At 72.7% G+C, this 57,671-nt stretch carries 44 protein-coding genes, 4 tRNA genes and 1 other RNA gene (1 of these 49 running past the window's edge); 20 read left to right on the top strand and 29 right to left on the bottom strand.

Annotation, left to right across the window (positions count from 1 at the left end; genetic code table 11):
- The 3 genes from DAE25_RS00255 to DAE25_RS00245 form a co-directional block, all read left to right on the top strand.
- Nucleotides 1–1,675, top strand: partial view of an FtsK/SpoIIIE domain-containing protein gene (locus DAE25_RS00255; RefSeq protein WP_159083486.1) — the 3' portion only. The gene continues 2,327 nt to the left of window position 1, outside the view; the window shows 1,675 of its 4,002 coding nt (coding positions 2,328–4,002); its start codon lies beyond the left edge, outside the window; it ends in the stop codon at nt 1,673–1,675.
- Between the two features lie 86 nt (nt 1,676–1,761).
- Entirely contained in the window at nt 1,762–4,119 is a 2,358-nt protein-coding gene (locus DAE25_RS00250; protein ID WP_107764282.1) for an FHA domain-containing protein, read from the top strand.
- Nucleotides 4,116–5,252, top strand: coding sequence for a BTAD domain-containing putative transcriptional regulator (locus DAE25_RS00245; protein ID WP_107764281.1), 1,137 nt, complete (start codon nt 4,116–4,118; stop codon nt 5,250–5,252). The genes DAE25_RS00250 and DAE25_RS00245 overlap by 4 nt, the downstream gene beginning before the upstream one ends.
- Here DAE25_RS00245 and DAE25_RS00240 read toward each other — a convergent pair.
- On the bottom strand, nt 5,245–6,984 hold the full coding sequence (locus tag DAE25_RS00240; protein ID WP_107764280.1) for a hypothetical protein: 1,740 nt from the start codon (nt 6,982–6,984) through the stop codon (nt 5,245–5,247). The two genes, DAE25_RS00245 and DAE25_RS00240, sit on opposite strands and share 8 nt — an antisense overlap.
- Nucleotides 6,985–7,165: 181 nt before the next feature.
- Here DAE25_RS00240 and DAE25_RS00235 point away from each other — a divergent pair, with 181 nt between their 5' ends.
- Nucleotides 7,166–7,867, top strand: a complete 702-nt coding sequence (locus tag DAE25_RS00235) for a hypothetical protein (protein WP_107764279.1) — start codon at nt 7,166–7,168, stop codon at nt 7,865–7,867.
- A 6-nt stretch (nt 7,868–7,873) separates the two neighbouring features.
- Here DAE25_RS00235 and DAE25_RS00230 read toward each other — a convergent pair whose 3' ends face one another.
- The 7 genes from DAE25_RS00230 to ffs form a co-directional block, all read right to left on the bottom strand.
- Nucleotides 7,874–8,920 (bottom strand): aspartate-semialdehyde dehydrogenase, encoded by a 1,047-nt coding sequence (locus DAE25_RS00230; protein ID WP_107764278.1) that lies wholly within the window; start codon nt 8,918–8,920, stop codon nt 7,874–7,876.
- Entirely contained in the window at nt 8,917–10,188 is a 1,272-nt protein-coding gene (locus tag DAE25_RS00225) for an aspartate kinase (protein ID WP_107764277.1), read from the bottom strand. The genes DAE25_RS00230 and DAE25_RS00225 overlap by 4 nt, the downstream gene beginning before the upstream one ends.
- A 133-nt stretch (nt 10,189–10,321) precedes the next feature.
- Entirely contained in the window at nt 10,322–10,960 is a 639-nt protein-coding gene (locus DAE25_RS00220) for a DUF5063 domain-containing protein (protein ID WP_107764276.1), read from the bottom strand.
- A complete protein-coding gene (gene recR, locus DAE25_RS00215; protein WP_056888168.1) occupies nt 10,953–11,552 on the bottom strand; it encodes a recombination mediator RecR in 600 nt (199 codons plus the stop codon). The genes DAE25_RS00220 and recR overlap by 8 nt, the downstream gene beginning before the upstream one ends.
- Nucleotides 11,553–11,561: 9 nt before the next feature.
- The gene (locus tag DAE25_RS00210) at nt 11,562–11,948 is read right to left on the bottom strand and encodes a YbaB/EbfC family nucleoid-associated protein (protein WP_107764275.1); all 387 of its coding nucleotides are present in this window, start codon (nt 11,946–11,948) and stop codon (nt 11,562–11,564) included.
- Nucleotides 11,949–12,015: 67 nt separating this feature from the next.
- Complete coding sequence (locus tag DAE25_RS00205) at nt 12,016–14,379, bottom strand: DNA polymerase III subunit gamma and tau (protein ID WP_107764274.1); 2,364 nt, start codon at nt 14,377–14,379, stop codon at nt 12,016–12,018.
- 69 nt (nt 14,380–14,448) lie between these two features.
- Nucleotides 14,449–14,539: signal recognition particle sRNA small type (ffs, locus tag DAE25_RS00200), an RNA gene on the bottom strand.
- A 94-nt stretch (nt 14,540–14,633) separates the two neighbouring features.
- Between ffs and DAE25_RS00195 the strand changes: the two genes are divergently transcribed.
- Nucleotides 14,634–14,722: transfer RNA gene (locus DAE25_RS00195), tRNA-Ser, on the top strand.
- 67 nt (nt 14,723–14,789) lie between these two features.
- Here the strand turns inward: DAE25_RS00195 and DAE25_RS00190 are convergent.
- From DAE25_RS00190 to DAE25_RS00135, 9 genes are all read right to left on the bottom strand, one after another.
- A complete protein-coding gene (locus DAE25_RS00190) occupies nt 14,790–15,947 on the bottom strand; it encodes a DUF4185 domain-containing protein (protein ID WP_159083485.1) in 1,158 nt (385 codons plus the stop codon).
- Nucleotides 15,948–16,044: 97 nt separating this feature from the next.
- On the bottom strand, nt 16,045–18,120 hold the full coding sequence (locus tag DAE25_RS22970) for a YhgE/Pip family protein (RefSeq protein WP_159083484.1): 2,076 nt from the start codon (nt 18,118–18,120) through the stop codon (nt 16,045–16,047).
- A complete protein-coding gene (locus DAE25_RS00165) occupies nt 18,117–20,984 on the bottom strand; it encodes an MMPL family transporter (protein ID WP_107764270.1) in 2,868 nt (955 codons plus the stop codon). Before DAE25_RS00165 ends, DAE25_RS22970 begins: the two co-directional genes overlap by 4 nt.
- A 173-nt stretch (nt 20,985–21,157) precedes the next feature.
- Nucleotides 21,158–22,375, bottom strand: a complete 1,218-nt coding sequence (locus DAE25_RS00160; RefSeq protein WP_107764269.1) for a S8/S53 family peptidase — start codon at nt 22,373–22,375, stop codon at nt 21,158–21,160.
- A gap of 5 nt (nt 22,376–22,380) precedes the next feature.
- The gene (locus DAE25_RS00155; RefSeq protein WP_107764268.1) at nt 22,381–23,778 is read right to left on the bottom strand and encodes a type VII secretion protein EccB; all 1,398 of its coding nucleotides are present in this window, start codon (nt 23,776–23,778) and stop codon (nt 22,381–22,383) included.
- A 4-nt stretch (nt 23,779–23,782) separates the two neighbouring features.
- On the bottom strand, nt 23,783–25,165 hold the full coding sequence (gene eccD, locus DAE25_RS00150) for a type VII secretion integral membrane protein EccD (protein ID WP_107764267.1): 1,383 nt from the start codon (nt 25,163–25,165) through the stop codon (nt 23,783–23,785).
- A gap of 186 nt (nt 25,166–25,351) precedes the next feature.
- Nucleotides 25,352–25,645 (bottom strand): WXG100 family type VII secretion target, encoded by a 294-nt coding sequence (locus tag DAE25_RS00145; RefSeq protein ID WP_056888162.1) that lies wholly within the window; start codon nt 25,643–25,645, stop codon nt 25,352–25,354.
- Between the two features lie 30 nt (nt 25,646–25,675).
- The gene (locus tag DAE25_RS00140; protein WP_107764266.1) at nt 25,676–25,984 is read right to left on the bottom strand and encodes a WXG100 family type VII secretion target; all 309 of its coding nucleotides are present in this window, start codon (nt 25,982–25,984) and stop codon (nt 25,676–25,678) included.
- A gap of 156 nt (nt 25,985–26,140) precedes the next feature.
- On the bottom strand, nt 26,141–27,508 hold the full coding sequence (locus DAE25_RS00135; protein WP_159083483.1) for a ubiquitin family protein: 1,368 nt from the start codon (nt 27,506–27,508) through the stop codon (nt 26,141–26,143).
- Between the two features lie 115 nt (nt 27,509–27,623).
- Here DAE25_RS00135 and eccCa point away from each other — a divergent pair, with 115 nt between their 5' ends.
- On the top strand, nt 27,624–31,622 hold the full coding sequence (gene eccCa, locus DAE25_RS00130) for a type VII secretion protein EccCa (protein ID WP_234410751.1): 3,999 nt from the start codon (nt 27,624–27,626) through the stop codon (nt 31,620–31,622).
- A gap of 143 nt (nt 31,623–31,765) precedes the next feature.
- Here eccCa and DAE25_RS00125 read toward each other — a convergent pair whose 3' ends face one another.
- Entirely contained in the window at nt 31,766–33,397 is a 1,632-nt protein-coding gene (locus tag DAE25_RS00125) for a helicase HerA-like domain-containing protein (RefSeq protein ID WP_107764263.1), read from the bottom strand.
- Between the two features lie 56 nt (nt 33,398–33,453).
- Between DAE25_RS00125 and DAE25_RS00120 the strand changes: the two genes are divergently transcribed.
- Together DAE25_RS00120 and DAE25_RS00115 are read left to right on the top strand one after the other, a co-directional pair.
- On the top strand, nt 33,454–33,750 hold the full coding sequence (locus DAE25_RS00120) for a type II toxin-antitoxin system VapB family antitoxin (RefSeq protein WP_056888158.1): 297 nt from the start codon (nt 33,454–33,456) through the stop codon (nt 33,748–33,750).
- On the top strand, nt 33,750–34,265 hold the full coding sequence (locus DAE25_RS00115; RefSeq protein ID WP_107764262.1) for a LytR C-terminal domain-containing protein: 516 nt from the start codon (nt 33,750–33,752) through the stop codon (nt 34,263–34,265). The genes DAE25_RS00120 and DAE25_RS00115 overlap by 1 nt, the downstream gene beginning before the upstream one ends.
- Nucleotides 34,266–34,271: 6 nt before the next feature.
- On the opposite strand, the gene DAE25_RS00110 is transcribed toward DAE25_RS00115, so the two are convergent.
- Nucleotides 34,272–35,789 carry a potassium/proton antiporter gene (locus tag DAE25_RS00110; RefSeq protein WP_107764261.1) on the bottom strand — a complete coding sequence of 506 codons (1,518 nt, stop codon included), beginning with the start codon at nt 35,787–35,789 and terminating at the stop codon, nt 34,272–34,274.
- Between the two features lie 93 nt (nt 35,790–35,882).
- On the opposite strand from DAE25_RS00110, the gene DAE25_RS00105 reads away from it, so the two are divergent.
- From DAE25_RS00105 to DAE25_RS00090, 4 genes are all read left to right on the top strand, one after another.
- Nucleotides 35,883–37,088, top strand: a complete 1,206-nt coding sequence (locus DAE25_RS00105) for a pyridoxal phosphate-dependent aminotransferase (protein ID WP_107764260.1) — start codon at nt 35,883–35,885, stop codon at nt 37,086–37,088.
- A gap of 124 nt (nt 37,089–37,212) precedes the next feature.
- Nucleotides 37,213–37,635: a hypothetical protein gene (locus DAE25_RS00100; RefSeq protein ID WP_199907376.1), complete on the top strand. Its 423-nt coding sequence runs from the start codon at nt 37,213–37,215 to the stop codon at nt 37,633–37,635.
- 1 nt (nt 37,636) lies between these two features.
- Nucleotides 37,637–38,563, top strand: a complete 927-nt coding sequence (locus DAE25_RS00095; RefSeq protein ID WP_107764259.1) for a hypothetical protein — start codon at nt 37,637–37,639, stop codon at nt 38,561–38,563.
- Nucleotides 38,560–39,891: a hypothetical protein gene (locus DAE25_RS00090; RefSeq protein WP_107764258.1), complete on the top strand. Its 1,332-nt coding sequence runs from the start codon at nt 38,560–38,562 to the stop codon at nt 39,889–39,891. The genes DAE25_RS00095 and DAE25_RS00090 overlap by 4 nt, the downstream gene beginning before the upstream one ends.
- Nucleotides 39,892–39,898: 7 nt before the next feature.
- Here the strand turns inward: DAE25_RS00090 and DAE25_RS00085 are convergent, their stop codons facing one another.
- From DAE25_RS00085 to DAE25_RS00070, 4 genes are all read right to left on the bottom strand, one after another.
- The gene (locus DAE25_RS00085; protein ID WP_107764257.1) at nt 39,899–41,281 is read right to left on the bottom strand and encodes a vWA domain-containing protein; all 1,383 of its coding nucleotides are present in this window, start codon (nt 41,279–41,281) and stop codon (nt 39,899–39,901) included.
- 18 nt (nt 41,282–41,299) lie between these two features.
- Nucleotides 41,300–42,169 (bottom strand): AAA family ATPase, encoded by an 870-nt coding sequence (locus tag DAE25_RS00080; RefSeq protein WP_107764256.1) that lies wholly within the window; start codon nt 42,167–42,169, stop codon nt 41,300–41,302.
- A gap of 92 nt (nt 42,170–42,261) precedes the next feature.
- Nucleotides 42,262–42,349, bottom strand: a tRNA-Ser gene (locus DAE25_RS00075).
- Nucleotides 42,350–42,405: 56 nt separating this feature from the next.
- Nucleotides 42,406–42,777 (bottom strand): hypothetical protein, encoded by a 372-nt coding sequence (locus DAE25_RS00070; RefSeq protein ID WP_056888150.1) that lies wholly within the window; start codon nt 42,775–42,777, stop codon nt 42,406–42,408.
- A gap of 103 nt (nt 42,778–42,880) precedes the next feature.
- Here DAE25_RS00070 and DAE25_RS00065 point away from each other — a divergent pair, with 103 nt between their 5' ends.
- The 3 genes from DAE25_RS00065 (at nt 42,881) to DAE25_RS24070 (ending at nt 43,813) form a co-directional block, all read left to right on the top strand.
- The gene (locus DAE25_RS00065; protein ID WP_234410750.1) at nt 42,881–43,330 is read left to right on the top strand and encodes a hypothetical protein; all 450 of its coding nucleotides are present in this window, start codon (nt 42,881–42,883) and stop codon (nt 43,328–43,330) included.
- A 68-nt stretch (nt 43,331–43,398) separates the two neighbouring features.
- Nucleotides 43,399–43,492: transfer RNA gene (locus DAE25_RS00060), tRNA-Ser, on the top strand.
- A 186-nt stretch (nt 43,493–43,678) separates the two neighbouring features.
- Entirely contained in the window at nt 43,679–43,813 is a 135-nt protein-coding gene (locus DAE25_RS24070; RefSeq protein ID WP_267895238.1) for a hypothetical protein, read from the top strand.
- A 34-nt stretch (nt 43,814–43,847) separates the two neighbouring features.
- Here the strand turns inward: DAE25_RS24070 and DAE25_RS00055 are convergent, their stop codons facing one another.
- The 6 genes from DAE25_RS00055 to DAE25_RS00030 form a co-directional block, all read right to left on the bottom strand.
- Nucleotides 43,848–44,861, bottom strand: coding sequence for a TrmB family transcriptional regulator (locus tag DAE25_RS00055; RefSeq protein WP_107764254.1), 1,014 nt, complete (start codon nt 44,859–44,861; stop codon nt 43,848–43,850).
- 121 nt (nt 44,862–44,982) lie between these two features.
- A complete protein-coding gene (locus DAE25_RS00050) occupies nt 44,983–46,818 on the bottom strand; it encodes a phosphoenolpyruvate carboxykinase (GTP) (RefSeq protein WP_107764253.1) in 1,836 nt (611 codons plus the stop codon).
- Nucleotides 46,819–47,038: 220 nt separating this feature from the next.
- Nucleotides 47,039–47,269, bottom strand: a complete 231-nt coding sequence (locus DAE25_RS00045) for a hypothetical protein (protein WP_199907375.1) — start codon at nt 47,267–47,269, stop codon at nt 47,039–47,041.
- Nucleotides 47,270–47,291: 22 nt separating this feature from the next.
- Entirely contained in the window at nt 47,292–48,719 is a 1,428-nt protein-coding gene (locus DAE25_RS00040) for a glycosyltransferase (RefSeq protein ID WP_107764252.1), read from the bottom strand.
- A gap of 45 nt (nt 48,720–48,764) precedes the next feature.
- Nucleotides 48,765–51,005, bottom strand: coding sequence for a putative bifunctional diguanylate cyclase/phosphodiesterase (locus DAE25_RS00035; protein WP_107764251.1), 2,241 nt, complete (start codon nt 51,003–51,005; stop codon nt 48,765–48,767).
- 100 nt (nt 51,006–51,105) lie between these two features.
- Entirely contained in the window at nt 51,106–52,947 is a 1,842-nt protein-coding gene (locus DAE25_RS00030) for a phosphoenolpyruvate carboxykinase (GTP) (RefSeq protein WP_107764872.1), read from the bottom strand.
- A gap of 211 nt (nt 52,948–53,158) precedes the next feature.
- Here DAE25_RS00030 and DAE25_RS00025 point away from each other — a divergent pair.
- The 5 genes from DAE25_RS00025 (at nt 53,159) to DAE25_RS00005 (ending at nt 57,468) form a co-directional block, all read left to right on the top strand.
- A tRNA-Arg gene (locus DAE25_RS00025) sits at nt 53,159–53,231 on the top strand.
- A gap of 157 nt (nt 53,232–53,388) precedes the next feature.
- Entirely contained in the window at nt 53,389–55,125 is a 1,737-nt protein-coding gene (locus DAE25_RS00020) for a GAF domain-containing SpoIIE family protein phosphatase (RefSeq protein WP_107764250.1), read from the top strand.
- A 56-nt stretch (nt 55,126–55,181) separates the two neighbouring features.
- Nucleotides 55,182–55,910, top strand: coding sequence for an AAA family ATPase (locus tag DAE25_RS00015; RefSeq protein WP_107764249.1), 729 nt, complete (start codon nt 55,182–55,184; stop codon nt 55,908–55,910).
- Complete coding sequence (locus DAE25_RS00010) at nt 55,907–57,058, top strand: hypothetical protein (RefSeq protein WP_107764248.1); 1,152 nt, start codon at nt 55,907–55,909, stop codon at nt 57,056–57,058. Before DAE25_RS00015 ends, DAE25_RS00010 begins: the two co-directional genes overlap by 4 nt.
- Before the next feature lie 131 nt (nt 57,059–57,189).
- Nucleotides 57,190–57,468, top strand: coding sequence for a DUF7218 family protein (locus tag DAE25_RS00005; RefSeq protein WP_107764247.1), 279 nt, complete (start codon nt 57,190–57,192; stop codon nt 57,466–57,468).
- Nucleotides 57,469–57,671 lie beyond the last annotated feature (203 nt).

Here is a 57,671-nt window from a genome sequence, read left to right as displayed (position 1 = left end):
GGTGCGCGACCACGACGAGACCCACCCGCAGCCGGCTGCACGCACCGCCGGGGCCACGGTGCTCGAGGGTGTGGTCGCCGCCAGTCAGCAGGTGATGCGCCTGGGTCGCTGGGCCCCGCCCCACGTCCCCTGGCTCCCTGCGATGCCGGGCATGGTCACCAGTGCCGAGCTGGCCGCGCGGGTGCCGACGCTTCCCGAGGACTCCGTCGTCCTCGGCCTCGCGGACCTTCCCGATCAGCAGGCCCAACGGGTAGTAGCCCTCGACCTCGAGCACCACCAGAGCATGCTGGTCTTCGGCACGAGCAGGAGCGGCAAGACAACGGTCCTGCGGACGGTAGCCGCCGCCTTCATCGAGCGACTGGGCCCGGACCGCCTGCACGTCTATGGGCTCGACTTCGCCGGGCACGGCCTCCACCTCCTCGAGGCGGCTCCGCAGTGCGCCGGCGTGGTCGGCCCCGACGAGCCCGGGCGCGTGGCCCGCCTGGTCCGCCGGCTGACCACCACGATCGAGCAGCGCAAGCGGCTGATGGCCGCCCACGGCCTCACTGGGTTCGCCGACCTCGTCCGGACCTCGGAGGTCCCGGTCCCCCGGATCGTCGTGCTGCTCGACGGGTACGCCGGGGCGACCGCCGTGCTCGAGCGCGTCGACGGAGGGCGGCTCCTGGACCGACTGGAGCGCCTCATCCCCGACGGGCCCGCGGTCGGCGTCCACGTCATCCTGACCGCCGACCGGCGCGCCGCCGTGCCGACCTCCCTCACCAGCGTCGTGACCACCCGGCTGGTCCTGCGGATGGCCGAGCGCGACGACTACGCCCTCCTCGGCGTCGAGGCCGCATTGGCCCGTGACGCCACCCTCGCGCCGGGACGGGCATTCATCCAGGGCTCCACCGAGGTCCAGCTGGCCGTGGTGGCGGCCACCGACCCCGCGGCGGAGCACCGGGCCCTGGTCGACCTGATGGAGCGCGCGCGACTGCGCTGGCCCACGAGGGCCCCCGTGCTCGGTCGCATGCCCGAGCGGGTGGTCCTGACCGAGCTGCCGGTGCCGACCGACCCCTTCCGGTTGCCGCTCGGGATCGGCGAGGAGGACGTGCAGCCCGTCGCGCTCGACCTCAGCGACGGCCACGCACTGGTCACCGGACCGCCGCGGAGCGGCCGTTCGACGACGCTGGCGACGCTCGCGCACGCGGCGCGCCGGGTGGGCGACCCCCCTGCCCTGGTCCTGCTCCGGACCCGCCGGGTGCCCGTGGAGGACGGGATCCCCTGGGACGTCGGGCCCGTCGACGTGCACGCCGGCGGCCAGCGCGGGCGCGGGCTGGCGGACGTCTCCGACCTCCTCGACCGGGGACGGCGCGTGCTCCTGCTCTGTGACGACGTGGACGCCTGGGAAGATCCCGCGTCCGAGGACGTCGCCGAGCTGGTACGCCGCGAGCGCGAGCGCCCGCTGCGGGTGGTGGCCACGTCCGACAACCGCTCGGCCCAACGCGCCTACGCCGGGCTCGTCCCCGAGCTGCGCAAGGCCAAGCAGGGACTGCTGCTCTGCCCCGACGTCGAGCTCGACGGCGACGTCCTCGGCGTCCGGCTGCGCCCGCCTCTGGAGCCCCTGGGCGCCGCCGGCCGCGGATTCCTGGTGTCCCGCGCTGTAGCCGAACTAGTCCAGATAGCCCAAGTTGAGTAGGAACGGGCCCTTTTCATCCCGTCCGGACCAGCATCACACGAGGCTGACCCCGGTGCACCACATCAGCGACAGGTCGGGTGGGGTCAATGGATCACGAGAGCCAGGAAGCGGCAGCCGTACGCCGCCAGCTCGCACAGCTGGTCGCGACGCACGGCCCCGGGATCCTCGACGACAGCCGGCGCGTGCGCGCCATGCTCGCAGATTCCGTCTCCGGTGCCGGCGCCGAGACCAACCTGATCGGGCTGGCCCTCAGCTCCGGCGTGCCGGCCCGGCTGCGTGAGGCCGGGTCCGATGAGCCCCGGGTCGCGGCCGCCGTCGCGGAGACCGCGCGGGAGCTGGAGCGCACCAGCTCTGTGCAGTCCGCGGACGCCCGGTGGGCCGTCGCCGTGCTGGCCGAGGCCCTCGGGCTCCTCCGCCCGGGCCGGGGGCCCGCGGCGGTCCCTCCCCACACGGCGAACGGCGTGAGCGCCGGGCCCGGCGCCCCGGGTCGCGGCCTCGGCGACCTCGTCGTACGAGCCCTCGGGCGTGAGCACGTCGCACAGCCCGGCCGGCCGGTCACCATCGGACGTGACCCCGACTGCACCGTCGTGCTCGACAGCCCGGCCGTGTCGCGGCGGCACGCCCAGGTCCTGCACGGTCCGCAGGGCTGGACCTTCACCGACGCCGGGTCCACCCAGGGCAGCCACGTCCGCCAGCAACCGGTCCGCGAGCTCGTCCTCACCGGCGAGACCGAGGTCGTGCTCGGACAGGGCCCCGAGGCGGTGCGGCTGCTCCTGACCCCCTTCGGTGATGCCGTCACCCGCACCCCCGGGCGGCAACGGCCCGCCCCGGTCGCGACCGAGATCCCGCTCGCCGGGCAGCCGGGCGGCCCCCTGGCCGGGGGCCGGGCCCCTGCCACCGAGGTGGTCGGCGCCCCCTCCGGCGACACGCTGACGGTGACCATCGGGGCGACCACCCGGGTGCTGTCGCCCGGGGACTCGCTCACGATCGGTCGCGAGGACGACAACGACCTGGTGGGGACCCACCGCACCGTCTCGCGGCACCACGCGCGCATCGAGCACGGCGGCGGAGCGTGGCGGCTGCGTGACCTCGGCTCCACGTCCGGCACCTGGCTCGACGGACGACGTACGTCGGAGGTCGTCCTGTCCGGTCATCAGCAGGTCGTCCTCGGAGACCCCACCCAGGGTGAGCGGGTGGTGACCGTGGTCGGCCCCGTCGGCTCCGGCGCCCCCGCGACCCCGTCCTCGCGCGCCCGCCGGGTGCTCCTTCCCCTCGGGGCCGCCGCGCTCGCCCTCGCCGTGGTCGGTGGCAGCGCCCTGGCATGGCGGACGCTCGACGACCCCGCTCCCGAGCCCCCGCCCACAGTCACGACGACGTCGCGTGACGACGTCGCGCGCGCCACGGTCTTCCTGGTCGCGGACGGGCGCACCGGATCCGGTGTCGTCTTCGACCGCGAGCGCGGGCTGATCCTCACCAACGCCCACGTCGCGGCGCCGTCCGCCGTGGGTCTGGGGATCTTCCTGACCGAGTTCGCCGACGAGCAGCCCCCCAACCCGAAGCGGATCCGGGTCGACGTCTCGGACGGTCTCGACAAGTCCGCCGAGCCGCGCTTCTACGCCACGGTCGTGGCCGTCGACGGCTACCTCGACGTGGCCGTCCTCCAGATAGACCGCAAGCTCTCGGGGGCGCCCGCGGAGGCGGAGGACCTGGCCGACCTCACCGAGGTGTCGCTCGGCAGCTCGGCCGACGTGCGGACCTCGGACCCGATCTCCTTCTTCGGCTACCCGGACGTCGCCGAGTCCGTGGCCCCGACATTCACCTCGGGTGTCGTCGCCGGGCCGGTGCAGGACGACCGGCTCGACGAGTTCCGGGCCGTCATCAACACCACCGCCGCCATCTCGCCCGGCAACTCCGGGGGTCCCGCGGTCGACGAGTCGGGCACCGTGGTCGGGGTCGCGACCTGGGAGACGTTCGACCGCGGCGGTGAGGCCTTCTCCCGGATCCGGCCGATCGACCTGGCACGACCGGTGATCGACGCCGCCGTGGCCGGCGAGGCCTACACCTCGCCGTGGACGGTCCCCGGTCCCCCGTCGGCGAAGGACACGAAGCTGTTCTACAGCACCCCCGCCACGACCGGTGCCGTGACCGAGGGGTGCCGCTCCGCCCGTTCCGGGGCCTCCCCCACGGCAATCTCGGTCGACTACACCGGCTTCCCCGGCGGGGAGCACACCGACGTCGCCGCCGCGTTCTACAGCCAGGACGGCGCCGGCGGGTGGGAGATGGTGGCCGAGTCGGAGACGGTCTACCCGACCAAGCTGCCACGCGACGGGTGCATGACCCTCACCTTCGACACCGACCTGCCGCCCGGCAGCTACCTCTTCAAGCTCGGTGTCGGCGGCGACCTACGGATCCTCGTCAACGACGACACGTTCTCGATCGAATGACCGCCATCTCGCAGTGCCTCGCCACCGTCCACGTCGACCTGCTCGGTCCCGTCCAGGTGCGGGTCGATGACCAGGTGGTCGCGGCCGGGGGACCCAAGCTGCGAGCCATCGTCGCCATGCTCGCCCTGGCCGGGGGCCGGACCGTCAGCGTGGACGACCTGCTCGACGGCGTGTGGGGCGAGAACCTCCCGGCCACCGCCCGCAACACCCTGCAGTACCACGTCGCCGTGCTCCGCAAGACCCTCACCGCCCATGGGGCGGGAGGGCGCCTGACCACCCGCGACCCCGGCTACGCGCTCACCGTGGAGACGGACGCCACCCGCTTCGCGTCGCTGGCTGCGAGCGGGACCAGGGCCGCGGCCGCGGACGACCACGAGCAGGCCGCGGCGTCGTACGCCGCCGCGCTCGACGTGTGGCAGGGCAACGCGCTGGCCGACCTGCGCGAGTTCGAGTTCGCGGTGGCCCGGGCGGTGGCACTGGAAGGACAGCGCCTGACCTGCGCCGAGGCGTGGGCCGACGCCGAGCTGGCGTGCGGACGTGCCGACGCGATCGTGTCGGCCCTCCACGACCTGGTGACCGAGAACCCCACCCGCGAGCGATTGTGGGAGCAGCTGATGGTGGCGCTGTACCGGACCGGTCGCCAGGACGCCGCCCTCTCGGCCTACCGCTCCGCCCGCCAGGCGCTCGACCGCGAGCTCGGCGTCGAGCCGTCGGCGCGCCTCGTGGCTGTCCAGCAGGCGATCCTGTGCCATGACCCGCGACTGGCGCCGGTGCCGGCGCAAGAGCCGGGGGGACGCCCCGTGCGCGCCACGTCACTGGTGGCCTCCGGGGTCCCGGGATCCCCTCCGATGCTCACCGGCCACGGCGGGGTGAAGGTCGCCCTCACCGGTGCGCCGGTGGTGCTCGGCCGCCACGGCGACTGCGACCTCGTTCTCGCCGACGAGCAGGCCTCCCGCCGGCACGCGCAGGTCGAGGCCGGGGCCGACGGGTTCGTCCTGGTGGACCTGGGCTCGACCAACGGCACCTACCTCAACGGGACGGCCGTGAAGGCGCCGGTCGCCCTCACCGACGGCGACACCATCGTCGTGGGCCACACCGTGGTGCGCTTCTCCGCCGCCCGCGACCTCAGCTGAAGCGGATCGGCACGGACCTCTCGCCCACCGTCACGGTGAACGGGGTGACCCCGTCCCCCGCGGTCAGGCCGTAGCTGCCGCCGATCCGCAGGGTGCCGCGCCGCAGGTCGGCGGGCACCTCGAAGCCGATGCTCCTGCCCGGCCCCTGGTCGAGGTCCCGGGCAGGGTAGGACGTCCCGCCCTGCGCCACGAAGCGCACCTCGGCGAGCTCGAAGGCGCGGGGAGTCCCCGGCGGCGGACCTCCCGGCACGGAGTAGGGGATCGTGTAGGACGTCCGGACTGCGAGGAAGGCCCGGTCGACGCCGGACGGCCGCAACCCGCCGACGAAGAACTTCAGCTCGGCCCGCTCCACGACCACCTCCCGGGGCAGCGACGAGACGTTGCCCTCGTTGTAGGCCAACGGGATGGAGGTCTCCTCCATGACGGTGAACTCGCTGCCGACGCGCACCGCCCGTCCCTGGCGGGCAAGCACCTTGATGTTGCCCTTTCCCGGCGTCCCGTCGAGCAAGGACAGGGTCTGCGTGAAGCCGTCACCGCGCATCAGCAGGTCGACGTCCTCGACCCCGGCCGGCACCGCCACCACGAACGGACCGTCCCCCTGCGGCAGGCGCCGCAGGTCGCTGCCCACGGCGACCTTGAGGCCCAGGTCCGACCAAGGGGTGCAGGGCGGTACGCCGCACGCGGCGTCGTCGAGGCGGAAGGCGACGAGCCGTCCGCCGTCCGGCGGCGACCGGACGTCACCGCCGCGGCCGATCTCGTCCACCTCGTCCAGGCCGGCGAGGCGCACGCCGCCCGACCGTCCGGCCATGACGAACCGCCCCGCGGCCGGGGCGACGGTCACGCCGGTCGGGGCGGCGCCGATCTCGGTGCCCTCCGCCGCGGGTGCGGCGGACGCGGTGGCGGACGCACTGGCGGACGGGGTGCCGGACGACTCCTGCGCGGACGTGCTCGAGTCGGAAGAGTCCTTCGCTGGGTCCTGCCCTTTCATGGCCACCGCCGCGGCCACGCCACCGCCGACTAGCAGCAGCGCGGCCACCGACACCAGGACGAGGCGCCGCCTGCCGGGGGTCTCGTGGGCGGCGGGCCTCATCGGAGGCGCACCGCCGCCCGGTGGCGGCAGGATGGTGGGGGCACCCGGGCCGCCGGACCCTTGACTTGCTGTGGTGTCCTCGTCGGGCTCGGGGTCGGGCGTCGTACCCTCTCGCGCCACGGGGGGTGCGAGCGTGACGTCGGGGGCATGGCCCGGAGCTCTCACCGGGTCCTTCGTCGCGCGGCCGATCGGGGCGAGGACCGGGGCCGCCGGGGAGGGCGCGGGAGACGACGGTCCGTCGACGTGCCCCTCGGTTGGAGCCGGGGTGGGGTGGAGGGCCTGGTCGGAGGGCAGGGCCCGGTCGGGGTGCGGAGCAGTGGTCACCGGCAGGAGCTCGATCCAGGACTGCACGGCCCAGGCAGCGCGGCCGTCGGACATGCCCCACTCGCGCAGGCGCTCCTCCAGGTCGGGGCGGACGGACGCCAGTCCCGGGCGACCGGCGGCGCGGACGTCCTGGGGCACGCCCTCCTCGGCAGAGACGACGAGGGCGTCGATCGCCGGCTGGTGGTCGTCCGCACGGGCCCCGAGCAGGTCGCTCAGCGAGGCGCGCAGCCGCGGCGGGCTGGAGACGATCCGCCAGCCGTGGTCCTGCACGACCGCCGCGAGTGCGGCAATGACGACCGCGTCGCTCGGCTCCGGCATGAGGCTCTCCCTGGTCCTGGTGGTGGAGGCTCAGGATCGACAAGGACGATGAGGTCTCGCTGAGGTCGCCGCCGCGGCCGGGGGCGCGTCATCGGGGAGCATCGTCTCGCCCGACGCGAGTCGATGTTCCCCGGTCCCCGACGCCCCTCGGCGGGGACGCGTCCGTGTCACACTTCGCCGCATGGCTGACAAGGATCCTGAGGGCGACCGCCCCTCCCTGGAGCTCCCCTCCTTCGGCTTCGGCCGCAGGAAGCGGCGGGACCGCACGGAGGCGTCCGACCCCGAGGTGCCGGCGCTGCCCGACCCAGGGCCGCTGGACCGCCCCACCGAGGTGCTCCCTCCCGTCGTACCGGCGAAGCGCCGTCCCCGCCCGGTGGCTGCGACTGCCCCCTCGCGCGCAGCCAGCAGGGGGGTCGACACACCCGCCGACGTCCGCATCGACGAGCCCGAGATCGAGCCAGCGACGCGGGAGCGACGCGACCTCCACTTCCCCAGCCTGCCGGCGCTGCCGGCCGTGCTGGTCGTCGGCGCCGTGGTCGGCCTGGCGGCCGTCCTGCTGACCTGGGGCTCGCTGCGCCTGTGCGACGTCGCGACGGGCACCGCCTCGTGCGGCGGAGGCCCGGGCCTGCTCCTCCTGGTGGCGATCCTGATCGCGCTCACCTACCTCGGCGGCTGGCTGCTGCGCGGCTTCGGCATCAGCGACGCCGGGAGCACGAGCTTCCTCGCCGTGGGGCTGCTGGCCGTGGTGGCGATGCTGTTCCTCGTCGACTCCCTCGACAGTTGGACAGGCGCGGTCGCGGTGCCGGTCGTGACCGTGGTCGCGTACGCGCTGTCGTGGCGGGTCACCGCGAAACTGGTCGACGCGGGCGCCGACCAGCAGTAGCCGCGCTCAGCGAGCGGCCGCGATGAGCTCCGCGATCTGCACGGTGTTGAGGGCCGCACCCTTGCGCAGGTTGTCGTTGCTGATGAACAGCGCCAGGCCGCGGTCGCCGTCGACGCCCGGGTCCTGCCGCAAGCGTCCGACGTACGACGGGTCCTTGCCTGCGGCGTACAACGGCGTCGGCACCTCGCGCAGCTCGACGCCCGGGGCGTCGGCCAGCAGCTCGCGGGCCCGCTCGGGCGTCATCGCCTGCGCGAACTCGGCGTTGACGGCCAGCGAGTGCCCGGTGAAGACCGGCACCCGCACGCAGATGCCGGACACCCGCAGGTCGGGGAGGTCGAGGATCTTGCGCGACTCGTGGCGGAGCTTCTGCTCCTCGTCGGTCTCGTTGAGGCCGTCGTCGACGATCGAGCCGGCCAGCGGGAGGACGTTGTAGGCGATGGTGTCGACGTACTTCACCGGCTCGGGGAAGGCCACCGCCTCGCCGTCGTAGGCCAGCTCGCGGCTCTTGTCTCCCGCGGCCGCGACACCGTTGGCCAGCTCGTCGACGCCGGCGACGCCGGAGCCCGAGACGGCCTGGTACGACGAGACGATCAGGCGCTGGAGCCCCGCGATGTCGTGGAGCGGCTTGAGGACCGGCATGGCGGCCATCGTCGTGCAGTTGGGGTTGGCGATGATGCCGCGACCGGCGGCGACGACCTCGTCGATGGCCGAGGGGTTGACCTCGCTGACGACGAGCGGGATCGCCGGGTCCTTGCGGAAGGCCGAGCTGTTGTCGATCACGACCACGCCGGCGTCGACGAACGACTGCGCGAGCGCCCGCGAGGTGGTCGCTCCGGCGGAGAAGATGGCGATGTCGAGACCGGCCGGGTCGGCGGTCGAGGCGTCCTCGACCGTGACCTCGCGGTCACCGAAGGGCAGCACCGTGCCGGCCGAGCGGGCCGAGGCGAAGAACCGGACCTCCTCGATCGGGAAGTCCCGCTCGAGCAGGATCTCGCGGACCGCGACGCCCACCTGGCCGGTGGCGCCGACGATGCCGAGGCGGATGCCGCTCATCGACCGGTCCCGCCGTAGACGACCGCCTCGACCTCGGTCGCGTCGAGGTCGAACGCCGTGTGCGTCGCCGCCACAGCCTGGTCGACGATGGCCTCGTCGACGACGACCGAGATGCGGATCTCGGAGGTGGAGATCATCTCGATGTTGACGCCGGCGGCGGCGAGGGAGGCGAAGAACTTCGCGGTGATGCCGGGGTGCGAGCGCATGCCCGCGCCGATCAGGGACACCTTGCCGATCTTGTCGTCGTACAGCAGCTTGTCGTAACCGACCTCGGCCTGGATCTTGGCCAGCGCGTTCATGGCGACCTGGCCGTCGGTGCGCGGCAGGGTGAACGAGATGTCCGTCAGGCTGGTCGCCGCCGCGGAGACGTTCTGCACGATCATGTCGAGGTTGATCTGGGCGTCCGAGAGAGCCTCGAAGATGCGCGCGGCCTCGCCGACCCGGTCGGGGACCCCGACGACGGTGATCTTGGCTTCGCTCCGGTCGTGGGCGACGCCGGAGATGATGGCCTGTTCCATGGTGCCTCCATCGGTGGGGTCCTCGACGACCCAGGTGCCTTGCAGCTGACTGAACGACGAGCGGACGTGGATCGGGATGTTGTAGCGCCGCCCGTACTCCACGCACCGCAGGTGCAGGATCTTGGCGCCGCACGCGGCGAGCTCGAGCATCTCCTCGTAGGAGACCTTGCCCAGCTTGCGGGCGGCCGGGACGATGCGCGGGTCGGCGGTGAAGACACCGTCGACGTCGGTGTAGATCTCGCAGACGTCGGCCTCGAGCGCCGCAGCCAGCGCGACCGCGGTGGTGTCGGTGCCCCCGCGACCGAGGGTGGTGATCTCCTTGGTGTCGGCGCTGACGCCCTGGAAGCCGGCCACGATGACGATGTGGCCCTCCTCCAGCGCGCTGGTGATGCGGCCGGGCGTCACGTCGATGATCTTCGCCTTGCCGTGCACGCCGTCGGTGATCACGCCGGCCTGCGAGCCGGTGTAGGAGCGCGCGGTGTAGCCGAGGTCGCTGATCGCCATCGCGACGAGCGCCATCGAGATGCGCTCACCGGCGGTGAGGAGCATGTCCATCTCGCGGCCGGGCGGGAGCGGGCTCACCTGCCCGGCCAGGTCGAGCAGCTCGTCGGTGGAGTCACCCATCGCCGACACGGCCACGACGACGTCATGACCGGCCTTCTTGTTCTCCACGATGCGCCGTGCGACCCGCTTGATGGCGTCGGCGTCGGCGAGCGAGGAGCCGCCGTACTTCTGCACGACAATGCCCACGGTTGGTCCCCTGCGTGATCGGTGGCTCGAGCGGTGCAGAGTCTACGCGGGCGCCGCAGCCCGCTTCGCGCCCATCTCACGGCCGCGACGCGCGTCGCGGCCGATGGAGTACGACGCCGTCCCGGCGCCGCGGTCAGGCCTGCGGACCGACGTCACCGAGGATCTCGTTGGCGACCGCCACGGCCTCGGCATCGGCGTCGAAGTCGGTGTCGAAGCGGTCGTGGGCCACCACGGTCAGCAGCGCGTTGAGCGCCGCACCGGCCAGGTTGCCCCAGCTGTTGACGTAGGAGAACTGCCACCACCACAGCGCCTCGGCGATGTTGCCGAGCTTGTAGTGGCGCAGGCCGTTGTCGAGGTCGGTGGCGATCGAGGCCAGGTCGTCGGAGAGCTGGCTGATCACCACCTCGGGGACGTAGGGGTCGAAGACGAAGCTGTAGGTGTCGACGCTGTCGAGCATCTCGGCGAGGCGCAGCCGCAGCTCGTCGATGTCGGCCTCGGGACCGACGTCGGGCTGGTACTCCTCGCGCGGCTGGAAGTCCATCTGGGCTCCGAGCCGCGCGCCGGCCAGCAGCACCTGGCTGATCTCCAGCAGCAGCAGGGACACCGCCTGGGAACCGTTGCCCTCGCGGGCGATCTCGCGCAGCGCGATGAGGAAGGTCTCGATCTGGGTGGCGATCTGCGAGGCGAACTGCTCCTCGTCGATCACGCCCCCGGTCACGTCGGTCTTGGTGTGCTCGGGCCTGGTGTGCCCGGGATCGGTGTGCTCAGTCATCTGCTGATCGCCTTCCTGCGAATGCGCGGCCGAGGGTGACCTCATCGGCGTACTCGAGGTCGCCACCCACTGGCAGTCCACTCGCCAGCCGCGTGACGCGCAACCCCATCGGCTTGAGCATCCGGGTGAGATAGGTCGCGGTGGCCTCGCCCTCGAGGTTGGGGTCGGTGGCCAGGATGCACTCGGTGATGGTGCCGTCGGCCAGTCGCACCATCAGCTCGCGGATGCGCAGCTGGTCGGGGCCGACCCCGTCGATCGGGGAGATCGCCCCGCCGAGGACGTGGTAGCGGCCGCGGAACTCGCGGGTGCGCTCGATCGCGACGACGTCCTTGTACTCCTCGACGACGCAGAGCACGGCCGGGTCGCGACGCGGGTCGCGACAGATGCGGCACTGCTCGTCCTGCGACACGTTGAAGCACACCGTGCAGAACTTCACCCGGGCCTTGACCTCGATCAGCACGTCCGCGAGGCGGCGTACGTCGGCGGGCTCGGCCTGCAGCAGGTGGAACGCGATCCGCTGCGCGCTCTTGGGACCGACGCCGGGCAGCCTGCCGAGCTCGTCGATGAGGTCCTGGACGATGCCTTCGTACAAGGGGAGGCCCTAGAAGCCGAGTGGGCCGCCGGGCGCCCCACCCTGGTCGTCGGAGCCGCCGAGGCCACCCGCGAGCGGGCCGAGGGTGTCGCTGGCCAGCGCGTCGGCCTTGCCCTTGGCGTCGCGGTAGGCCGCGACCACCATGTCGGAGAGGTCGGAGAGGTCGTCGGTGTCCGAGCCGTCGAACTGGCCGGCGCTGATCGCCAGGCCCACCAGCTCGCCGACACCGTTGACCGTCACCGTGACGGCGCCGCCGGCCACCGTGCCGTCGACGGTCTGCTCGGCCAGCCGCTCCTGGGCGGAGGCCAGCTGCTCCTGCATCTGCTGGGCCTGCTGGAGCAGGGCGCCCATGTCGAAGCCGCCGCCGCCGAGTCCCTCGAAGGGGTTCTGGCTCATCGTCTCTCCTGCCGTCGTGGGGTTGTGGGGTGGTGCGTGAGGTGCCTGAGGTGCGTGGTGCGTGTGGTCACGTGTGCCTGATCTCGTCGATCACCTTGGCGCCGAGGGTCTGCTGGAGCAGCGCGGTGCTGTCGAGGCCCTGGGTGTCGGCGTCCGGGTCGTCGGGGTCGGCCGCCGCGTCGGCCAGCGCCGCGTGGTCGACCCGGGGCTCGTCGGACGACGGCGCGGTGCGCGAGCGCTCGAGTGCCTCGCGGGCCGCGATGAGGCCGGCCGAGTCCTGCGGGGGCTTCGGCGGGCCGGAGTCCTCCGGCGGGGGTGCGGGAGCCTGCGGTGCCGCATCGCCGGTGACCCAGTCGGGCGGGGCGTCGACGGCGGGCCGATCGTCCGCCGGGGCCGCCTGCGGCGCGGACGGCGTGGAGGGGACCGACGCGGAGGTGACGACGGGCTGGCCGCTGCCACCCTGTGCGCTCGGGTCGACGATGGCGTCGATGCGCCAGTCGACCCCGACCACGTCGATCGCGGCCTGGCGCAGGATCTCGTCGCACCCGCCTCCGACGAAGGACTCGCGGGCGCCCTGGCTGGCAAAGCCGACGGTCAGGGTGCGTCCGTCGACGCCGACGACCTGGGCGTTCTGGGTGAGGATCATCCAGGCCAGCCGGCGGCGCATCTTGGTGGCGTCGACGATGTCGGGCCACAACCGGCGGACCTCGACCATGCTCAGCCCGCCCTCGGGACCTCCCGCGGCCGGCGGGGCCGACTGCGGGTCCGACTGCTGGGCGGCCGGCTCGGCGGGTCGGTCGGGACGGGTCTCCGGCGCACCCGACGCTGCCGGAGCGCTCGCTGCGGGAGCATCCCCCGGCAGGGCGGTCACGTCGGGCCAGGCCGCGTCGGCGTCCGGCGGGCCGTCGAGCGCCGGCTGCGGGATGGGTGCCGGTCCGTCCGCGGAGGCGTGCGCGGGAGCGGCTGGCTCCGGTGCGCCGGCGGGACGCTGCTCGGCCGGCGCCTCGGCGACGGGGGGACGTGGCTCGGCCGGCGCCTCGGCAGGAGGCACCTCACCCGGAGACATCTGCGGGGACGCGGACTCGGGTGCGGGCTCCCGGTGCGCCGCCTGAGGCGACTGGGCCGGGTGGGCGGGCTGTGGCTGCTGCGCCGGCTGGGCACGATCGGGCTCCGGACGGGCCGGCTCGGGACGGGCGGCGGGCGGTCGGGGCGCGACCGCACGGGCCGGGGCGGCGTCGGCGGACGGGGCGCTCACCGCACCGCTCACGTCGAGGCGGCGCTCCAGCCGCTCGAGGCGGGCCATCACGCCGTCGCTGGTGTGGTCGGCACCGGGCAGCAGCACCCGGGCGCAGATCAGCTCGAGCAGCAGGCGGGGGGCGGTGGCGCCGCGCATCTCGGTGAGGCCGGCGGCGACGATGTCCGCGGCCCGGCTCAGCTCCATCGCGCCGAAGCGGGCCGCCTGGGCGACCAGGCGCTCGCCTGCGTCCTCGGGGACGTCGATGAGGCCGCTGGCCGGGGCCTCGGGCACCGCGGCCACGATCACCAGGTCGCGGAGCCGGCGGAGCAGGTCCTCGGTGAAGCGGCGGGGGTCCTGGCCGGTCTCGACGACCTTGTCCACGACCCCGAAGACGGCCGCGCCGTCGCCCGCCGCGAACGCGTCGACGACCTCGTCGAGCAGGGTGTCGGGCGTGAAGCCGAGGAGCGCCGTGGCGAGGGCGTGGGTGACCCCGGTCGGACCGGCCCCGCCGAGGAGCTGGTCGAGCACGGAGAGCGTGTCGCGCGCGGAGCCGCCACCGGCGCGGACCACGAGGGGCAGCGCGGCCGCCTCGATCGCGACGCCCTCCTCGGCGCAGAGCCGGGAGAGGTAGTCGGACAGCAACCGCGGCGGGATCAGCCGGAAGGGGTAGTGGTGCGTGCGCGACCGGATCGTCGGCAGCACCTTTTCCGGCTCGGTGGTGGCGAAGATGAAGCGCAGGTGCGGCGGCGGCTCCTCGACCAGCTTGAGCAGCGCGTTGAAGCCCTGCGGGGAGACCATGTGGGCCTCGTCGATGATGTAGATCTTGTAGCGGTCCCGCACCGGGGCGAAGAACGCCTTCTCCCGGAGGTCGCGGGCGTCGTCGACGCCACCGTGCGAGGCCGCGTCGATCTCGATCACGTCGATGGAGCCGGACCCACCGCGGGCGAGCTCGCGGCACGAGTCGCACTCCCCGCACGGGTCGGAGACCGGGGCCTGCGCACAGTTGAGCGTGCGGGCCAGGATGCGGGCCGAGGTCGTCTTGCCGCAGCCGCGTGGGCCGGAGAAGAGATAGGCGTGGTTGACCCGGTCGTTCGCGAGCGCGACGCGCAGCGGCTCCGTGACATGGTCCTGGCCGATGACCTCGGCGAACGTCTCGGGCCGGTAGCGGCGATAGAGGGCGAGCGGTGACTCCACGTCTGAACCCTAACGACAGGGTCCGACAGCGACCACCGAGCGCTGCGCACAGCGGGCCCCACCGGACGAAAAGGCCCCCCACGCACCCGACAGAGCTCGCTTACCCTTGCTGCCTTCCGGCCCTGGGGGAGTTGGGCAAGATGTCGCCACGTGGGGGGTTGTCGCAGAGTCTAGGCGAGGGTCCGCGCACCGCCCAACGCGACCCCGGGACAGGCGATTTCACGCCCGGTCGGGCGCCGGGTACGCTCCTCCGCGGAGGATTCGCCTAGTGGCCTATGGCGCTCGCTTGGAAAGCGGGTTGGGTTAATAGCCCTCAGGGGTTCGAATCCCCTATCCTCCGCCACTCGACACGGCGCCGGTCCCCCGGCGCCGTGTCGCATTTCCGGTGAGAACCGGGCAGGGCGCACCACTCACCGGGGCAGCTCGACGAAGGTGGGCCGGCCCACCTCGGGGTCGTCCAGGAGTCGCTGGAAGTCGCTCGTGTTGCGCGAGATCGACACGAGGAGCCGGCCCGAGGCCAGAGACACCTCCGGGTGGGCCAACGGGGCGTACTCGTAGCTGTCGGAGTCGAGCCCGCCCGGGGCCTTGACCTCCTTGACCGGGCTCCACGGCCCCCAGGCCTCGGGTGCGGTCCACTTGTAGACGAAGTTCGCAATGTCCCCGCCGAGCTTCGACACGGCCACGAAGCCGCCACCCACACGGTCCACGGACAGGGTCTGCGACACACCACCCTCGCTGGGCAGCACCGGCTTCGCGCGGGCCACCTCCGACTGCCACGCCTGCCCGCCCCAGAACCTCCATCCCTTCCGGTGGCCGGGGTCGGCGGCGGGGACGCGCGCGACGTACAGCTCCCTGCCGAACTCGTACTGTCGGCCGGTGAGGCGGGTGCCGAAGACGTAGAGCCACCGGCCGTGGGCGGTCGCCGCGGACCCCCAGTTGACCTGGCCCTGGTCGCGGGAGTCAGGCGTCACGTCGACCACCCGCTCCAGCTGCGGGGCCCCACCGTCCTCGACCGAGAACACGGCGACGCTGGTCCCGAGGAACGTGAACCCGAACGACCCCGACGTCCCCCGGTCGATCCGTGAGCAGAAGACGATGATCATGTCCCGGCCCTGCTGACGGCCGACGACCACCGACATCGGCCAGCGGACCGTGGTCGACGAGACGTCGGGAACGACCGGTCCGCTCTCGGCGTCGAGCAGCTGCGAGACGCACTTTCCCGAGGTGACCAGCATGGAGTTGGCGACGAGCGGGGGCTGCATCGTGGGTCGGACCGTGTCGCCCAACAGCCAGACGATCCGACCGTCACTGAGGCGGCCGCTGGCCCCGATGTCACCGGCCTGCCACGCGGGCAGGTCGACGGCAGCGCCGATGGCGTTGACCTGCTCGATGGTCGGCCTGACCTTCCGGGACGGCGGGGCGGGGCATGACGGGGCCAGCGTCAACGCGGCCCCGTCCGCGGACTCCTCGTCGCCGGGAGTCTCGTCCCGGGGGTCCGAGGTGCAGCCCGCGGCAAGCGTGGTGAGTGCGAGCAAGGTCGCGACGGCCGGACCGAGTCGCCACCTCACGGTCCGCTGCGGTCGCGGGTACGTCGACGCGCCGGCGCCGCCGCGGGCACCACTCCTCCTCACCACGGGGCCACGTCCTCTCCGCGGCCGGAACGCCTCACGCGGCGACCGCCACCGCCGTGGGCGCCCGCGCGACCCGGCGTCGGCGTACCAGTGCGAGCGCCACCAGGGTGGCGCCCAGGCCCCAGACCAGGAGCACCGTCACGCTGCCCGCCATCGATCCCACGGATCCGCCGGAGACGAGCTGGCTGGCCGCGTTGACGTAGACGGTGAGCGGGAGCAACCCGTTGAGCGTCGGCAGCGGCTCCGGCGCCGTCTCGATCGGCAGGACGTTGCCCAGGGCAGCCGCCTGCAGCAGGAGGAACAGGACGAAGGCCAGGCTCCCGGCGTTGCCCCAGGCCCAGCGCAGGCCCAGCCCCACGAGGGTGAACGTCACGGCCGCCACGACCGTGAGCAGGCCGAACGAGACCGGGCTGGCCATGCCGATGCGGAGCAGCAGGAGTGCAGCCAGCACCGCCACGCCCTGGGCGAGGGCCAGCGCCACGGCCGGTCGCACCTGAACCATGGTGAGCCGGCGTGAGGAGATCGGGGTGGCGGAGAACCGGAGCACGTGGGCGATGTCGCGCCGGAGCACGCCGAGCAGGGCGGCGAGCCAGAGGATGATGCCGACGACGACCCCGATCAGCCAGCCGTTGGAGTGGTCGCTGTGGTCCACCGTCGAGGTGAGCGTCACCGGCTCGCTGACCACGGTGGTCAGGGCGTCCTCCTCCTCCTGCGAGTAGGTCGGGCTCTGCTCCGCCAGCTGCTCCAGTCCTTGACTGAGCTGCTGGGCCCCCTCGTCGGCCGAGGACGCACCGGCGTCGAGCGACGCGCTGCCCGACGCCAACTCCTGGGCGGCCGACGAGGACGACGCCGCGCCGGAGGCGAGCTGGCCGGCCGCCTGGTCGGTCTCGGTGGCACCCTGCGCGAGCGAGGCGGCGCCGGCGCTCAGGTCGTCGGCACCCGAGGCGACCTGCTGCCCGGCGCGGCCCAGTGCGCGGGCGCCGTCCGCGACTCCGCGAGACCCGGCGGCGAGCGCCTCGGCGCCGACGGCGAGGCGGGCATCGGCCCTGGCGACGTCGGCGGTGAGGCCGGCCACCCCCTCTGCCCCGTCGGCCACCGTGACGGCCCGCTCGTGCGCCCGGTCCAGGGCGGCGCAGAAGGCGGCCGCCGCCCCGTGCCGGCCACAGGTGAGGGCCAGTGCGCGGAGGTTTGCCGCGATGCCCCGGCTGCCCAGGGCGTGGCGCGTGGCCGCCGCCGCGACCTTGACCGAGCCGGCGGCGACGGTGCGGGCGTCGCGAGCGAAGCCGGACTGCCGGCCTGCCAACGTCTCGGCACCGCTGGCGAGCCGGCCGATCCCGTCGTCCAGCTCACCGGCGCCCGAGGCGAGGCTGCGAGCGCCGCCGGCCAGGCTGTCCGCACCGCTGCGCAGGGAGCCCGTGCCGTCGGCGAGCTGCCCGGCCCCGCTCGAGAGCTGGCCGAGACCGGCGGCCAGCTGCTGGGTGCCGGAGTCCAGCTGCCCGGCCCCCTGGGCCACCTGCTGCGTTCCCTGGGCGAGCTCCTGCGCGCTCGAGGCGGTCTGCTCGTTGGACGACGCGATCGTGTTGAAGCCGTCGTAGACCTGGCCGAGATATCCCTGCGTGGACTGCTGTCCGAGCGAGGTGGCGGCCGCCGAGGCGATCGCCCGGCTGAGGAACGGCACGCTGGAGCTGGCCGCGCCGTTGCTGACCAGCTGCAGCTCACCCTGAACCGGGTCGTCGGTACCGGTCGACAGGATCGCCTGCGAGAAGTCCGGGGGGATGGTGAGCACGGCGTAGTAGCGACCGCTCGTGAGGCCGGCGGCGGCGTCGTCGGTGTCGGCCAGCGTCCAGTCGAGGTTGGTCTGGTCGGAGCTCGGCTCCGTCAGGGACGCCGCCAGGGCGCGCCCGGCGGCCATCGGCTGGGGATCCTGGATGATCTGGTCGTTGTTGACGACCGCCACCGGTATCCGGTCGAGGTTGTCCTGGCGTCCCGTGGTCGCCCAGACCAGGACGGTGGCGGCCACCAGCGGCAGCACGATGCCGATCAACGCGATCGTCCGCCACGACATGGTGCGTCCACTGCCGTCGGACCCGGGGATGAGGGAGCCGCTCACGACGACGCCTCCTCGGTCACGGCGGACCCCGCGGGCCCGGCTGGAGCGTCCATCCGTTGCCTCCTCCATGCCTCCGGGCGAACGACCACCGCCGTGATGCCCTCCCGCGACAGCTTCTGGGCGAGGGCCTCCGCCGTCCCGGCAGGGACGGTGCTCTCGGGGCCCTCCTCGATGAGGGCCAGCAGCCGCGCGCCGCCCGCGACCGCGAGGGCGGCCTCGACCGCCGCGGCCCGGACGGCACTCCGTCCCAACGGTCCTGCGTGACCGTCGACGGTCGCGGCCGCACGCACCAGGTCGTCGGCCAACGCCGTGCCGAGCGCCACGAACTCGGCGCGGCTCCGCCGGGAGGAGGTGGTGAGACGCGCCCGGTCGTGGACCTGCTCGGCCAGCGACTGCCGCTCGTCCCCGGGCCGGCCGACCTCGACGTACGCCGCGGCGGACTGCACCGCACCCCCCTGCTCGGGGAGGAGCAGGCCGCCGACGACGAGCTCGCCGCTGTGCGGCTTCTGCCGCCCCACGAGCACCATGGCCAGCTCGACGGGGTCGACGTCCTCGGTCACGCGGAGATGGGTCACCAAGGTGGGTGGCGCCTCCAGGTGGACCGGCGTGCTGTCAGCCCGCACCATCAGGTCGCGCGCCACCAGCGCGGCCGTGCCGTGGGTCTTCTCCCAGTCCTCGTATTCGATCTTGCGGTGCATCGCGGCACCCTCGACGTCCACCGAGGGGATCCGCGCGTCGAGCCAGGCCGGCAGCCACCAGGCGCGACGCCCCAGGAGCATCAGCACCGCCGGGACCAGGGTCATGCGCACCAGGAAGGCGTCGATGAAGACACCGACGGCGAGGCCGAAGGCGATCGGCTTGATCGTGTTGGAGCCGTCGGGCACGAACGCGGTGAACACCGAGGTCATGATCAGCGCGGCCGCGGTGACCACCGCCGCCGAGGCGCGGAACCCGCTGTAGATCGCGTCCCGCGGGTCACCGGACCGGACGTACTCCTCACGCATCGCCGAGACGAGGAACATCTCGTAGTCCATGGCCAGGCCGAAGAGCACGCCCATCAGGAAGATCGGCAGGAAGCTGACGATCGGCCCGACGGTGACCCCCGGCATCAGTCCGCCCAGCCAGCCCCACTGGAACACCACGACGACGATGCCGAGGGCCGCGCCGACCGAGAGCAGGTATCCCAGCGTCGCCTTGAGCGGCACCGCCACCGAGCGGAAGACGATCATCAGCAGCAGCAGGGACAGTCCGATCACGATCGCCGCGAACGGGAGCAGGGCCCCGGCCAGTCGGTCCGAGACGTCGATGTTGATGGCGGTGGGTCCGGTCACCAGCAGGTCGGTGACGCCGTACTGCTCCTCCAGGTCGGAGCTGTTGGCGCGCAGCTCGTTGACCAGGTCGGCCGTGGCCGTCGCCGTCTGGCCCGCGGGCGGGATCACCTGCACCAGGGCGGTGTCCCCGCTCTCGTTGGGCGTCGCCTGCGGCACGGCCACCACCCCGGAGAGCGCCGCGATCCCCTCGGCCAGGTCGTCGACCGTGCCGGCCGGGTCGTCGCTGGTGATGACCCCCGCCGTCACGGTGAGCGGCGCGTTGTAGCCCTCGCCGAACGCGTCGGTGATGGCGTCGTAGGTCTGGCGCTGCGGCGTGTTCGACGGCGCGGAGCTGTTGTCGGGCAGGGCCAGCTCGAGCCGGGTGGCCGGGATCGCCGCGACGAGGAGCAGGCCGACGACCGCCGCGGTCGTCAGCAGCGGCCGTGCCGTGACCAGGTGCACCCAGCGGGTGCGCAGCAGGACCCTCTCCCGGGGCGGAGTCGTGGTCTTCCTCCGCCTGCGGGTCCGTCGGGGTCGGCGCGGCCGCGGCCGCAGTCGCTCGCCGAGGAGCAGGGCGATCGAGGGCACCAGGGTGAGCGCCACCAGCACGGCGATCGCGACGGCTGCCGCGGCACCGAGCCCCATCACCGTGAGCACCGGGATCCGTGCCACCGCGAGGCCGGTCAACGCGATGATCACGGTCGCCCCGGCGAACACCACCGCACTGCCGGCGGTCGCCATCGCCCGGGACATCGCCACCACCGGGGTGATCCCGGGCTCGGCCAGCTGGCGGCGGTAGCGCGACAGCAGGAACAACGCGTAGTCGATGCCCACCGCGAGCCCCAGCATCTCGGCGAGGTTGGGCGAGGAGCTGTTGACCGTCACCAGGTTGGAGATCACGACGAGCGAGCCGATCGTCACCCCCACGCCGACCAGGGCCGACAGGATGGGCATGCCCGCTGCCAGCAACGACCCGAAGGTGACGGCGAGGATGACGAACGAGATCAGCAGCCCGATCAGCTCCGGGACCTTGCTGGGGGCGTCCGTTGCCTTGTAGGCGTCCCCCCCGACCGACGTCGTGAGCCCGGAGCCGGCCGGCGGCCGTCCCGCGGCCTGCACCTCCTCGAGCGTCTTGTCCGACGGGTCCACGTCGTCGAAGAGGGCGGTCCCGAGCGTGGAGCGCCCGTCCGTGGACAGGGTCGGCTCCTTCTGCCCGGGCGGCGGTCCGAGCGGGTTGCTCATCGAGACACCGGGGACCGCGCTGACGGCGTCGGTCACGCTCTTGACGGTCCCGGCGTGGGCCGAGCCAGTGATCCTCCCGCTGGTCGCGGTGAAGACGATCGACGCCGTCGTGCCGCTCTGGTCGAAGCGGTCGAGGACGATGTCCTGACCCTGCTGCGACTCGGTGCCGGGGATGGAGAAGGAGTCGTCGTAGTCGTCCCCGAGCATGCCGGCCAGACCCACCACGGCGCCCAGGACCAGGCCCCAGCCGACCACCACCAGGACCGCGTTGCGGCCGAGGAAGCCGCCCAGCCGGTGCAGGAAGACAGACATGTGACGGCCTTTCGCTACGGGATGGGGCTCCCGAGAAGGCGGTCATGAGGCGCTGACGGACCGGTGACGATCATGCCCACAGCCGAGTCGCATCCGTCAACGACGGTCCGGGCAGTCGTACGCCGGAGGCGCGCCGCGAGCGCCCGGCGTACGGCGTACGGCGTCCGGCTCGGTCAGCGCCGGGCGAGCGGGCGCAGGATGAAGGCCAGTGCCATCAGTGCTCCCGCCAGCAGCCCCGCCCACAGCAGCAGCGTGCGCGAGGGGCCGAACAGGTCGATCCGCCGCGGGGCCGGGGGCGCCATCGCGTCCGCGCTGACCTCCCGGACGGTGCGGTCGACCTTGCCGCTGCGCCCCAGGACGAGCGTGCGGGTGAGGGCGTCGTGGGCCTGGACCACGCCCGCCCCGGTCCACGGGTTGGCGACCTCGTCGGAGCCCTCGGCGGTCGCCTCGAGGCGTCCGACGATCTGCTTGGCGTTGTCGCGGGGGTAGGCCGCCCGCAGCAGGGCGACGACCCCGCTGACCTCGGCGGCGGCCCAGGAGGTGGCGACCTCGACGACCAGGCACTTCTGCCCGGTGGTGTTGTAGGAGAGCGCCTCGTAGGTCGGCGCCGCGACGTCGGTCTGCTTGTTGGGCGCGACGAGCCCGCGCAGGTCGTTGTTGTCGGGTGCGACCGCGCTGACGGCGAGCACGCCGGGGTAGTCGGCGGGGTAGACGGGCGCGTCGCTGCCCGGTGTCCCCTTGAACGACTCCGACGCCTCCGCGTCGGCGTTGCCCGCGGAGGCCACCACGACGACGTCGCGCGCGACCAGGTCCTTGATGGCGGCGCGCAGGTTGGGGTCGTCCTGGCCGACGGACAGCGAGATGTTGACGACCCCGATCCTCTCGGTGCGGGTCACCGCGATGAGCTGGCGGATCCCGGCGGTCAGGCCCGCCGAGGTCACGCCCTTCTGCTGCTGGGAGTAGTCCGGCGTCTCGGTGTCGAGCACCCGCACGTCGATCACCCGGGCGCCCGGCGCGACGCCCTCGCGGCCGGCGACCAGGCCGGCGACGATCGTGCCGTGGCCCGACAGGATCGGGCCGGAGACGTCGGGGATCCGGAGCGGGGGGCCGGTGTCGATCGGCAGCCCCGGCTGGATCCCGGAGTCGACGACCGCGACCGTGACCCCGGTCCCGTCGGTGATCTCGTGGGCCTCCGGGACGTGCATGCGTGCCATCGGTGCGCTGGTGCGCACCTTGGTGTCGGCCAGCGACTCGGACTCGGGGAGCGTCGCGACGTCGCACTCCTCGCCGTCCACGGCGTGGGCGGGGGCGGTCGCCCCGAGGCTCAGCGTCGCGAGCGCGAGCGCGGTGGCGAGGCCGCCGCGGGCCCACCGCCCCCTCCTCGTGCCCATGCCCGTCACTCCTCGGGGCCCGCGGTCGCGGGAGCGTCCTCCGGCACCCGCCGCGCGGCGTTGACCGACAGCGACCTGCCCTCCTGGAAGAACTCGAGCCACGTGTTGGGCACCACCGGCGCGGCGCTGTCGCCGTAGCCGATGGAGAGCGCGACGTCGGGGCCGACGAGCTGGTACTTCAAGGCCTTGGTGTCGATGACGTACGGCGTCCCGTCGGTGGCCGCCTCGTCGGCTCCCGCGCGGACGTAGGCACCGCCCGAGGGAGCGACGGTGACCTCGTGGCTGTTGGGTCCGATGCCGGTCGCGGCCGCCTCGCCGCGGGGCGTGCCGGCGAGCCTGACCTCGGCGGCCTCGCCGCCGACGCCCGGGTGCAGGACCGCACACATGTCGACCCCCTCGTCGGAGGCGGGGGTGTCGGAGGGCCACTCGCCGGGGTACGACGACGCGGCCAGGGTGGCCCGCAGGTCCTCGTCGAGGTCCTCGGCCGGGGAGCCGACGGAGTCGTAGACGACCGCGGCGAACTCGCTGAGCGGGATGGGGCCGTCCGGTCCGAGGAGGTAGCTGCGGCTCGGCGTGCGCACGAGGTCGCCCACGCTGAAGCGGGAGAGGTCGGTCTCGGCGCCCTCGTAGGCGACGGGCGACCCGACGTCGGTCAGCCCGAAGGAGTCCTCGTCGAGGGCCGCCCCCCGCGGGAACAGGTTGAGCCACTCCTCGGGGACCTTCGGCGCCGTGGAGGTGGCGTCGAAACCGAGCCGGCCCGCGATGACGTCGGCGGTGGTGGGGTCCTCGGGGAGCTCGAGCCGATAGCCGCTGCCCGTCGGGCTCGGCGCGACGAGCCACACCGACCCACCGCTGCTGACGAGGAAGGCCGACTGACGCAGCTCTGCGATGTCCGGGTCCTCGGTGAGGGTGAGCTTGATGCCCGTGTCGGCCGCGGTGCACGCCGTCCAGCCGTCGTCGATCAGGTCGCCGGCCGCCGGGAGGGTGGGCGCACCGTCGATGCCGAGGTCGGGCCCGAGGGCGACCTCGCGGATGTAGTCGTCCGAGACCCGGTTGGCGGTCAGCTCCGGCTCCCCGAGCAGGAGCTGGGCGGAGAGGTAGTTGGGGACCCGCTGCAGGAGCGGGTCGTCGCCGCCGCGCAGCACGACGTACCGCTCACCGGTCTCCTTGGAGATGACGAAGCTGCCCTGCTCGAGCCACGCCGAGTTGGGACGACCGATGAGGAAGCCGGCGATCGCGGCGCCGGCGAGCAGCAGCACCGACAGCGCGATGCCGCCGATGAGCACGCGCCCCGGCCGGACCGGCTCGACCTCACGGCCGCCGGGCGCGCCGCTGACGAAGGCGGTGATGAGGCGTCGCTTGCTGAAGGCGTGCGCCTCGACGAGGTCCTTCTTGGTGGCCACCCGATCAGCCCTTGACCATGTCGAAGAAGCCGGCCGCCACCACCATCAGCGGGAGCAACGAGATCAGCGTCGCGGTCTCGACCACGTCGCCGATCCGGCCGCGCCGGACCGACCCGGAGGACGGGACCAGGGTCGTCACGAGCAGGAGCGCACCGACGGCGGCGAGGGCAATCGCCGCCTCGGCCCGCCAGGCGTCGTGGATGAGGACCATCGACAGCGCGATGGAGATCAGCCCGGCGATCCCGGAGACCAGGCCGGCGAGGACCTCGGAGCCGGCCCGGTACTGGCGGGTCCGGAACATCACGGCCAGGCAGCACACCGCGGCCAGGATCGTGCCGTAGACGCCGCGGTCCACGGCCAGCGGAGCGAAGAGGACGAGCAGGGTGCCGACGGTCGCCGACACGGCGAGCAGGATCTCGTGCGCCACGCGGGCGTCCGCGCCCACCTGGGCGGGGTCGATCTCGTCGGGGTCGGCGGTGATGTCGTGCAGCGAGTAGATCTGGTCGACCTTGGTCCCGGTCACGCCCAGCGCGAGCCACGGGAAGATGCTGCCGGCCAGCACGACGAGGGTCATCACCACGGTGAAGACGACGCTCGCCTCCCACCCGGTCGCCATGAGCAGCAGGCCGCAGGCGCCGAGGATCGCGCCGACGACCACGCCGGGGATGACGAGCGAGCGTCCCTCCCGGAGGCCGACGACCGCGACCACGCCGGTCACCAGCATCGCGCCGCCGGCACTGGCCAGCGGCAACTCGAAGAACTCGGCCGGCAGCGGCCAGGTCCAGCCGGTCAGCTCGCCGGGCGCGAGGAGCAGGCCGGCCACGGCGGCGTACAGGACGGCGATCAGCGAGACGGCCACGCCGGCCTCGGGCTCCTGCTGGCTGTGGGCCAGCACGATGCCGCCCACCACCAGCAGGCCGGCGAGCACCGCGGCGGCGAGCCCGCCGAGCAGGCTCTCGCCCTGGAGCAGGAGCGCGAAGGCGCCGAGGCCGAGGAGCAGCGCGGCGGCGCTCAGGGCCGTACGCCGTCCGGCGGCCGGCTCCCAGGGGCTCAGCTCGTGCTCGACCACGTCGGCCATCGCCTCGACGATGTCGTCGTAGACGCGGGGGGCCTCGTCGTCGATGCCGGCGGTGACGGTCAGCAGGCCGCCGTCCTCGACGCCCTGGATGGTGAGGCCGGCATCGCCGGCGAGGTGGCGTCCGTCCTTGGTGATGAGCCGGTAGCCGCCGTAGACGGTGGACGCGTCGAGGATGCCGACGCTGCGGGCCAGCTCGGGCACGAGCTCGGCCACCGGGACGGCGCCGGGGAGGACCAGGTCGACCCGTCGCGATCCCGAGGCCACCGTCACCCGGACCAGTCCGGACGTGACAGATGCCGCCTGACTCATGCTGTGCTACCCCCGTGGTCCGTGCATGACGTCGTGCTCGTCGCCGTGGTCGCCATGCGTCACTCCCGAGTCGTGAGCTCCCCGGTCGGGGAGCAGCCTACATAGCCGGATCGCCGCACGAAGCAGACCGAGGCCGGTCGCCCGGAAGGGGCGACCGGCCTCGGGTGCTGGTGTGGTCGAGGACGATCAGAAGCGGTTGGCGCCGCGCGAGTCGGCCGCCTTGTACTCGTCGTTCGAGGTCGACACGTTGGCGCTGGCCTGCTGCAGCAGGACGATCATGTCGGCGATCGCCTGGTCCCACTTGGCCTTGGCCTCGTCGTAGGCCTGCTTGGCGGCACCGGTCCAGTCCGAGGCGAGCGGCTTGAGGTCGCCCTCGAGCTGGTCGAGCCGGGTCTGGATGTCCTTGGCCGCCGTCATGACGTCCTGGGAGCCCGCGTCGAGCTTGCCGTGCTGAACATTGATTCCGTCGAAACCGGTCATTGCAGTTCTCCTGAAGTCTGTGGTGGGTGGTCAGCCGAGGCGGTTCTGGAGGTTCATGTGAGTCTGCGACTGCGACTCGTCGGTCTTCATGTTGTCCTTCTCCGTCTCCTGCATGGACATGGAGAGCTGGTCGAGCGCCTTGAGGATCGTCTCCTGCTTCTCCTGCCACGCGAGCATCAGGTTGCTGAACGCGGAGGCACCCTGGCCGCCCCAACCGCCCATCATCTCGGAGACCCGGTCGCTGAGGACGTTGCACTTGCCCTTGACGTCGGCGCGAGCGGTGTTGACGTACTCCGCACCCTGGGAGAGCGCCTTCTCGGTCTGGCTGAGGTTGGTCATGTCAATCCTTCCCCCTCGGTGGATGGACCCCCGAGTTCACTGGTTGGTGTAGCTCTGTGGTTGCTGCAGCCTGCTGATGGAGCACTGGCTGGTTCGGGGAGACGTCCCGGCCCCCCGTGCCGACATCGATGTACCCGAGCGTCCGGGGCCTAAACCTCAGGACGTGATTTCCCACAGGCTGCGGAAGAAGCCCGACGCGACGACCGTCGCGGCGAGGGCGAAGGACCCGCAGAGACCCTCGGCGAGCTCGGCCCGCCGGGACCACCAGACCGAGCGCCAGCCCCGGCCGGTCGCCACCCCGGCCGCCAGGCTGATCGCGCCGAGCAGCAGGACGACGACCACGCCGATGGTGACCGCCCTCGGGGAGGCGTCGCCGACGGCGAAGCCGAGGAGCCACGCCCAGCAGGCCAGCCCGCCCACCCGCAGCAGCCGGCGCGCAGCGGTGTGGCGGTAGGACCGCGCCGCCAGCAGGATGCTGGCACCGGCGAAGAACGCCAGGCAGCGGGCGCCGATGCGGTCGAGGTCGATCGTCGCGGTCGCGAGGAGCAGCGGGGTCGCGACCACGGCCGCGACCATGATCGCGGCGCAGGCCGCGGTGACGGTGCGGGTGGCCCCGGCGACGAGCTGTCGCATCGCCGCCGCGGAGACGACGATCCGCCCGCGACCGGCGCGACCGGAGTCGCGCGCCGACCAGGCGGTCACGGCGAGCCGGTCGAGGTCGATGAGCGTCTCGTCCGGTACGTCGATCGCGAGCGACGGCACGAAGCGTGCGGCGAGCATCGCCAGCAGCAGCAGGACGGCCCACGCCACCCGGCCGTCCCACTCCAGGAGCAGGGTGGTCCCGCAGACGGCGAAGACGACCAGCCCGGAGACGATCCACACGACCAGGGCCTCGTCGCGCTCGGGGCCCAGTGCCCGGGCCACGGCGGCGATCACGCCGGCCGAGACCGCGCTCACGGCGACGACCGCGGGCAGCAGGTGCACCCCCGGCTCGTAGACGGCGGCGAAGGCGGCCGCGGCACCGAAGGCCGGGGCGGCGGCCGCGCGCTGGACGGTGTGCCGGCCCAGCGGGAGGGTCGAGACCAGGGCGCAGGCCATGAGCACGCCGACGGTCGCCGTGCGCAGCCAGTCGTCGGCCGACTGGGCGGCGTACCACGCGGCGAGCCCGGCGGCCGCGGCCGCGATCCCCATCGCCAGCGCGGCGACGCCGGGGGTGTCGGGCTGGGACTGCAGGGCGTCCTGCTCCGGGTCGCGGGGACGGCTGCGGTGGACGCCGCTGGTTGCGACCAGGACCGAGCCGGACTCGACGCCGGCACTGGCCAGCGTCCGGTCGGCCGTCAGCAGCTCGCCCAGGGGTGTCTGCAGCAGGGGGATGCCCGCGACGCCCGTCTGGGCGGCGTACTCCCGGGCCACGTCGACCGACGTCGCACCCTCGGGCACCACCAGGTCGAGCACCCCGGCCGGACCGTGCACGCTGACCGCGATGGTCGAGGCGAGCGCGTGGTTCGGCTGCGCGTCGGTCACGACTTCCCCCATGATCTCGTCTGCGCCGGACTCCACCGGCGACGTGCAGGCTAGTCGCTGGTGTGCGGCCCACCTATCATCAACGCGACCATTCGGGTATGGCTAGGGGGAACTAGTGAGCACGACACTGCGTGGCGGACACCGGCTCGACGAGCCGGAGATGCCCGGGGGCCAGATCGTGCTCCAGCCGCCGCCGGAGATCCAGGAGAGCGAGGGCGCCAGCGGCGTCCTGATGAACGCCATCCCGATGCTCGGCAGCCTCGGCTCGATCGTGCTCGTGGCGACCATGGGCGGCGGCGCCAACAAGACCCGCAGCTTCCTCGCGGCCGGCATGTTCCTCTTCGCCACCCTCGGCTTCATCATCGTGCAGATCGACCGGCAGCGTAAGCAGCGGGCGCAGCAGGTGACCGGCTCGCGCACCGAGTACCTCCGCTACCTCTCCAACATCCGCAAGGTGGCGCGCACCGCGGCCGCGCAGCAGCGCCGCGCGCTCAACTGGCACCACCCCGAGCCCGCCGCGCTCCCGGCCCTGGCCGAGGAGCGCACCCGCCTGTGGGAGCACGGTCCTGGCGACTCCAACTACATGCACGTGCGCTACGGCCTCTGCTCGCAGCCCCTGTCGACCGAGCTGGTCCCGCCGGAGAGCGCCCCCGTCGACCAGGTCGACCCGGCCGCCGCGTCGGCGCTGCACCGGCTGCTCGTCGTGCACCGCGTGCAGCCCAACCTGCCGGCCTCCATCGACCTGCGTGCCTTCGACCGCGTCGAGATCTGCGGTCCCGAGGACGAGGCGCGCGCCGCTGCCCGGGCGATGATCCTGTCGGCCACCGCCTTCCACAACCCCGACCAGCTCGTCGTCGCGGTCCTCAGCTCGGAGCAGAACCTCACCCACTGGGACTGGATCAAGTGGCTGCCGCACGCCCAGAGCGCGCGCGAGGTCGACGCGGTCGGGCCGATGCGCCTGGTCACCACCTCGATCGGCGACCTCGGCAACCTGCTGCCCCCCGACCTCAGCGACCGTCCCCGCTTCGGCGCCGACGAGCGGCCGCCGACGCCGCACATCCTGCTCGTCATCGACGGCGGGCACCTCCCGCCCGGCAACCACATCGTGCCGCCGGACGGCCTGCACGGCGTCACTCTGCTGGACCTGCCGTCGCGGTGGGACGAGCTCGAGGACTCCACCCGCCTGCGCCTCCAGTTCGCCGAGGGCCGCCCCCAGCTGGGCAAGATGCCGATCCTGGCCATCCGGGTCCGCGAGGAGCCCATCAAGGCGCTCATCGACCAGTGCGACATCGCGACCGCCGAGGCCTTCGCCCGCCGCCTGGCCCCGCTCAAGACCATCAGCGCCGACTCCTCCAGCGGGGCCGCCGTCGACATCACCTCGACGACCCCCGACCACATGGAGCTGCTCGGCCTCGGCGACATCCACACCTACGACACCGCGACCGCCTGGCGCCCGCGCCCGGCCCGCGACCGGCTGCGCGTGCCGATCGGCATCGGCGACAGCGGCGGCCTCGTGCACCTGGACATCAAGGAGTCGGCCCAGCAGGGCATGGGCCCGCACGGCCTGGTCATCGGCGCCACCGGCTCCGGCAAGTCGGAGTTCCTCCGCACCCTGGTGCTCGGCCTGACGATGACCCACTCGTCCGAGCAGCTCAACCTCGTGCTCGTCGACTTCAAGGGTGGTGCGACCTTCGCGGGCATGGCCGACATGCCGCACGTGTCGGCGGTGATCACCAACCTCGCCAACGAGCTCACCCTCGTCGACCGCATGCAGGACGCGCTGTCCGGCGAGATGACCCGTCGCCAGGAGCTGCTGCGCGACGCCGGCAACTACGCCTCGATCCGCGACTACGAGAAGGCGCGGGCCAACGGCGAGGACCTCGCCCCCATGCCCTCGCTGTTCATCGTGGTCGACGAGTTCTCCGAGATGCTCTCGGCCAAGCCGGAGTTCATCGACCTGTTCGTCGCCATCGGCCGCCTGGGCCGCTCGCTCGGCCTGCACCTGCTGCTCGCCTCGCAGCGCCTCGAGGAGGGCCGGCTGCGCGGCCTGGAGTCCCACCTGTCCTACCGCGTCGGCCTGCGCACCTTCTCGGCCGGTGAGTCCCGGGCCGTCCTCGGCGTGCCCGACGCCTACGAGCTGCCGGCCGTCCCCGGCCTCGGCTACCTCAAGCCCGACCAGTCGACGCTGCTGCGGTTCAAGGCGGCATACGTCTCCGGACCGCCCTCGGGCCGGACCCGCGTGAGCCGCGACGAGGGCGGCCACGTGCGCGGGATCCTCCCCTACACGATCTCCGAGGTGCAGGCGCTCGAGCCGCTCGACACCGACGTCGAGGAGGCCCCGGTGGCCGCCCAGCAGCAGGGCGAGCAGCCCTCGCTGCTCGACATCGCGGTGCAGCGCATGATCGGGCAGGGCATGCCCGCCCACCAGGTCTGGCTGCCGCCGCTGGACGTACCGGACACCCTCGACGAGCTGATGGCCGACCTCACCGAGGACCCCGACCTCGGCCTCGTCTCCCCCCGCTGGCGCAACGTCCCCGGCCTGGTGGTGCCGCTGGGCACCGTCGACCGGCCGCGCGAGCAGCGCCGCGACACGATGACGCTCAACCTCACCGGAGCGAGTGGCCACGTCGCCGTCGTCGGCGGTCCCCGGTCGGGCAAGAGCACGCTGCTGCGCACGATCGTGACGGGCATGGGCCTGGTCTCGACCCCGCTCGAGTCGCAGTTCTTCGTGCTCGACTTCGGCGGTGGCACCTTCGCCCCGCTGGCCCGCTTCCCGCACGTCTCCGGGGTCGCGACGCGCTCCGAGCCGGACGTCGTACGCCGCGTGATCGCGGAGGTGCAGGGCGTCGTCGAGCGCCGCGAGGCCTACTTCCGCGAGAACGGCATCGACTCGATCGAGACCTACCGCAGCCGACGCGCCCAGGGTCGGGCCGACGACGGCTGGGGCGACGTGTTCCTCGTCGTCGACGGGTGGAGCACGCTGCGCGCGGAGTTCGACGACATCGAGATGGAGCTCCAGCAGCTCGCCGGTCGCGGGCTCACCTTCGGCATCCACATCATCGCGGCCTCCGGCCGGTGGGCCGACTTCAGGGCCGCGATGCGCGACGTCTTCGGCTCCAAGCTCGAGCTGCGCCTCGGCGACCCGCTCGACTCGGAGATCGACCGCAAGGTCGCGGCCCTGGTGCCGACCGGCCGTCCCGGTCGCGGACTGGTCCCGAGCAAGCTGCACTTCCTCGCCGCCCTCCCCCGCGTCGACGGGGACCCCGACGCGGGCACCCTCGGTGACGGTGTCGACGACCTGATCGAGCGCGCGTCCGTGGCCTGGAAGGGCAACCCTGGCCCCAAGCTCCGGCTGCTGCCCGACATGGTCACCCTCGACACGATCCGCGAGGACGCGCTGCGCCGCCAGCTCCCGGAGAAGAAGCTGCTCATCGGCATCAACGAGCGCGAGCTCGCGCCGGTCGGCATCGACCCGTCGTCCGAGCCGCACATGCTCGTCTTCGGCGACGGGCAGTCGGGCAAGAGCGCGCTGCTGCGCAACTACCTCCAGGAGGTCATGCGCACGCGGACCCCCAAGGAGGCGCAGATCGTGGTGGTCGACTACCGGCGCTCGCTGCTCGGCGAGGTGCCGGACGAGTACCTGCTCAACTACCTCACCTCGGCCACCCAGGCGACCCCGACGCTCAAGGACATCGCCAGCTACCTCGAGAGCCGCATCCCCGGTCCGGACGTCACGCCGGACCAGCTGCGCAACCGCTCCTGGTGGACCGGCGCCGAGGTCTTCGTGGTCGTCGACGACTACGACCTCGTCGCCACCCAGCAGTCGTCCCCGGTGCAGGCGCTCCAGCCGCTGATGGCCCAGGCCCGCGACACCGGCCTGCACGTGGTGGTCGCCCGCCGTGTGGGTGGCGCGTCGCGCGCGCTCTACGACCCGGTCATCCAGTCGATGCGGGACCTGGCGATGCCCGGTGTGCTGCTCTCCGGTCCCCGCGACGAGGGCGTGCTGATCGGCAACCTGCGCCCCCAGCCGGCGCCCCCCGGCCGTGCCCGGGTCGTCACCCGCGACGGGGGTACCGAGGTCACCCAGCTGGCCTGGACCGAGCCGACGATGTAGTCACCTGACGGCTCCGCGGTGGCGGCCAGTGCCCTGACGGAGACACGCGGACACAACCCGTCCCGGCTGCCCGGCCCCAGGCGTGGGGAGGCGCCACGGCCAGCAGTTGTGTCCGCGTGTCTACGCACGGGGAGGCGCAGCCGTCAGCGGCGACCGGACTTGAACATCCCCCGGGCGATCTCGCGGGCCGCGGTCCGCATGAAGTCCTTGAAGACCGGGGACTTCACCACGTCCATCACGAGGCCGTCGTCGTCCTGCGGCTCGGGGGCGGGGGCCGGCTTGCGGCTGCGCTCGACCTTGGCCTGCCGGGCCTCCTCCTTGACCCGCGCGTCCTCCTCGGCCTTGCGCGCACCCTCCTCGAGGCGGGCCGCGAGCTTCTCGTGGGCCGACTCGCGGTCGACGACCTGGCTGTACGTCGCCCAGCGCGGCGAGCTCTCGACGGCCGCCTTCATCGCGACCGGGTCCGCCATCCCCATCAGCGACTCGGGAGCCCGCAGCCGGGTCCAGGCGACCGGGGTCGGCGCGCCGCGCTCGTCCATCACGGTCACCACCGCCTCGCCGATGCCGAGCGACGTGATGACCTCGCCGAGGTCGTCGTACGCCGACCTCGGGTAGGTGTTGACGGTCTGCTTGAGGGCCTTGGCGTCGTTGGGTGTGTGCGCGCGCAGCTGGTGCTGGATGCGCGACCCGAGCTGGGCGAGGACGTCGTCGGGCACGTCGGTCGGCCGCTGGGTCACGAAGAAGACGCCGACGCCCTTGGAGCGGATCAGCCGCACCGTCTGGGCGATCTGGTCGAGGAAGGCGTCGCTGGCGTCGTCGAAGAGCAGGTGCGCCTCGTCGAAGAAGAAGACCAGCTTGGGCTTGTCGAGGTCGCCCTCCTCCGGCAGGTCGTGGAAGAGGTCGGCCAGCAGCCACATCAGGAACGTGGAGAAGACCGCGGGACGGTCCTGGAGGTTGGGCAGCTCGACGAGGCTGATGACGCCGAGCCCGTCGTCGGTCGTCCGCAGGAGGTCACGGGAGTCGAACTCCGGCTCGCCGAAGAAGGCGTCCGCGCCCTGGTCCTGGAAGCCGATCAGCTCGCGCAGGATCACCCCGGCCGTGGCGGTGGACAGCCCACCGAGGCCCTTGAGGTCGGCCTTGCCCTCGTCGCTGGTGAGGAACTGGACGACCGCGCGCAGGTCCGCGAGGTCGAGCAGCGGCAGCCCGGCCCGGTCGGCGTAGTGGAAGATCAGCCCGAGGCTGGACTCCTGGGTGTCGTTGAGCCCCAGCACCTTGCTGAGCAGCATCGGCCCGAACGCCGACATGGTGACGCGCAACGGGACGCCGACCCCCTGCCCGCCGAGGGCGTAGAACTCCACCGGGAAGCCGGTCGCCTTCCACTGCTGGCCGACCGACCCGGCCCGGGCCTCGATCTTGGGCCCGCCCTCCCCGGGCACGCTGAGCCCCGAGAGGTCGCCCTTGATGTCTGCCGCGAAGACCGGGACGCCCTGGGCGCTCAGCTGCTCGGCGAGCAGCTGGAGGGTCTTGGTCTTGCCGGTGCCGGTCGCGCCCGCGACCAGTCCGTGGCGGTTGAGCATCCCCAGGGGGATGCGCACGCGGACGTCGGCGAGCGTGGTCGCGTCGAGCATCAGCCCGCCGAGCTCGAGGGCCGTGCCCTCGAAGGCGTAGCCGGGCCGCACGGCGGCGGCGATCGGGTGCTCGGGAGCCGACTCGACAGGCGTCTCGGCAGCCGTCTCGGGGGTGGGCACGGTCGACTCGTCGGGCTTGTCCGTCATGGCGCGAGCCTAACCAGCACGCAGGGGCGCTCGGGGGGCGTCGTTATAGTCACCGCGTGATCTTCAAGCGCGTGGGCGAGGGGCGCCCCTACCCCGCCCACGAGCTCAGCTCGCGCGACTGGGCCGCGATCCCGCCCCGCCAGGTCCGGCTGGACCAGCTGGTGACCACCAAGGACACCCTCCAGCTCGCGACGCTCCTCGACGAGGACTCGACGTTCTACGGCGACCTCTTCGCGCACGTGGTGTCGTGGCGTGGCGACCTCTACCTCGAGGACGGCCTCCACCGCGCGCTGCGCGCCGCGCTGCACCAGCGCAACGTCCTGCACGCCCGCGTGCACGAGGTGTCCGGCTGATGCGCGATGGCGCCAAGTCGGCCCTCACGCTGCTCGTCCTGTGCCTGCTCATGGTCGCCGCCGGCGCATGGGGGTGGCAGGCGCTGACCCAGCCGCTGCCCGACAACGAGCCCCCGCCGCTGTGCTCCGACACCACGGTCGCCGCCGGCACGGACGTCTTCCGCGACCAGGTCGCGGTCAGCGTCTTCAACGGCAGCTCCCGCTCTGGGCTGGCCGGGGCCACCCTCGAGCTGCTCGAGGAGCGGGGCTTCGTGGGCGCGGACACCGGCAACGCCCCCCGGCCGGTCAAGGGCGTCCAGATCTGGGCCACGGACCCGGAGAACCCCGCCGTCCGGCTCGTGCAGCGCCAGTTCCGCAAGGCCCGCGTCGTGCCGGGCACCGAGGTGGACGGCGAGGCCCTGGGCCGCGGCGTCGTCGTGGTGCTGGGCGAGTCCTTCACCTCGCTCCGCGACCGCGAGGTCGAGTCGGTCACCGCGGAGGTCGAGGCGACCTTCTGCAGCCCGCCGGGGTCCTGACCCGGCTCACGACTTGTCGGGGCGTCGTCTCGGGTCGGTGTTCCACTGCGCGAGCCGTCCGCCCTCCGAGACCTGGCGCAACCGCTCCTCCGTGGCGACGCGAGCCCGGCGTGGGGTGACGACCAGCAGGTCGTCGCCGTGCCGCAGGACCGTACGCCGCTCCGGCACCAGCACCTCACCCTGCCGGATGACCAGCGAGACCGATGCCCCGGCCGGCAGCCGCAGCTCGCCGACCTCGACCCCGTGCATCCGCGAGACCGGACTGATGGACACCTGGAGGAGGTCCGCGGCGACCCGTTCCAGCGGCGCGGCCTCGACGTCGAGGCCGCGCGGCTCCGAGCGCCGGGCGACCCGCAGGAAGCGGGCGACGTACGGCAGCGTCGGTCCGGTCACGAGGGTGTAGACGACCACCATCACGAAGACGATGTCGAAGAGCAGGTCGGCGTCGTCGACGCCCTCGGACAGCGGGATGGTGGTGAGCACGACGGGGACCGCGCCACGCAGGCCGGCCCACGAGATGAAGCCGAGCTCGCGCAGCGGCATGGGCCGCACGACCGAGCTGATGAGGACGGACAGCGGCCGCGCCACGAAGGTGAGGATCAGGCCGGTCGCCAGCGCGAGGCCGACGACCTCCAGGCTGATCCGGGCGGGCGAGAGCAGGAGGCCGAGCATCACGAAGAGCCCGATCTGGGCCAGCCAGGCCACGCCCTCGGCGAAGGACTTGGTCGCGGTGCGGTGGGGCAGCTCGGAGTTGCCGAGGATGAGGGCGGCGACGTAGATCGCGGCGAAACCGGACGCGTGGACGGCGGCCGCGCCGCCGTACGCGGCGAAGGTCAGGCAGAGGATGGCCAGCGGGTAGAGGCCCGACGACGGCAGGGCGGCCCGACGCATCACCCAAGCACCGGCGACCCCGACCGCGATCCCGATCACGACACCGACGGCGAGCTCGAAGACGATGACGCCGGCGACGCCGAGGATCCCGCTGCTCGCGGCGGCCCCGGTGGAGATGACGCCCACCAGCACGACCGTGGGGGCGTCGTTGAGCCCGGACTCGGCCTCGAGCACCCCGGTCAGGCGTTTGGGCAGGGGTACGACGCGCAGCACCGAGAAGACCGCCGCGGCGTCGGTGGGCGAGCAGACCGCCCCCAGCAGGATGGCCAGCTCCCACGGGAGCCCGAGGAGGTAATGGCCACCCACGGCCACGACGGCGACCGAGACGGCCACCCCCACGGTCGCCAGGGACACCCCGAGCGGGATGGAGGGCCGGACCTCGGTCCAGTCGGTGGTCAGACCGCCCTCGGCCAGGATCAGGGCCAGCGCCCCGAAGCCGAGCGCGTGGGCGAGCTGCGCGTCCTCGAACTGGATCCCGAGACCCGCCTCGCCGAGCACGACCCCCATGAGCAGGTAGATCAGCAGGCTGGGCAGCCCGGCGCGGGCCGAGACCCGCACGGCGAGGATCGCCGCCAACGTGACGAGGGAGCCCACCAGCAGGAACGAGTCGAGCTGGTGCACATCGAAAGTCACGCCACCTCGTTCCCACTCCTCGCCGAGCCCCGATCCTATCGGCGAAACGGGACGCCTCCGGACGCTGCGCCCCCGCGTGACACGATCGGCGACATGAGCGCTCGGTTCGCGGTGGCCCAGCGGGCGAACGTGCCGCCCTTCCACGTGATGGACCTCCTCGCCGCGTCCGCCGAGCGGCAGCGCACGCACGGCGACCTGGTCAACATGGTCGCGGGCCAGCCGTCGACGGGCGCCCCCGCGCCGGTCGCCGACGAGGCGGTCCGGCTGCTCCGCAGCGGCGACCCGCTCGGCTACACCGTCGCCTCCGGGGTCCCGGAGCTCCGCGAGGCGATCGCCGGGCACCACCGTCGCCAGCACGGGATCGACGTCACGGCCGACGACGTCGTGGTCACCACCGGCTCCAGCGGGGGCTTCCTGCTGGCGTTCCTCGCGGCCTTCGAGCCCGGGGACCGCGTCGCGATGGCCCGGCCCGGCTACCCGTGCTACCGCAACGTGCTGACCGCGCTCGGCTGCGAGGTCGTCGAGATCCCCTGCGGGCCGGAGAACCGCTTCCAGCCCACCGTCGAGCAGCTCGAGGAGCTCGGCGACGTCCGCGGCCTGGTCGTGGCCAGCCCGGCCAACCCGACGGGGACGATGCTGCTCCCCGAGGAGCTGGCCGCCCTCGCCGCCTGGTGCGAGTCCCGCGGCGTGCAGCTGATCTCCGACGAGATCTACCACGGCATCGAGTACGCACCGCTCGACGGCCGGCCCTCGCTCTCCCGGTCCGCGTGGGAGACCTCGCGGGAGGCGATCGTGTTCAGCTCGTTCTCCAAGTACTTCTCGATGACCGGGTGGCGGATCGGTTGGATGCTCGTCCCCGAGCGGCTTCGCCGGGCGGTCGACGTGCTGACCGGCAACTTCACGATCTGCCCGCCCGTCATCGCCCAGCGGGCCTGCGTCGCGGCGTTCACCGACGCGTCGTACGCCGAGCTGGACGGGCACGTGGAGCGGTACGCCGCCAACCGTCGCCTGCTCCTCGACGGGCTCGCCGCACTGGGCATCGACCAGCTCGCCCCCGCCGACGGCGCCTTCTACGCCTACGCGGACATCGGGCACCTCACCCGGGACTCGATGGCCTGGACCCGGCGGCTGTTGGCCGACACGGGGGTCGCGCTCGCCCCCGGGATCGACTTCGACACCGTGGTGGGCCAGCAGCACGTGCGGCTCAGCTTCGCCGGACCCGAGCAGGCCGTGCGAACCGGGCTGGAGCGACTCGGCGACTGGCTCCCCGCGCAGCGCGTCCACCCGACGCCCGGGTGACCTGCGCCTCGTCAACCGGCAGGTGATTCGGGGTTTGACCACCTGGGATGCAGGGAAGGCGACTGACGCACGGCGCCACGGGCGCCGCATCCAGCGCACGGGGGCCGACGAGAGGACGTGATCGATGTACGGCGACAGCGCCGCATCGCGCAAGCGTGTCGCCCAGCTGCGTGAGCAGGGTGGGGACATCAGGGCCATGGCCGACCGCCTGGTCGCCCAGGCGGAGAGCGTGCCGTGGACCGGTCGGGCGGCGGAGTCCATGCGGACCCGCATCAAGGAGCGCGCCTCCCACCTGCGCCTGGCCGCCGGTCACCACGACACCGCCGCCGACTCCCTGGCCCGGCACGCCTCCGAGGTCGATGCCCTCAAGGACACCATCGAGACGATCTCGCACAAGGCCGACACCCTCACCACCGACGCCCGGACACGCTCGACCCAGGCTGACTCCGCCGGCACACCCAGCCGCGAGGACGCCGCGCTGCTTGCCTTCACCCCTCCGCCCGCCGGTCACAAGGACTGGCTGACCGTCGAGCTGCCGGGACTCTGACATGGTGACCATCGACCTCACGACCCCGCCGGCCGAGCCCGCCACCTTCCTGGACGGGCTCCCCCGCCGGATCGCGATCACCCTCCCCGAGCTGCGGCTGGCCGCCCGCTCGGCGGGCGACGCCCCGCTCCCCTTCGACGTCTCCGAGGCCACCGGGCCGGGTGCTCTCGAGGACCGCCTCGGCCAGTCCCGCGAGACCGCCGACGACACGGCGTACGCCGCCGCGCTGGGCTCCCTGCACGACCCGGCTGAGACGCTGCGACGCCGCGGCCTGCTCACCGACGCCGGCCTCGACGCCGGCCTGGCCGGGGCGATCGGGTTGCTGGCGACCCCGCGGCTCGCCCTCGACATCGACGTGGCCGCCGCCGGCAGCCAGGTGAAGGCCTGGCACCGCCAGGCCGACGGGGCGGTCGCCACGCTGGCGACCTGCGACGGCATCGTGTTCGAGCTCGCGTGGTTCCGGGCCGACCAGTGGCCGGGCGAGCTCGCCCGGGTCGCCGCGATCCCCGACGACGTCGACCTGCGCGACTCCGACGTGCCCGCCACGATGGAGGTGCCGTTCCAGCTCGTCGACGCGATCGGCGAGGCCCTGCGCTCCGGACGCTCCGACCTCGTCCCGGTGCTGATGGAGCACCACGGCGAGGGCGTCCTCGACGCCGACGCCGCCCCGCTCGCCGACACGGTCGCCGCCACCGCCGTGGCCGCGATCCACACCGAGGGTCGTGGACGCCTGCGGGTGCTGGCCGCCCAGGTGACCGACGCGGCCACCACCAGCGTCGGCGTCGCGTCGTGGGTGCTGCTCGCCGACGGCTGGCACAGCCTCACCCCCCACCAAGAGGACTCCGGACCACGGGTGACCGTGCGCCGGGTGGACCCCGACGACCTGGCGACCGAGCTCGCCCCCGTCCTCGCGCAGGTGATCGCATGAGTGAGCAGGACCGCACCCGCCACGGCGCTGCCGACGAGCGCGGCACCGACGCCCGGGTCAACGCCGACAAGTACCACGAGATGCTCGCGCTGGCCGACCTCTTCGACAAGTCCGGGGCCGAGATGCGCTCCCGGTCCCGCCTCGGCGCCACGATCCTCGCCGACGACGACGTCGCCGACTCCGCCGAGCTCTCACCGGCCACCTTCGCCCAGGCGGAGGAGGACATCCGGGCCGCGACCACCGGCAAGCAGGGGCTGCTCACCCGCTCGGTGGAGCTCGACGCCGACGCCCTCGTCGTGCGCGCCACGGTGCTGACCTACCGCTGGATCGACGAGCTCCAGGACGCCGCCTACAAGACGCTCGGCTCCATCGCCGGCCGCGCCATCGGCTACCTCGCACCCGAGGTCGCCCTCGGCGGGGCGATCGTGTCGGCCGGCCTGATCGAGACCGACGCGCTCGACCGCGACGGCATGACGTCCTACCTCAACGAGCTCGCCGAGGGCAATCCCGAGCTGATGGACCACATGGCCGGGGTCGGCGGGCTGCTCGACGGCCTCCAGATGCGCTCGCTGCTCGCCGCCGGCGTCATGTCCACCGACCACGGCGCGGCCGCGGCCCGCGGTGGCCTGCGCGCCATCGGCGTGCAGCCGTTCGCGAGCGACGCCGTCTCGGCGCTGCGCGACTCCGCGGCCGGCTTCGCCGAGGAGACCGAGGTCGTGGAGACCGACGCCACCGCCGGCGAGGGGACGGCGCCCCGGACGATCGAGGACCTGATGACCAACCTCGCCCGGGCCGACCGCCGCATCAGCGTGCAACGGATCGGGGCGGGCCGCTACATCGCCTACCTCCCCGGCCGCCGGGCCGACGAGGGCGGCCGACTGCGGCTCGTGGGCGGCGACAACGCGTCGTACGTCCGGCAGGTCGTGCGCGCGATCGAGGTCGCGGTCGCGGACGAGCCCGGGGCCCGGGTCATGCTCGTCGGCTCCTCGCACGGCGGCACCGCGGCCGCCGAGATCGCCGCCGCCGCGGTCTCCGACGCCTTCGTCGTCGACCAGGTGGTCACCACCGGCGCCCCCTCGGCCCAGGTCCCCACCATCCCCGCACAGACACGGGTCCTGTCACTGGAGGACCGCTCCGACCCCGTGGCCCTGCTCGGCTCGCTCATCAACCAGGGCGTCGGCAACCGGCTCACCGTGGTCTACGACGGTTCGGAGGTCTCGGACACCGCGCCGTACGTCGTCGGCGGGCGCGCGGCGGACGCCGCCCAGCACCCGGAGGTCCGCGCCGAGATCGCGCGCATCCACGAGCTCGGGTTCCTGGCGGTCTGACGGCGGGTCAGAGGATGTCGTGGACGAACTCGCCCAACTGGGTGAGGTTGCGGCACTCCACCATCGGCACGATCTCGCCGTAGGCACGGGCGGCACTGTCGCCCGTGCCCCAGTGGCGGGCGTGCTCGGGGTTGAGCCACCACGCGTGGCGCGCGGACCCGGCCAGGTCCCGCAACGTCTCCAGCGCCAGATCGCTGTAGTTGGACCGCGCGTCACCGAGGACCAGCAGGGAGGACCTCGGCCCGAGGGCGTCCGCGTGCTCGTCGGCGAACGTCGTGAACGCACGCCCGTAGTTGGTGCGCCCCCACCGCGCGGCGTGCGCGGTGCTGGCGGCGAGGTTCTCCATCACCTCGACCACGTCCCCGCCCGGCGTGAAGTGGTGGCTGACCTCGTGGACCTGGTCGACGAAGGTGAAGGCGCGCACCTTGTGGAACTGCTCGCGCAGCGCGTAGACGAGCAGCAGCGTGAACTGCGCGAAGTTGGCCACCGACCCGCTGACGTCGCACAGGACGACCAGCTCGGTGCGGTGCGGGCGCTTCGGGCGGTGGTGCGTCTCCATCGGCACGCCGCCCGTGGCCAGCGACGCACGCACGGTGCGCCGGAAGTCGAGCGCCCCCCGGCGCCGGGCGTGCTGCTCCTTGGTCAGGCGTACGGCGAGCCGCCGGGCCAGCGGGTAGATCTCGCGGCGCATCTCCTCCAGGTCCGAGCGGCGGGCCGAGGTGAAGTCGAGCCGGTCGATGGTCGGGCGCACTACCACGTCGGCCACGTGCTCGGGACCCTTCTCCTCGGCCAGGCGACGACGGGCGTCCGCCTCGACCAGCCGGGTGAACGCGCCCACGCGGTTCCCCGCGACCCGCTCGGCGTCCGCGGGGTCGGCGCCGTCGCGCAGCAGTCCCGCGACGAGCTGCTCGACCAGCTCCTGGGGCGTCACCCGCTGCAGGGCGGTGTACGCCGACCAGCTCGACAGCCCGGGCCCCCGGCCGGGCATCGCGCCGAAGCGCGCCATCGCCTCGACCGCCAGGTCCTGGACGCGCTGGTCGTCCCCGGTCTCGAGCGCGGCGGCCAGCTCCTCGCGAAAGCTTCGCAACGCCGCCGCGTTGTCCCGCACCCCGCCCGCCTGCTCCTCCGCCGACGCCGACCCATCGGGATCGCCGGCGACTCCCTCGCCGACCAGCCGCGGGTAGTAGAGGTCGAAGATCGCGTCGAACGTGACCCGCTGCGACTGCTTCTTGACCACGGTCGCGGCGTACGCCGTGCGCACCACCTCGCGTTCGTGCCAGCCGATGCGCTCCAGGGCGGCGATGGCGTCCAGGCCCTCGGCCAGCGACACCGACAGGCCCGCCGAGCGCAGGGCCTCGAGGAGGCCGATGTGGGTGTCGAGGAGGGTCATGGCGGGTTCACGGTCCCGTCACCGGGTGGCGGCGAGGCGGAGCTCCTTGACGGCGCGCTCGTGGTCGGAGGAGTGCTTGAGCACCACGCCGAGCGTGCGGCGTACGGCCTCCTCGTCGAGGTCGCCGATCTCCAGCGCGATGAGAGTGCGGGCCCAGTCGACGGACTCGGCGATGGACGGCGCCTTCTTGAGCTCGAGCTCGCGCAGCCGGGCCACCACCTCGACGAGCTGGGTGGCCACCTTGTCGGACAGGCCGGGGACCTGGGAGGTGACGATCTCGCGCTCGCGCTCGGAGTCGGGGTAGTCGAGGTGGAGGAACAGGCAACGCCGCTTGACGGCCTCGGAGAGCTCCCGCGTCGCGTTGGAGGTCAGGACGACGAACGGCCGGCGCGTGGCGGTCACGGTGCCAAGCTCGGGGATGGTGACCTGGAAGTCCGACAGCACCTCCAGCAGCAAACCCTCGACCTCGACGTCGGTCTTGTCGACCTCGTCGATGAGCAGCACCGTCGGCTCGTCGCGACGGATGGCGGTCAGCAGCGGGCGGGTCAGCAGGAACTCGTCGGTGAAGATGTCGTCGTGGGTCTCGTCCCACCCCTCGTCACCGCTCGCCTGGATGCGCAGCAGCTGCTTCTTGTAGTTCCACTCGTAGAGCGCGCGGGCCTCGTCGAGCCCCTCGTAGCACTGCAGCCGCACCAGCTCGGCGCCGCTCGCCCGCGCCACCGCCTTGGCCAGCTCGGTCTTGCCCACGCCGGCCGGGCCCTCGACCAGCAGGGGCTTCTCCAGCGCACCCGCGAGGTACGCCGTGGTGGCGGTCGCCGCGTCGGCGAGGTAGCCGGTGGCGTGCAGGCGGGCGGAGGCGTCGTCGGGGTTCGCGAACCAGGAGGTCACGGCGCGAGCCTACGGGCCCCGCTTGGTTGGCAGCCGCCACGCCCGGCCTACGCCCCCTCAGCCCGCGGGCGCTCGCTGCGTTCGCGACCGCTTGGCAGAGGGGGCGGGATTCGAACCCGCGGTAGGTCTCCCTACGACCGCTTTCAAGGCGGTTCCGATCGGCCGCTCCGGCACCCCTCCTCGTGACCACCCGGAGGTGGGCACGGGCAGCATTCTAGGAGGCCGGTCGGCGCGCGCTACTCGGAGCCGCCGAACTCCATCTCCACGTCGTCGTACGCGAGGTCCCGGAGCTTCTGGAAGTGGCGGTCGATGTCGGCCAGCAGCCGCAGCAGCGCCTGCCGCACCTCGGCCACGTCGGGGCTCTCCAGCACCTGGGGGCCGAGCTCGCCCATCCGGGCGATCAGCGCGGTCCGCTCGCGCAGCGCGGCGGTGCCGCGGGCGGCGAGCCAGGCGTCGTCGGGGTGCTCCGACTCGCGGATCAGCACCTCGCGGACGTCGGCGAGACGCTGCCGGATCGTCCAGCGCCAGTTGCCCAGGGCGATGCCCGGCTCCGGGGGCGCGTCGAGGGCGCGGTGCAGGGCGCTCATGGCCGTGGCCGCACTCGACATGGCACCTCCCCAGCCGTCCGGGTCCCCCGAGTGTGGACCCGCGCAGAGGCACGTTACAAGGGCCAACTGGCGATCCGACTCCCGGATGGGGTGCAATCCTCCTGTGCCGTCCGACTATCGACTCGCCCCCGCCGTCACCGCCCGCGTGATGGGCGTCGTGCTCGTCCTGATCGCGGTCATGGTGTTCGTCGCCACCGCCGCGGTCGCGTTCCTCGACCTGCACACCGCCGTGCTGCTCGTGCCGGCCGTGCTGGCGATCGCCCTGCTCGTCGCAGCGACCCTCGCCATCGGCCGGCGCGGCTGGGTGGTGCGCCTCGGCGACGAGGGCTACCGGGTGCAGTGGGTCCGCGGGGTGGGTGTCCCCGCCGCCCGGTGGAAGGACGTCGAGGACGCCGTCACGACGACCCGCGCGGGCTCGCCGTGCGTGGTCCTGCGGCTGCGCAACGGCGGCACCACGACGATCCCGGTCGACGTGCTGGCGGGCGACCGCGAGGCGTTCGTCCGCGACCTCCAGCGGCACCTGACCGACGGCCAGGGGCTGCGTCCGCTCTGAGGCGGCACCTGATTCGGCAGATCCCGCGGGGGCCTTGTAGCCTGTGCGGGCTCGTCCTCGGCGAGCGTGGAGGCGTCGCCTAGTCCGGTCTATGGCGCCCGCCTGCTAAGCGGGTTTGGGGCTACAACCCCATCGAGGGTTCAAATCCCTCCGCCTCCGCCATCCTCTGGCCTCCTGCACGGGGGCCAGAGTGCATTTGGGCCGCCACCTGTGCCACGGTGGAGGCCCGATTGCACGTGTGTGCAATGCACACACTTGCAGCCCCGACCATGGTGACGCACGGGTGCCGATCGACGACAATGGGTGCTCGTGGTCCCCCCGGACCCAGAGACAAGAGGGTGAATGAGCATGACTGCACGTCGCATCGCCGCCGCACTTCTGGCCGCAGCCCTGACCGCAGGCGCCGTGGGCGTCACGAGCGCCCCCGCCCAGGCCTTCAAGGACACCACCTGGCCGAGCGGCAGCGTGATCAGCTCTCGCTGAGCCACACCGTTCCCCCCTCGAAGCGGGCCGCGACTCAGTCGCGGTCCGCTTCGACGTGCGGCTCCGCATCGTTGCCGGTGATGCCCCGCCGGCCCATCTCGTAGCCGAGCTGGAACCGCGTGTCCACCTGGAACTCGTGCTTGAGGTCCGAGACGTACGCCGCGTAGGTGCGCGGGCTGACCCCGAGGCGCTTGGCGCCCACCGGATCGGCGTGACCGCCCACCAGCATCCTGATCGTCATCGCCCGCTGCTCGGCGGCGATGTCGCGCATCAGCGGCGTCTCGCGGTTGGTGAACGGGCGGGCCCGCTCCCACGACCGCTCGAAGAGGTCGGCGAGGTAGTGCACCAGCGACGGCTCCCGGACGGCCAGTGCCGTCCGCTCCTCGGTGCCCGGGACGATCGCCAGGCGACGGTCGACCACGATCAGCCGGTCGAAGAACTCGTCGAGCGTGCGCACCTGGGCGCCCTCGGCCGTCACCGCGGCGACGTACTTGTGCGTGGCCGAGCTGCGGCGGGCCGCGTGCTGGTAGAGCGTGCGCATCCTGACGCCGCGGCGCAGGGCGCCCACCTCACGCTCGAACGCCTGCGGCAGCTGCTCCATCGCCCGGCCCGTCTGGGGCTGGGCCGTCAGCAGCTCCTGCGCCGCGTCGGCCACGGCAGAAGTGATGTACGGCGCGATGGCCTCGCCGCGCAGCTCGATGAAGGGGCCCTTGACCGAGCCCGGGGACCGGCGCCAGGTCTGCGAGAGGTTGCCGAACGCCTGGGCCCACTGGCCCGACTCGGTGATGAGCTCGGCACCCTGCTGGCCCAGCGGGGCGACGACCCGCGACTGGACGGTCGCGGGGTCCACCGCCACCCACGTCGCGTCCAGCTCGTCGGCGGTGACCAGGCCGAGCTCCTGGAGGAGGTCGAAGGCCTCGCGGTCGGGACCACGGTCGGCGATGCGCGGGTCGGCCTTGGGGATGCCGCCCTGGGTGGCGATCTCCTCGTACAGCGCGGTGGCAGCAGACTCGAAGAGCGTGCGCTCTCCCGGGCCGAAACTGGTCATCCCACCGCCTCCCTGTGATCCCGGGCGATCCTTCCACACCCCGGAGACGCAGCAGGCCCGTCCGGAGGAATCTCCGGACGGGCCCGTCGCGATCGCCGTCAGCCGGCGGTGCGGCCGCCGCTCAGGCTTCGAGGCGCTGCTTGAGCCCGTCGAGCTCGGTCCACAGCACGGCGGGCAGGTCGTCGCCGAACTTCTCGAACCACTCCTGGATCTGCGGGATCTCGGCCTTCCACTCCTCGACGTCGACGGCCAGCGCGGCCTCGATCGCCTCGGGCGTCATGTCGAGGCCCTCGACGTCGAGCGAGCCGGGCGCCGGCACGTGGCCGATCGGGGTCTCCACTGCGGCCGCCTGACCCTCGAGGCGCTCGATGACCCACTTGAGGACCCGGCTGTTCTCGCCGAAGCCCGGCCACAGGAAGCCGCCGTCCTCGTCGCGACGGAACCAGTTGACGTAGAAGATGCGGGGCATCTTGGACGCGTCGTTGTCCTTGCCCATGTTGATCCAGTGGCTGAAGTAGTCGCCGGCGTTGTAGCCGATGAACGGCAGCATGGCCATCGGGTCGCGACGCACGATGCCGACCGCGCCCACCGCAGCCGCGGTGGTCTCGGAGGACAGCGTCGCGCCCATGAAGGTGCCGTGGGTCCAGTCGCGGGCCTCGGTCACGAGCGGGATGGTCGTCTTGCGGCGACCACCGAAGAGGATCGCGTCGATCGGCACGCCGCGCGGGTCGTCGTACTCGGGGGCGAGCATGTCGCACTGCTTGATCGGCGTGCAGTAGCGGCTGTTGGGGTGGCTGGACAGCTCCTCGGACTCGGGGGTCCAGGGCTCGCCCTTCCAGGAGGTGGCCTTGGCGGGGGTGTTCTCGAGACCCTCCCACCAGACGTCGCCGTCCTCGGTGAGCGCGACGTTGGTGAACACCGAGTTGCCCTTGTTGATGGTGGCCATCGCGTTGGGGTTGGTGTGCTCGTTGGTGCCCGGGGCGACGCCGAAGAAGCCGTACTCCGGGTTGACGGCCCACAGGCGGCCGTCCTCGCCAATGCGCATCCACGCGATGTCGTCGCCGATGGCCTCGACCTTCCACCCGGGGATGGTCGGCTTGAGCATGGCGAGGTTGGTCTTGCCGCACGCGCTCGGGAAGGCCGCGGCGACGTACTTGGTGACGCCTGCGGGCGAGGTGAGCTTGAGGATGAGCATGTGCTCGGCCATCCAGCCCTCGTCGCGGGCGATGACGCTGGCGATGCGCAGGGCGTAGCACTTCTTGCCGAGCAGGGCGTTGCCGCCGTAGCCGGAGCCGAAGCTCCAGATCGTCCGCTCCTCGGGGAACTGGACGATGTACTTGGTGTCGTTGCACGGCCACGCGACGTCGGCCTGGCCCTCGGCGAGCGGCATGCCGACCGAGTGCAGCGCCGGCACCCACTTGCAGTCCTCGCCGATCTCCTCCATCGCGCGGAGGATCTCGGTGCCCATCCGGGCCATGACGCGCATGGAGACGGTGACGTACGCCGAGTCGGTGACCTCGACGCCGAACATCGGGTTCTCGGCCTCGACGTGGCCCATGACGAACGGGATGACGTACATGGTGCGGCCCTTCATGCAGCCGGCGTACAGCCCGCGCATGAGGTCCTTCATCTCGTTCGGGTCCATCCAGTTGTTGGTGGGCCCGCAGTCCTTCTCGTCGACCGAGCAGATGAAGGTCCGGTCCTCGACGCGCGCCACGTCGGTGGGGTCGGAGGCCGCGTAGAACGAGTTGGGCTTGATCTCGGGGTTGAGGCGGGTGAACGTGCCGGAGGCCTCGAGGGCCGCGGTGAGCTCGGCCCACTCCTCGTCGGAGCCGGTGCACCAGTGGATCGCGTCGGGCTGCGTCAGCTCGGCGACCTCGGTGACCCAGGCGAGAATGCCCTGGTGGGTGGTGGGCGCCCCGCTGGTGGTGGTGCGGGCGTCGGTGGTGGCGGTCATGCGGTGGATCCCTCTCGCGCATTCGCGGCGTACGCCCCCGTGCTGCGGTGGGCGTCGCCGGCCGTCGAGCGTATCGACGGAGGTGTCGTGGTAAGCCCGGCCCCATTGCCCGGCCCCGTGCGGGTGCGGCGAGGCTAGCGTCGCCCCCAGCGCCCTCATATTGGATCGATCCACCGATGAGAGCCACGTCACGTCGGGCGTACGACGCGGGAGGCGGCCCCTAGACCGGCGCGTCCGGGTCGATGCTGCGGGTCTCGCTGCGACGGTCGCGGGTGTCGACCAGGTCGCTGAGGTAGACCTTGGGCAGCATCTTGGCGACGGCGAGCGTCACGTAGATCATCGTGTTGATGGCGACGAACGCCGCCAGGACGGCGACGAGCTCGTAGCGCAGGATGCTCTCCGGCAGCAGCAGCCCCATCGGGACCACGCTCCCCGCCAGGACGTCGGCCATGCCGCTCACCGGGCCGCCCACCTCAGCCCTCCATCCGGGCGCCGGACCCGGTCTGTACGACGTGCTTCCACGTCGCCTGCCGCGCCAGCGAGAGGTCCCAGACGCCCTTGACGTAGACCAGGTTGAGGAACATCGCGTAGAAGAGCTCGGGGAAGAGCGACAGGCCGAGCAGCCGGGCCTTCCAGCCGCCCCGCCACACCGTCACCACCCGCTCGAGGGTGAAGACGAGGCCCACCCCGATCCAGAACGGGAACCACACCCAGGTCGTGGTGGCCAGCACCATGAGCAGGATCAGCGCGAGGTAGGCGCCGAGGGCGATCACGCCGTAGCCGATCCCGAGCTGCTGCATCCAGTAGCGGAACGTCTGGGGCCGCAGGCCGTAGGCGCCGAGGTTCTCCAGCGCGCCACGCTGCCAGCGCAGGCGCTGGTTCCACAGGGCCCGCCACCCCGGCATCACCTCGGTGACCACGGTGCACTCGGCCGGCGAGATCATCAGCGCACCCAGCGACTTGAGCGCGATGGTCAGCTCGTTGTCCTCCGTCAGGGCGACCGTGTCGTAGACGTCGCCCGGGACGCCGGGGAGGTTGTGGCCCCGCTCGGCGGCCACGGCCCGCAGCGCCCGTGGCCGGAAGACCGACGCGGTGCCGGTGAGCACGAAGACGCGGCCACGGCGGCGGCGCAGGTCGCGCTGGTAGCGGGTGTACTCGTTGCGCTGGAACTGACCGATCAGCCCCGCGCCGTCCTCGCCGTAGAAGAGACCGCCGACCGCCATCAGCGCCCGGTCATGAGTGAGCCGCGCGGTGGCGCCCTCGAGGAACCCGGGGTCGAGGGTCGTGTCGGCGTCCATCACCATCACGCAGTCGTTGTCGCCGAGGCCCGGCAGGACCTCGCGCAGGGCCTGGTTGAGGCCGCCGGCCTTCTTGTGGACGTTGTCGACCGTCTCGTGCACGTCGACGCCGGCCTCGCGGGCCAGCCGCACGGTCGCGTCGGTGCAGTTGTCGGCCACCACCACCACGCGCCGCGGGGGCACGGACTGCGACAACAGCGAGGCGAGGGTCTCGGAGATGCAGGACTCCTCGTTGTGGGCCGGGATGAGCACGGTGATGGTGACCGGGCCGGCGTACTCCCCCCGGGTCTCGGCCATCACCAGCCTGGGCGCCAGCGGCATCCGGTCGGGGTCCTCGCTGCGGCGTGCCTTGGTGACCAGTCGCCGCTCGAGGGTGGCAACACCGGCGGCCAGCAGCAGCGCCACGCCGACCGCCGCCAGCATCACCCGCGGCGAGGGCATCTCGGTGTCGTAGAAGACCTGCCAGATGCCGAACAGCAGTCCCTCGGTCGGCGGCTGGCCCGACTCGGGGTCGCCGGCCGCGACGGCGGCCCACAGGGCGCCGGCCCCGAGCGTGGCGGTGCCGATGATCGCCAGCCCCACCGAGCGCTGCAACCACTGCATGGATCCCGAGCCTCCCTTTCCGTGTGTGTCCTGCCCTGTCGAGCGTCAGTCCGCGGGCGCCGCCAGCACCCGGGGGGTCATGAAGGAGGCGATGAACTCGCTCTCGGGGACCGGCCTGCCGATGAGGAAGCCCTGGGCGAAGTCGACGCCCTCGGCCCGGACGACCTCGAGGATCTCCGGCGAGGAGACGAACTCGGCGACGGTCCGCTTGCCCAGGTCGCGGGCGATGCCGACGATCGAGCGCATGATGGTGCGGTCGACCTGGGACTCGTGCACGTGCGCGACGAACTCGCCGTCGATCTTCACGTAGTCGAAGATCAGGTGCTTGAGGTAGTAGAACGACCCGAACCCGGCGCCGAAGTCGTCGAGCGCGAAGGCACAGCCCAGCTCGGTCATCCGCTCGGCGAACTCCCGGGCCAGGGCGACGTCGGCCACCGCGGCCGTCTCGGTGATCTCCAGGATGAGCGCCGACGGGTCCACCGCGTGCCGCGCGAGCGAGTCGCGGATGGTGCTCTCGATGTCGGGGTGGCCGATGGAGTGGCCCGACAGGTTGACCTCGAGCTCGAAGGTCGGGTCGATCTCGCGCAGCCGGGCCAGGATCGCCAGGCTGTGCTCGACGACCCAGGCGTCGACCTCCGGCATCAGCCCGGTCCGCTCGGCGATGTAGACGAAGCGGGACGGCGGCACCAGCTCGTCCTCGTCGCGCAGGCGCAGCAGCACCTCGGCCGAGGTGATGCGGTCGTGCGCGAGGCTCATGATCGGCTGGAGGTGGAGCTCGAAGCGGTCCTTCTCGAGGGCCTCCTCGATCCGGCTCTGCCACTGCAGGCGCGCCGAGAACTTGGGTGGGCGCATGTCGCCCTCCGGGAGGACGGCGACCTGGTTGCGGCCCGCCTCCTTGGCGTCGTACATCGTCATGTCGGCGAGCGCCAGGATGTCGGTCGCGTGCTCGCTGGCAGCCTGGAAGGTCACCGCACCGACGCTGGCGGTGACGCGGCGGCGTACGCCGTCGAGGGTGGCGGCGAGCTCGCGGACCCGGTCCACCACGTCGCGCCCGACCCGCTCGGCGCCGGCCTGGTCGCCGTCGGTCAGCAGCAGGGCGAACTCGTCGCCGCCGAGGCGGGCGACGACGTCGGTGTCGCGCACCGACCGGCGCAGGATGCCACCGATGGTGACGAGCAGCTGGTCGCCGGCGTTGTGGCCCAGGCTGTCGTTGACCTGCTTGAAGTTGTCGAGGTCGAGGAGCAGGACCGCGCCGCTCTGGCCGTAGCGACGGCACCGCTCGAGGTGGCGCTGGAGCTCGGTGTCGAACCGGCGCCGGTTGGCCAGGCCGGTCAGCACGTCGTGGTCGACGAGGTGGGCGAGACGGTCCTGGTAGCGCCGGCGCTCGGACACGTCGACGACGTTGACCAGCACGATGTCGGGCTCGTCGGACCCCTGGCGCCGCAGCAGCCGGCTGCTCAGCGCCACGTGGATGTCCTGGCCTCGGTAGTCGCGCACGACGCAGTCGGAGGCGCTGGAGCGCGACACGTCCTCGTGGATGCGGGCCAGGTGGTTGGCGATCGAGGCGTCACCCGGCGGGGAGAGCTCGATCAGCCAGGTGCCCTCGAGCTCGTCGGGCGGCAGGCCGACGAGCCCGCACAGCGCCGCGTTGACGAACTGGATCCGCCCGGAGGTGTCGAGCACCGCGACCCCGTGGGGTGCGTCGAGGAAGAGGCGCTCGCTCTGCTCGGTCGCCGTGTGCGCGGCACGCGTCTCGCGCTCCAGCCGCGTCACGATCCGCTGCACGACCCGGCCGAGCACGACGGTGAGGGCGACGAGGATGACGGCGCGCCGCCAGTCCTCCACGGGGTACTCCGGCTCCCCGACGAGGAACACCGGGGCGAGGATCGTGAGGCCGGCGAGGACGCTCGCGACGTACAGCTCACGCCGCGTGCCGGTGATCGCCAGCCACAGGATGGGGACGAAGAGCAGCACGGCAAGCCCCGACGGCGAGCCGCCCCCCGCATCGCGGACGAGGGCCACGAAGAGGAAGGTGAGGTAGGCCGCCGCCGGGTCGACCCAGGACCGCTCCGGCCGGCGGGTGCTCTCGATGAGCAGGCCCATGATGACGAAGTAGGTGAGGGTCGCGAGGGCCAGCACGACCCACGACACGTCGTACGGCGGGAACAGCACGGTGACCAGGCCGAGCCCGCAGATGATCCCGAAGGGACGCATGAGTCGCAACGACGGGCGGCGGCGGTCGAACCGACGCTCGCCCGCGGCCTGTGCTGTCCCGAGACCCGACATGGTGCCTCGAGCGTAGCCGCTGGAGGCCCCCCGGACGTGGCAACGGCCCCGGTCGTGGACCGGGGCCGTCGTGGTGGAGCGTGCTCGCGTCGTACGACGCTCAGGCGCCGTCGGCCTCCAGCGCCTTGGCCACGCGGCGGTGGGCCTCCCAGATCGCCTCGGGCATCCGGTCGAACTGCTCGAGGTGCTCGGCGCGGTTGGCCATCTCCTGCTGCCAGCGCGCGTTGTCGATCGTCAGGATGGTCTCGAGGTCCTTCGGGCTGATGTCGACGCCCTCGAGGTTGAGCTCCTCCTCGGTCGGCACGATGCCGACCGGGGTCTGGCGCCCGGTGACCTCGCCGTTGCGGAGCTGGAGCAGCCACAGCAGCGGGCGCAGGTTGTCGCGGTAACCGGGCCACAGGAAGTGGCCGTCCTGCGGGTCCCGCTGGAACCAGTTGACGTGCGCGAAGATCGGCTGGTCGGTGGCCGCGCCGACGACGTCGAGGTAGTGCTGGGCGTAGTCGCCCTCGCCGTACGCCATGAACGGGCGGTTGGACATCGGGTCGTAGCGCAGCACGCCCTCCTTGCCCTCCGCCGCGGCCGTGGCCTCGGCACCCAGGGTCAGGCCGTCGTAGACCCCCTCGGCGAGGTCGTGGATGGCCCGGATGAGCGGCTCGCGGTCACGGGTGCGACCGCCGAAGATGATCGCGTCGATCGGCACCCCGGCGGCGGCGTCGAAGTCCTCGGCGATGTTGGGCACGTTGGCCAGCGTCGTGGTGAACCGGCTGTTGGGGTGCGCCCACGGGGAGGAGTCGCTGTCCTTGCGGTCGGCCAGCGGCGAGCCGGTCCAGTCGAGCCAGCCGTGCACGTTGCTCGGCGGGCTCGGCGTGCGGCCCTCCCACCAGACCTCCCCGGTCGTCGGGTTGTAGGCGACGTTGGTGAAGATCGCGTCGGTGCCGGGGTCGATGGAGTGCAGGGCGGTCGGGTTGGTGCGCTCGTTGGTGTCCTTGGCGACGCCGAAGACGCCGTACTCGGGGTTCATCCCCATCAGCCGGCCGGACTCCTCGTCGACCCACAGCCACGCGATGTCGTCGCCGTAGAACGACACGTGGTACCGCTCGCCGAGCACGTCGGGGGCGAGCATCATCGCCAGGTTGGTCTTGCCGGAGGCGCTCGGGAAGCCGCCGCAGATGTGGTAGTCCTTGCCAGTCTCGTTGTCATGGATCCCGATGAGCATGTACTGCTCGGCGAGGAACTTCTTGCTGGCCCAGCCGTCGTACGCACCCTGGCGCAGGCCGTGGGCGATCTTGCCCAGCAGCGCGTTGCCGCCGTACGACGACCCGAAGTGCAGGATCGTGCGCTCGTCGGCCACCGTGACGAAGTAGCGCTGGTCGCGCTCGGTGCCCTGGCCGAGGTTCTCCAGGTCGCCGGTGACGTGGACGGCGCGCACGAAGTGGTCGGGGTCGTCGAGCTCGTCGAGGAAGTGCGGGGCCACCCGCGACATCCGGATCATGTGCAGCACGACGGTGCGGGTGTCGGTCAGCTGGACCCCGGCCGCCCAGGGCGCAAGGGCGTTGCCGGGGGGCGACATCAGGTAGGGGATGACGTACATGGTCTTGCCGACGCTGGCGCCGCGCATACTGTCGTGCAGCAGCGGCTTCATCTCCGAGGCCGGGCGCCAGTTGTTGTAGACGCCCTTGTCCTTCTCGTCGTTGGTCGCGACGATCGTGCGCTCCTCCGAGCGTGCGGTGTCCTTGTAGTAGCTGCGCGAGTAGTAGAGCCCCTCCCCCGCGGGGTGGAGCTCCCCTGCGTCGAGGGCCTCCTGGATCAGGCGGGCGTCGTCGGCCGCTCCGACGACCTCGATCCGCTCGGCTCCGGTGAGCTCGGCGTACTCCGCCACGAACTCGCGGACCCTGGGGTTCTTGAGCCCCGCGGCGTCCAGTGCTGCCTCGACATCTGCCATCTGACCTGTGCCTCTCGTGAGGTGGATCGGGGGCGTCTCGACCGCCCCGATCGCGCGACGTGCCGCCACCATAACGAGGCTCCGCCGATTGGAACGCTCCACTTCTCGACGGGTTCTGGGATCCACGTCACGTCGACCCCGGGGGGTGGGATTTCGGGTGGCGGCGGGGGTCCGCTATTCTCGTCCGGTCGCGCTGTTCGCAGCACGGCATGCGCCTGTAGCTCAACGGATAGAGCATCTGACTACGGATCAGAAGGTTTGGGGTTCGAATCCCTACAGGCGCGCAGATGGCCCCGGCTCCTCGAGCCGGGGCCGTTTTCGTTGCTCGACAGTCCCGCGTCACTCGTTCGGGTGAAGCCTGTGGAGAAGCACCCACGTCGTGCGGCTCCCTGACCTATCCTCGCGTCGGCGGCGTGGACCGCCGACGGGGGGAACGGACCGGTGGACGTGCAGGACGACGAGCTCATTGCCGACGCGTCCTTCGACCGCTACGCCCGGCTCGTGCGGCACTCGCTCGGGGTGCCGGTGGCCCTGGTGTCGATCGTCGAGGAGGACCGCCAGGTCTTCCCCGGCGCCGAGGGCCTGCCCCCGTCGTACCAACGGGCCCGCCAGACGCCGCTCTCGCACTCCTTCTGCCAGTACGTCGTGGCCGACGAGCAGCCGCTCGTGCTCACCGACGCCCGCCTCGACCCGCGACTGCGGGACAACTGCGCCATCGACGACCTCGACGTCATCGCCTACGCCGGCTGGCCGATCCGCGACCAGCACCAGCGGGTGATCGGTTCGCTGGCCGCCATCGACTCCGAGCCTCGGGCGTGGTCCGCCCACGAGCTCGCGATGCTGGAGGACCTCGCCGCCTCGTGCTCGGCCGAGATCGCGCAGCGCGAGCTGCGCCGGACCGCCGACGAGGGCATCGACTACGCCACCCACCTCGTGTGGCGGGCCAACGTGCTGCTGGAGCTCAGCCAGGCGCTCACCGCCACCCGCACGGTGACGGACGTGGCGACCGCCCTGGAGGACGTGGCCCGCGAGCACCTCGGCTGCCACCACGCGGTCCTGTGGCTGCACTCCGTGGCGGCGACCCTGGACGCGTTCGGCCACATCGGTGAGAGGGCAGCCAGGGGTCGGGACCGGATGCTGCTGGTCGCGAGCCGCCACGAGTGGGCCCGCGCACGTCAGTTCAGCGACGTGCCCGCCGACTCGAGCACGCCGCTGGGGGACGTCTTCTACGGACGCCGCGCCATGTTCTTCGAGGGACCGGACGCGCAGAACGCCGCCTACCCGGCCGTCGGCACGTCGCGGGAGACCGGCGTCGCCCGTGCCTTCGAGCCGCTGGGGGTCGAGGGCCAGGTCTTCGGGGTCCTGGCCCTGCTGTGGCCCACGGAGCGCACGTTCACCGACGACGACCGGATCACCATCTCGGCACTCACGTCCTACACCGCCTCGGCCGTCCAGCGCGCCCTGCTCCTGCAGGACCGCATCGAGACGGCACGCATCCTGCAGAGCGCCCTCCTGACCACGCTGCCCGACGTGGCCGGGCTCGACCTGGCCGCCCGCTACCGCCCGGCCGCCGCTCGCGAGCAGGTGGGCGGCGACTGGTACGACGCCGTGGTGATGCCCGACGGGGCCACGGCACTGGTGATCGGCGACGTCGTCGGCCACGACATGAAGGCCGCCGCCGACATGGGCCAGCTCCGGACCGCCCTGCGCGCCCACCTGCACTCCGGCGACGGCTCGCCCTCCGCCACCGTCGAGCAGCTGGACCGGTCGCTGGAGCCCCTCGGCATCGACGCGCTCGCCACCCTCGTGGTGGCACGCATCGAGGGCGGTCAGGTCCGCTGGACCAACGCCGGGCATCCGCCACCGCTGCTCATCGACCCCGCCGGCGGGGTCCGCTGGCTCGAGACGGACATCTCGCCGCTCGTCGGGCTCGCACCGGACGTCACGCGACCCGAGGGCGAGGCGGAGATGGCGTCCGGGTCAACGCTGCTGTTCTTCACCGACGGGCTGGTCGAGCGGCGCGGCGAGGACATCGACGACGGCCTCGACCGGCTGGCCCGGTCCGCGAGCGCCCGCCGGAGCCTGCCGGCGGCCGGGCTCGTGGACGGCATCCTCGACGACATGCTCGTCGGGCAGCTCAAGGACGACGTCGCGCTGCTCGCCGTACGCCTCGTCTGAACCCCTCCGTCGCCGCACGACCGTGAGGTGTCGGTGCGTCGTCCTAGGCTCGCTGTGTGACGGACGCGAGGTGGGACCGCAGGCCCGTACGCCGCGTGTCCGCGGGGCCGGACGTCCCCGACCACGCCGGCTGGCCGCGGACGGTCCCGGCGGTGGACCACCTGCTGCGCGACGGGCTCGACCTCCCGACGGGCGTGACCGTGCTGATCGGCGAGAACGGCAGCGGCAAGTCCACCCTGGTCGAGGCCATCGCCATGGCCTACGGGCTCTCGCCGGAGGGCGGCTCGATCGGCGCGCGGCACTCGACGCGGCGCACGGAGTCGGACCTCCACGAGTGGCTGCGGCTCGAGCGGTCGGTCGGTGTGCGGCGGTGGGGCTTCTTCCTCCGCGCGGAGACGATGCACGGGTTCTACAGCTACCTCGCCGACAACCCCGGGACCGGGGACGAGCCCGACTTCCACGCCCTCAGCCACGGCGAGTCCTTCCTCGCCGTGCTCCGGACCCGCTTCACCTCACCCGGTTTCTACTGCCTCGACGAGCCCGAGTCGGGGCTGTCGTTCTCCGCGCAGGTGGCGCTGGTGAGCACGCTGCACGAGATCGGGCAGGCCGGCGGCCAGGTCCTCTGCGCGACCCACTCCCCGCTGCTCGCCGCGATCCCGGGTGCGCACCTCGTCGAGGTCGGACCGTGGGGGCTGCGCCCGACGACGTACGGCGACCTCGAGGCGGTGGCGCACTGGCGCTCCTACCTCGACGAGCCGATGCGCTACCTGAGGCACGTGCTGTGAGGACGCGCCGGACGCTCGCCGCGACGGCCCTGGCGGCCGCGCTCGCGTCCGGCCTGCTGGTGTCCTGCTCCGACGAGCCGGAGTGGACCGCGGGGGAGGTCCCCCTGCCCGACGGGCCGCCCGGGCGGATCGCGGTGCGCGACGCGGTCCACTGCGGCGAGGGCTGGTGGGCCGTCGGCGGCGTGCTGCTCTCGCCGCCCACCGAGGACCGCGACTCCCGGCCCGCGGCGTGGCGCTCGACCGACGGCACCACGTGGGAGGCGGTGCCGGTCAGCGCCCAGACCTACTGGGGTCGTCGGGCCGTCCTCTCGGGGGTCGGCTGCTCCGACGGACGGGTGGTGGCGGTGGGGGCGCGCTCCGGCGGCGCGCACGGCAACCCCCGGGTCACCTCGTTCTTCCAGGACGGCGACGGGCTCGACGACCGACTCGCCCCCTTCAACCTGTTCAACGGCGACACGGCCACCAACGTCGGGCCCGTCACTGGGGCGGCACCGGGCTGGCTGATCACGGGCAACCGGGTGAGTGGACCGGCGGTGTGGCACTCCACGGACGGACGCGACTTCACGATCGAGGAGGACGTGCCGGGTCTCGCCGACGAGGAGGACTTCCACTCCCTGGCGCAGGACGCCGCCTGGGACGGCGAGGAGTGGGTCGTCGTCGGTGGCGGCAACGCCACCGGCACCCTCGACCGCGAGCCCCTCGCCTGGACCTCGCCCGACGCGCGCAGCTGGGAGCGCCACAGTGTCGAGGGCAGCGAGGAGTTCGACGACCTCCAGCGCGTGGCCGTCACCGACTCGGCCCTGGTGGCGCTGGGGCTGCGCGGCGGTCGGTTCGGCTCGTGGCTGCGCGAGGACGGCGCGTGGGAGATGGCCTCGGTGTTCGGCGCCCTCCCCGAGAGTGCCCGGGCCAGCCCCTTCGTCGCGTCCCTCGCCACCAGCGACCGGGGACTGTGGGCGACCACCAGCGACGGGGCGTCGTACGCCCTCTGGCGCAGCGAGGACGGCGAGGAGTGGTCGGAGGTCACCACCCCCGCCACGCCACCGGAGACGGCGGGCGAGCACGTGCTGGTCGTGGCCGCACACGAGGACCAGGTCCTGCTGCTCTCCGACGACGGTGCCACCGGTCGGGTCTGGGCCTCCGACCGCTGAGTGTGGGATCGGTGTCGCCAGGTGGCACCGAACCCACACCCAGCTTCGCGACGACCCGGCCGGACACCCCTGGAGGGGTGGTCTCGTGGGCGCCCGCGCGTCAGGGTCGGGGTGAGGAACGAGGAGGAGTCATGGCCGAGAAGAAGAAGCAGGACCCGGGGCCGAGCGTCAAGGACCCGGAGGTCTACGAAGCGCTGCGTGACGACGGCGCGAGCAAGGAGAAGGCGGCCCGGATCGCCAACGCGGCGGCGGCCCGGGGTCGGTCCGCGGTCGGCGAGCGTGGCGGCGAGGCGACGGACTACGAGGACCGCACGGTCGACGAGCTCCGCAAGCGCGCCGCCGAGCTCGACATCGAGGGTCGCTCGTCGATGAGCAAGGCCGAGCTCATCGACGCCCTGCGCGGCCACTGACCGGCCACTTGCTGGGTCGCTGCCGGGGCGGCTCCCACAGCTGGCGGCGGCCGACAGCTCGAGCAGCCCGGCCCCCTCAACTGGCGGCGGGTGACAGCACGAGGGGCGTGTCATGTCTCGGGTTTGTCCGGACAGAGTTGATGTCTCAGGTCAGTCTGGACACTTCGGTGGTGGGCGTCTACGGCCGCGGGGTCGGCCGTTGC

The organism is Nocardioides terrigena, assembly GCF_003047265.1.
In the GTDB taxonomy this organism is placed as follows: domain Bacteria; phylum Actinomycetota; class Actinomycetes; order Propionibacteriales; family Nocardioidaceae; genus Nocardioides; species Nocardioides terrigena.
Note: the sequence above shows the minus strand (reverse complement) of the source record. Positions and strands in the feature narration are given on the sequence as shown.

Bases quoted from the DNA above. Each gene is read 5' to 3' on its own strand.
- DAE25_RS00145 (WP_056888162.1), bottom strand. From the start codon at position 25,645: ATGACCGGTTTCGACGGAATCAATGTTCAGCACGGCAAGCTCGACGCG.
- DAE25_RS00085 (WP_107764257.1), bottom strand. From the start codon at position 41,281: ATGACCCTCCTCGACACCCACATCGGCCTCCTCGAGGCCCTGCGCTCG.
- DAE25_RS00100 (WP_199907376.1), top strand. From the start codon at position 37,213: ATGTACGGCGACAGCGCCGCATCGCGCAAGCGTGTCGCCCAGCTGCGT.
- DAE25_RS00030 (WP_107764872.1), bottom strand. From the start codon at position 52,947: ATGGCAGATGTCGAGGCAGCACTGGACGCCGCGGGGCTCAAGAACCCC.
- DAE25_RS00160 (WP_107764269.1), bottom strand. From the start codon at position 22,375: ATGGGCACGAGGAGGGGGCGGTGGGCCCGCGGCGGCCTCGCCACCGCG.
- DAE25_RS00055 (WP_107764254.1), bottom strand. From the start codon at position 44,861: ATGACCAGTTTCGGCCCGGGAGAGCGCACGCTCTTCGAGTCTGCTGCC.
- DAE25_RS00125 (WP_107764263.1), bottom strand. From the start codon at position 33,397: ATGACGGACAAGCCCGACGAGTCGACCGTGCCCACCCCCGAGACGGCT.
- DAE25_RS00090 (WP_107764258.1), top strand. From the start codon at position 38,560: ATGAGTGAGCAGGACCGCACCCGCCACGGCGCTGCCGACGAGCGCGGC.
- DAE25_RS00235 (WP_107764279.1), top strand. From the start codon at position 7,166: ATGGCTGACAAGGATCCTGAGGGCGACCGCCCCTCCCTGGAGCTCCCC.
- DAE25_RS00250 (WP_107764282.1), top strand. From the start codon at position 1,762: ATGGATCACGAGAGCCAGGAAGCGGCAGCCGTACGCCGCCAGCTCGCA.
- DAE25_RS00245 (WP_107764281.1), top strand. From the start codon at position 4,116: ATGACCGCCATCTCGCAGTGCCTCGCCACCGTCCACGTCGACCTGCTC.
- DAE25_RS00045 (WP_199907375.1), bottom strand. From the start codon at position 47,269: ATGGCCGACGTCCTGGCGGGGAGCGTGGTCCCGATGGGGCTGCTGCTG.
- DAE25_RS00240 (WP_107764280.1), bottom strand. From the start codon at position 6,984: ATGCCGGAGCCGAGCGACGCGGTCGTCATTGCCGCACTCGCGGCGGTC.
- DAE25_RS00040 (WP_107764252.1), bottom strand. From the start codon at position 48,719: ATGCAGTGGTTGCAGCGCTCGGTGGGGCTGGCGATCATCGGCACCGCC.
- DAE25_RS00095 (WP_107764259.1), top strand. From the start codon at position 37,637: ATGGTGACCATCGACCTCACGACCCCGCCGGCCGAGCCCGCCACCTTC.
- DAE25_RS00105 (WP_107764260.1), top strand. From the start codon at position 35,883: ATGAGCGCTCGGTTCGCGGTGGCCCAGCGGGCGAACGTGCCGCCCTTC.
- DAE25_RS24070 (WP_267895238.1), top strand. From the start codon at position 43,679: ATGACTGCACGTCGCATCGCCGCCGCACTTCTGGCCGCAGCCCTGACC.
- eccD (WP_107764267.1), bottom strand. From the start codon at position 25,165: ATGAGTCAGGCGGCATCTGTCACGTCCGGACTGGTCCGGGTGACGGTG.
- DAE25_RS00220 (WP_107764276.1), bottom strand. From the start codon at position 10,960: ATGACTGAGCACACCGATCCCGGGCACACCAGGCCCGAGCACACCAAG.
- DAE25_RS00140 (WP_107764266.1), bottom strand. From the start codon at position 25,984: ATGACCAACCTCAGCCAGACCGAGAAGGCGCTCTCCCAGGGTGCGGAG.
- DAE25_RS00005 (WP_107764247.1), top strand. From the start codon at position 57,190: ATGGCCGAGAAGAAGAAGCAGGACCCGGGGCCGAGCGTCAAGGACCCG.
- DAE25_RS00070 (WP_056888150.1), bottom strand. From the start codon at position 42,777: ATGTCGAGTGCGGCCACGGCCATGAGCGCCCTGCACCGCGCCCTCGAC.
- DAE25_RS00050 (WP_107764253.1), bottom strand. From the start codon at position 46,818: ATGACCGCCACCACCGACGCCCGCACCACCACCAGCGGGGCGCCCACC.
- DAE25_RS00115 (WP_107764262.1), top strand. From the start codon at position 33,750: ATGCGCGATGGCGCCAAGTCGGCCCTCACGCTGCTCGTCCTGTGCCTG.
- DAE25_RS00210 (WP_107764275.1), bottom strand. From the start codon at position 11,948: ATGAGCCAGAACCCCTTCGAGGGACTCGGCGGCGGCGGCTTCGACATG.
- DAE25_RS00035 (WP_107764251.1), bottom strand. From the start codon at position 51,005: ATGTCGGGTCTCGGGACAGCACAGGCCGCGGGCGAGCGTCGGTTCGAC.
- DAE25_RS00230 (WP_107764278.1), bottom strand. From the start codon at position 8,920: ATGAGCGGCATCCGCCTCGGCATCGTCGGCGCCACCGGCCAGGTGGGC.
- DAE25_RS00165 (WP_107764270.1), bottom strand. From the start codon at position 20,984: ATGTCTGTCTTCCTGCACCGGCTGGGCGGCTTCCTCGGCCGCAACGCG.